This window comes from Curtobacterium sp. Leaf183, assembly GCF_001424385.1.
Taxonomy (GTDB): Bacteria; Actinomycetota; Actinomycetes; order Actinomycetales; family Microbacteriaceae; genus Curtobacterium.
In genome coordinates this window covers 78,290-133,743 of the sequence record NZ_LMPO01000007.1, presented here as the reverse complement: position 1 = coordinate 133,743, position 55,454 = coordinate 78,290, and the positions used below count along the sequence as shown (strand labels likewise).

Here is a 55,454-nt window from a genome sequence, read left to right as displayed (position 1 = left end):
CCGATCAGGGTCATCGCGAGTGAGCCGGTACCCGCGGCGACGAGCAGGGTCGCGGGGCTCAGTCGACGGTCACGCACGGCGAAGCCCACGGCGGCCCCGATCGTCAGGACCGGCATCGCGACCGGGCCGAAGGCGTGCGCGATCCCGGCGGCGGCACCGTCGACGGCGGGGGACCGCAGGCGCTTCGCCCGCGCGAGTGCCGGTCCGTCCAGGCTCTCGATCCCGTCACGGCCGGTCACACCGTCGTAGATGTACGCCGCGGCGGCCGTCGCGGCGACCGCGATCCCGCCGCCGACCGCCAGGGTCGTGACGAGGGCCCGTCGGGCGCCGACGCGTTGCGCCAGGCTCCGGTGCCGCTCGGCCAGGCGCTTGCCGGCGCGGGAGCGCCACTCCGTGACGTCCCGCCGTCCGATCCGCCGGTCGTACCGCGTCGTGGCCGTCGGGGTCGAGTCCGAGGTCGGGGTCGAGGTGCCGGGGTCGGTCATGCGGCCAGTCTGACCCGCCCCGGTCGAGCACGGTCAGGAACGCGCTGCGGGTCCGTCCAGGTCGGCGAGCCGCCGGATACGGTCGACCCATGACCGACATCGACTGGACCACCGGCACCTGGACGAACGCGCCCGCCCGGACGGAGGTCACCGACGACGGGATGCACGTCACCGCGGTCGAGGAGAGCGATGCCTGGCGCATCACCTCCTACGGCTTCGTGCACGACACCGAGCACGCGCTGCTCACACCGTTCGAGCAGGACACGGCGATGGAGGTCGCGTTCCACCTGGACTTCTCCGCCCAGTTCGACCAGGCCGGCATCTTCGTCAAGGTCGACGAGACCACGTGGACCAAGGCCGGCGTCGAGCGCAGCGACGGGGCGGACAGCCTCGGTGCCGTGGTCACCCGTGATGTGTCGGACTGGTCCCTCGCGCCCGTTCCCGGGTGGCACGGGCGGCTCGTCACCGTCCGCGCCAGCCGCTCCGGCGACGCGTTGACCATCCGTGCCCGGGTCGACGACGAGCCCTGGCGTCTGGTGCGGGTCGCCCCGCTCGACCCCGATGCGACGGTGTCCGCGGGGCCGATGTGCTGCGCCCCGTCGCGGGCCGACCTCACCGTGCACTTCACGGCCTGGCGGACGGGCCCCGCAGACGCGAGCCTGCACCCGGACGACTGACGCGACCGCGCACCGGCGTGCAGGCAGTGCCGCTGGCATACTGACGACGTGACGATGGCGCAGCCCGTCATCGGGCGTGAGCGGGAGACGGCCGTCCTCCGGGATGCCGTCCGCGACGTCGCCGGCGGCGGATCCGCGTTCGTGGTGGACGGTGAAGCGGGCATCGGGAAGTCGTCGCTCGTCGCCGCGGTCGTCGCGGACGCGAGCAGCCACGGTCTCCGGGTCCTCACGACCACCGGCACCCTGGCCGAGTCCGCCGAGCCGTACGCCGCGCTCCACCTGCTCCTGTACCCGCTCCGGGACGGCATCGCGGACCTCCCGGCACCGCAGCGGCAGGCGTTGGAGGTGGTGTTCGGGCGCACGTCGGGCGACCAGCCCTCGCCGCTGCTCGCGGGACTCGCAGCCCTGACGTTGCTCTCCGACGCTGCCGCCGCTCATCCGCTCCTGGTCGTCGCCGAGGACCTGCACTGGGTCGACGCGCCCTCCGAGTGGGCACTCCGGATGCTGGCCCGTCGCGTCGGTGAGGACCCGGTCGTCATGGTCATGACCACGCGGGACACCGCAACTGCGCAGGACCCCGGTCTCCGACGTCTGCACCTCGCCCCGCTCGATGATTCGGCTGCCGACGAACTGCTCGACACCGTGCCGGGAGCGCCACGGGGGCCGGCGCGACGCGACCTCGTACTCCGAGCCGAGGGCAACCCGCTGGCGCTGCACGAACTCGGCCGGTCGGCATCCGGGGGACGGCCCCGAGAGCGCCCGGTCGTCGGTCGGGTCGAGCAGGAGTTCGCCGATCGGTACGCGGAGCTGGACCAGACCGTCCGGTTGGCGATCCTCGCCGTGGCACTGTCCGGCGGGACCAGCGCAGAGGAGGCGGCCCGGGTCGCCGCACGGGCCATCGGGCGGTTCCCGACGCCGACGTGGACCGAGCAGGCCTCGGCGTCGTCGCTGCTCGAGTGGGTCGCGCCACGTGGGATCCACTTCCGGCATCCGCTCGTGCAGTCGGCAGTCCTGTCGGCGTCGTCACCGACGGAGCGGACCGCGGTCCTGCGGTCCCTCGTGCTCGAGCACGAGGACGACCCGGCGCGCACGGTATGGTGGCGCGCCGAGCTCGCCACCGGTCACGACGATCCCCTGGCCGAGGAGATCACCGCGCTCGGCGTCGGACGGACGGCGATGTCCGACCCCCTCGTCGCGAGCCGGGCGTACGAACGAGCGGCCGAGCTCTCGTCGGACGTCGCCGCGCGGGTCGAGCGGCGCATCGTCGCGGCCGAGCTCGCGGGGCTGTCCGGCCGGGTGTCGGAAGCGGCGCTCCTCGTGCAGCGAGCGCGCGAGGAGGCCCCGGACCCGCTGCTCGCGGCGCGCGCGGCCTGGGTCGCCGAGACCCTGCCGACCGGCCGGACGGGGCTCGCCCTGGGCGACCTCGGCCCGGCGCTCCACGCCGTGTCCGCGATGCAGGCAGCTGGCGGGGTCGAACACGCCACCGCCGCGTTGCTGCACCTGGCCGCGATCGCCTGGGACCACACCACCGAGGCGGACCCCGGCGACCCCATGCTCGTCGTCGTCGAGGCCCTCGGGCTCCCGGACGACGACCCGCGGTCGATCCTGCTGGCGGCCCGGACCGAGCCGGTGGCCCGGGGCGACCAGGTCATGGAACGTGCACTCGCCGCGGCACCGCACGCCGACGACGAGGAGTCCGCCTGGCTGCTCGGCTACGCCCTCAACCTGGTCGGGGAGATCGAGACCGCCCGTGTCCTGCTCGACCGAGCCCTCGCGAGCATGCAGGCACGCGGGGAGCTGCGGACGTTCCCCCAGGCGCTCATGGGGACCTCCTTCACCACCTCGCTCGCCGGGGACGTCGCACGGGCGCGCGCCCTCGCGGGACAGGCCGTGGCGCTCGGCGGTGACCTGGGCGACCCGGGCTTCTCCGCCGCGGCGCGGTGCGCGCTCGCCTGGTTCGACGCACTCGACGGTGAACTGCCGGACCTGGAGCGGATCACCGGTGGGACCGAGGCGGGCGCGCAGGTGCTCCGCTCCAGCGCCATGCGCGCGACGGTCCTCGGCGCCGAGGGGGCGGCGCACCTGGTCTCCGGTCGGGCGACGGAGGCCCTGGAGCGCCTCCGGTGCCTGCTCGACCCCGACCACGACGCCCACAACCCGTCGTTCGCCGTGCTGACCTCCCACGACTTCGTCGACGCCGCACTGGAGTCGGGCAACCGGGCGGACGCCGAGCAGCGGTTGGTGGACCTCGAGGGGCTCCACGCGCGCTGGCACACGCCCATGGTGCGGACGGCGGTCGACTACGCCCGGCTCGCACTCATCGCCGACGACGAACTCGAGTCGGCATGGGCGACCCTGCAGCACGAGCGCTGGCCGATGCCCTACCTGCAGGCCCGCGCGCTCCTCCGACTCGGGCGCCGCCTGCGTCGGGCCGGCCGGAACGACGTCGCCCGCGCCGCACTCCACGCCGCCCACGACCGGTTCCGGGCGATGCCCGCGCCGGCATGGGAGGAGCACACGCGCGACGCCCTCCGGGCCACCGGGGAGCGCCTGCCGACGGCCGGGCGCCGCAGCGTCGAGCTGCTGACCCCGCAGGAGTTCCGCGTCTGCACGCTCGCGGCGCGGGGCATGAGCAACCGGGCCATCGGCGAGCACCTCTTCGTCTCGCCCCGGACGGTGGGTGCGCACCTCTACGCCGCGTTCCAGAAGCTCGGGATCTCGACCCGGCAGCAGCTGCCGGCAGTCCTCGCGACCGACGGCGGGCAGGCGGCGGACGACTAGGTCATCCAGCGGCAGATCTCGGTCACCACGACCGATGTGCACCGGTGGTGCCGGTCCGTACCGTCACGAGCGGACCGACACCCACCCACCGACGCAGGTCCGGGCCACCGGCTCCGGACCAGGAAGGACCGCGCCATGCCCGGATCCCCCACCATCGTCCTCGTCCACGGGGCGTTCGCCGACGCCTCCAGCTGGGCTCCCGTCACGAGGCTCCTGCTCGACCAGGGCCACCAGGTCCTCGTCCCGCCGGTGTTCAACCGCAGCCTGTCCGGCGACGCGGCGTACATCCGGTCGTTCGTCGAGCAGATCGACGGACCGGTCCTGCTCGCCGGGCACTCCTACGGAGGTGCGATCCTCACGGTCGCCGGCGTCGCGGAGAACGTCGTCGGCCTGGTGTTCGTCGCCGCGTACGCACTCGAGGAGGGTGAGAGCCTCGGTGCGCTCCAGGGCGGCTTCCCCGACAGCGACCTCGCCGCGGCCCTCGTGTACTCGCCGTACCCGGTCGACGGCGCCGAACCCGGCACGGACGTCTCCGTTGCCGTCGACCGCTTCCCGGCGGTCTTCGCGGGCGGCCTCGACCCGGCGCGCGCGGAGGTCCTCGCGGTCTCGCAGCGTCCGCTGTCCGCGGTCGCGTTCGGCGAGCCGGCCTCCGCGGCAGCGTGGAAGACGAAGCCGTCCTGGGGCATCGTCTCGAGCGCCGACCACACCATCAACCCGGACGTCGAGCGCTTCGGCTACCAGCGGGCCGGGGTCCGCAGGGTCGTCGAGCTCGATGCGCCGCACCTGGTGATGCAGACCCACCCCGCCGAGGTCGCAGCGGTCATCACCGACGCGATCACCGAACTCGGCTGACCCCGCACCACACCGATCCAGACCCGACGACCATCCAGAGGAGAACGACATGGGATTCGTGACCACCGACGACGGTGCAGAGATCTACTTCAAGGACTGGGGCAGCCCCGACGGCCAGCCGATCGTGTTCCACCACGGGTGGCCGCTGTCGTCCGACGACTGGGACGCGCAGATGCTGTACTTCCTGGCCGAGGGGTTCCGCGTGGTCGCCTCGGACCGACGGGGCCACGGGCGCTCGTCGCAGATCGGCACCGGGCACGACATGGACCACTACGCCAGCGACGTCTCGGCCGTCGTCGAGCACCTCGACCTGCACGACGCCGTCCACGTCGGCCACTCGACCGGCGGTGGCCAGGTCGCCCGCTACGTCGCCCGGTACGGCCAGCCGCAGGGCCGGGTCGCCAAGGCCGTCCTCGTGTCCGCTGTCCCGCCGCTCATGGTCAAGACCGAGGCCAACCCCGAGGGCACCGACATCTCCGTGTTCGACGGGTTCCGGCAGGCGCTGGCCGCCAACCGCGCGGAGTTCTTCCAGGCGGTGGCGTCCGGCCCGTTCTACGGCTTCAACCGTCCGGGCGCGACGACGTCGCAGCCGGTGGTCGACAACTGGTGGCGACAGGGCATGACGGGCAGCGCGCTCGCGCACTACGAGGGCATCAAGGCGTTCTCGGAGACGGACCAGACCGAGGACCTGCAGGCCATCACCGTGCCCGTCCTGGTCCTGCAGGGCGACGATGACCAGGTGGTGCCGTACAAGGACGCCTCCCTGAAGCAGGCGGAACTCCTCAGCGACGCGACGCTCAAGGTCTACGAGGGCTACCCGCACGGCATGCTGACCACGCACGCCGACGTCATCAACCCCGACATCCTGGCGTTCATCCGCGGCTGACGTGGACGACGCTGCGTCCGCAGCGGACCGGACTGGAGGCCCGGTGCGGGTGAGCTGACCGGCTCACCCGCACCGGGCCTCCAGTCCGTCACTGCACCGCCCCCGCGACCGCTGGGTACAGTCGGGCCGTGTCCCCGACGGTGCCGTTCGCTCATCTCCCGATCGCGCAGCAGGACGTGTCGTACGCGTACGGGCCCGACTCCGAGGTCCGGGTCGACGTGCCGGCCGGCACGATCGAGGAACTCCGGTTCGACGCGAGCGACCGGTTCCCCGGCACCGTGCGGACGGTGTGGGTGCACCGGCCCGCCGGCCATTCCGCGGCGGTCGAGAGCGCCGTCATGGTGTTCAACGACGGCTGGTGGTACCTCGATCCCGACGGCGCCGTCCGGGGCGGGACGGTGCTGGACAACCTCGCCGCGGCCGGAGACGTCCAGCAGATGATCGGCGTGTTCGTCGACCCCGGTGTGATCGACGTCGACGGGGTCCAGACCAAGCACCGCAATGCCGAGTACGACGCCTTCGACGACCGCTACGCCGGGTTCCTGCTGGACGAGGTCCTGCCGGCCGTCGCGTCACGCTGGCGCATCGCGAGCGACCCGATGCTGCGCGGGATCTGCGGGGGGAGCAGCGGTGGCAACGCCGCGCTCACGGCGGCGTGGACCCGTCCCGACGGATTCGGACGGGTCATCGCGTTCAACCCGAGCTTCGCGCAGATGCCGGGCGGGAACCCCTACCCGACGCTGCTCGCCTCAGTGCCACATCGCCCCACACGCGTGTTCCTGCACGCGGCGAACCGGGACCTGCACTGGGACCAGCCGGAGGAGAACTGGTTCGCCGAGAGCCTTGACACCGCGTCCGCCCTCGCGCGGGCCGGCTGGGACTTCCGCCTGGTCGTCGGGGACGGCGGCCACTCACCGAACCACGGCGGCGTCCTGCTGCCCGACGCGCTGCGGTGGCTCTGGTCGAGCGGAGCGACCCGTGGTTGAGATCACGGACCAGGCCACAGGCGTCGGTACCGTCCCCTGGATCGTGACCGGGATGCCAGGGTCCGGCAAGTCGACGGTGACCCGCGCGCTGGCTGCGGCGCTCCCGCGTGCCGCGCGGATCGCGGCGGACGACCTCAACGCCATGATCGTGTCCGGCGCGGTGTGGCCGCTGGGGCACCCCGCTGAGGAAGCGGCACGCCAGGTCGAGCTCTGCCACCGGAACACCGGGTCGCTCGCCCACAACTTCGCGGCGAGCGGCTTCACGCCGATCATCGACGTCGTCCTGCCCGACGGGGACCACCTCGACCGACTGGTCCGGCAGCTCCCGCAGCAGCGCGCCCGGCTCGTCGTCCTCGCGCCCGGCGAAGCAGCCTGTCGTGCCCGCAACGACGGACGGAGCGTGGACGAGCGGTTCGCGTTCGACGGGTACGGCGAGCTGGACGCGACGATGCGCGCCGGCTTCGGCGATCGGGGACAGTGGATCGACAGCGTCGACCTCACCGTCGAGGCGACCGTGCGCGCGATCCTCCGGGCTCCCACCGTCGTCGCGTTCGACCGCGATCGCGGTGGGCGGGAGACCGGTCCTCGGGTGTCCTGGCAGAGCATCCCTCGTTCCCACCTCGACTCGTAGGGTCGGCTCATGAGCACGAACCGCGACGACGTCAAGGACTTCCTCGTCAGCCGCCGTGCCCGGGTGCGTCCGGAACACGTCGGCCTGCCGGCGGGACCGAACCGTCGGGTCGCCGGGCTGCGCCGCGGCGAGGTCGCGGTGCTCGCCGACGTCAGCGTGGAGTACTACTCCCGACTCGAGCGCGGCAACCTCTCCGGGGTCTCCGACAGCGTGCTGCATGCCATCGCGGACGCGCTGCTGCTCGACGACGCCGAACGCGACCACCTGTTCGACCTCGCCCGCGCCGCGAACGCCTCCCCGGTGCGCGGCCTCCGACGCTCCACCACGCCGAAGACGCTCCGCATCGGCCTGCAGTACGCCCTCGATGCCTTCACGGGCGGACCGGCATTCATCCGGAACGACCGGCTCGACATCCTGGGCGCGAACGCGCTGGGGCGGGCCCTGTACGCCGACCTCTTCCGCAGGGCAGCACGCCCCAACCTGGCCCGCGCCGCGTTCCTCGACCGCGAGTGGGCCGACGCGTTCTACCCGAACTGGGACCTCGCCGCCGACCAGAGCGTCGCGATCCTCCGCGCCGCCGCCGGCCACGACCCCCACGACCGGGACCTGCAGGACCTGATCGGCGAGCTCTCGACGCTGAGCCCGGAGTTCCGGGCGAAGTGGGGCGCGCACGACGTCCGCCGGCACGCCACCGGGGAGAAGCACTTCGTGCACCCGGTCGTCGGTGCGCTCGACCTGTTCTTCGAGGGCTCGCGGCTGATGAGCGACCCGAGCCTGAGCTTCCTCGTCTACACGGCGGAGCCCGGCTCACCGACCGCGGACGCGCTCCGGCTGCTCGGGTCCCTGGACGCCACCGACCGACAGGCGGCCGAGGCCGACGACAGCAGGGCGCACGCGGACACGTGATCCCGGGCCGCGGTCGCGACAACCTGTCGGACGGGAGGCCCGGTGCCAGCTGGAACCGGGCCTCCCGTTCGACACATGGTCCGGACCTGCGTCGCGGCTGGCGTCAGACCGCCGGCATCTCCCCGAGGAGTTGCGCGTTGCGCGCTGCGATCGCCTCGGCGGTGTCCGGGAAGATCATCGGCAGCCCGAACTGCTCGGTCTCCGTCTGGATCTTCTCGGCGGTCGGTCGGAACGCGCGCTCGTACTCCGCGAAGGCGCGCTCGATGTCACCGTCGGTGGCGAGGAACGCGTCGTACAGGGCCGTCGCGCCCAGGATCGCGACCGAGCCGCCCATCCCGGCCGCCGGGGACGGGCAGTACGCCGCGTCGCCGACGAGCGCGACCCGGCCGGAGGACCACCGCGGCAGCCGGTTCTGGCTGAGCTTGTCGAAGTAGAAGTTGTCGGCGGTGAGCGCCCGCTCGACCAGCCCGGTGAAGGGCTCGCCCGCGTCGGCGAACCGCTCGCGGATGATCTGCTTCTGCTGGTCGACGTCGTGGTGGTCGTACGGGATCTCGTGGTCGGCGTAGAACACGAAGACGACGTCGGTGGTGTCCTCGTAGGAGTTGAGCAGCAGCGTCCGTCCCGGGGTGTTCTGGATCCGTGAGGTCCACGGCGGGATCACCGTGCCGTCCACGATCGTGACGGACGTGTAGTGGTGCAGGAAGTGGCTGTGGTCCGCCTCGGGCCCGAACCGGAGTCGACGCACGCCGGAGTGGTTGCCGTCGCAGCCGAGCACCATCGTGAAGTCCCGGGTCGCTCCGGTGCGGAACGCCGCGCGGACGCCGCCGGGGACATCGGTGAGTTCGGTGATCGCGTCGTCGAAGACCACCTCGACGGTGCCCTCGGCCTCGGCCCACAGCACGGCCAGCAGGTCGTCGCGGTGGACCTCGACGTCGTCGTACCGGTGTACCTCGTAGTCGTCGATGACGAGCGTCCCGCTCGTGTCCTCCGGTTCCATCGCGGCGATCGGTGTGCCGTCGACGTCCGCGAACTCGGTCCGGCGCGGCGGGAGGGCCTTCGCGCGCACGGCGGGGAGCACCCCCATGCGGTCGAAGATCGTCATCGCGTCGTTCCGCAGGTCGACGGGTGTGCCGCCCTTGCGCAGTCCGGGGGCGTTCTCGACGACGGTGACCCGGTAGCCCAGGCGCTGCATCCAGATCGCCGTCGTGAGGCCGGCGAAGCTCGCTCCGGAGACGAGCACCGTCCCAGGCTGGTCGTTCGTGGTGGTGTCCATGCCGTGCTCGCTTCCCACCCGGTCATCGGGTGATTCTTGTAGTGACTCCAACTTGCTGGACGGTACCACGGAAAGTTGGAGTGACCACAAGTTCGTGCGAGGATCGTCCCATGACGACGGCGACCAGCCTGCGCGAGCGGAAGAAGCAGGAGACACGAGGACGTCTGGCGACGGTCGCAGCCCGGCTGTTCGCGGAGCACGGCTACGACGCCGTGTCGATGTCCGACGTCGCGCGGGCGGCGGGCGTCGCCGACCAGACGGTCTACAACTACTTCCCGACCAAGCCCGACCTGGTCCTCGACCGGGCCGACCAGATGCTCGAACGGTCGTGTCGCGCGGTTGCCGAGCGGGATCCGGCACTGACGCCGGCCGATGCACTCCGGGACCAGGTGCACGACGACATCGACCGGTTCCTCGCCCGGGACCCGTTCCTGGCACGCGGTGAGTACCCGACACAGTCCGTGGTGAGCGACGCGCTCCGCCGCTACGCGCTGCAGTTCCGGCACGCCCAAGCGGCGGCGATCGCGGCGACCATCCGCGAGACCGACCCGGAGATCAACGAGCTCGTCGCCCTGGCGCACGCGACCGTCCTGGTCACGGTGATCCAGACCGTCACCGACCGGATCGGCGCGGTCGAGCTGTCCGACGCCGACCTGCCGGCGCTCGCCCGCGAACTCCACGAGGACGCCGAGGCCACGCTCGCCGACGCGGCCGAGAACTTCCGGGCGACGAAGGCGCGTGCCGTCGCAGGGGCTCGACGGCCGCGGTAGCGTGCGCTCGTGACTGACAGCAACGGACCCGGACCGCACCCGAAGGTCGCCGTCGTGACGGGCGGTGGCAGCGGCATCGGCAGGTCCGCGGCGCTCGCCCTGGCGGAGGACGGATGGACGGTCGTCATCGCCGGCCGCCGCACCGCTCCGCTCGACGAGGTCGCCGCGGGCTCGACCCGGATCGTCCCGATCGTCGCGGACGTCTCCGTCGAGGCCGATGTCGACGCCTTGTTCGACCAGACCGTGGAGCGCTTCGACCGCGTCGACCTGCTCTTCAACAACGCCGGTGTCGGCGCACCCGCCACGCAGTTCGACGAGCTGACCCTGGAGACGTGGAACACCGTGATGGCGACGACGCTGACCGGCTCGTTCCTGTGCGCCCGTGCGGCGTTCCGGGTGATGCGGTCGCAGGACCCGCAGGGCGGCCGGATCATCAACAACGGTTCGATCTCCGCGCACGCACCGCGACCGCTCTCGGCGCCGTACACGGTGGCGAAACACGCCGTGGCCGGTCTCACGAAACAGCTCCAGCTCGACGGACGACCATTCGGCATCGCGTGCGGCCAGATCGACATCGGCAACGCGGTCACCCCGATGACCGCGGGCGGCGGGGGCGGGACGCTGCAGGCCGACGGCTCGGTTCGGCCCGAAGCGACGATCGACGTCGCCGAGACCGGCCGCGCTGTCCGCTACATGGCCGGCCTGCCGGACGGGGTGAACGTGCCGAACCTGACGATCATGCCGACCACGATGCCGTTCGTCGGACGCGGCTGACTGGTCCGGACCCGGGGCGGCCCGACGGGGCCTCGGGGTAGCGTGGCGCCATGGCGAACGACGACGGTCCGCATCGCGGGGGCTTCCCGTTCGTCCCGGTCGTCGCCTTCGCACTCGGCGGCCTCGTCGTCGTCGCAGCGGCACTCGGCGCACGGCCCGTCATGACCGGCGCCCGGTGGTCCCCGCCCATCGGCCAGGCCACGGCACCCCCGCCGCTCCGGGTCACCTCGGACCAGGCCACCGTCGCGCCGCAGCGGTCCGGTACGCAGGCGGCGCAGCACGTCGACACCTCGTGGCTCCTCGTCGTCGCCGCGGTCGTCGTCGCCGTGCTCGTGGTCCTGGCGGTGCTGTACGTCCTGCGCCACCGGCGCCGCCGTGCTCGCCCGGAGCGGATCGACGTCGCCGGACTCGCTGTCGACGTGACGGCCGATCCCACGGCCGAGGTCGGGCTGCAGCACATCCGCCGTGGCCTCGCCCGTGCGCTCGCGGTGCTGTCCCACCCGCGCGACCCGTCCGACGCCGTCACCGCGGCGTGGGTCGGGCTGCAGGAGTCCGCGGAGGACGCCGGGTTCCAGCGAGGCTCCGCCGAGACGCCGACCGAGTTCACCACGCGCATCCTCCGGCAGCTCGACGTCGACGAGACCGCCCTCGGCACCCTCCGTCGGTGCTACCTGGCGGTGCGGTTCGGCGGCGCACCGGCCAACGAGGCGGACGTCGACGCGGTCCGCGCCGCCCTGCGCACGCTGGAGCGGCAGTGGGCCGCGGCACCGACGGGCCGATCGTGAAGGCCCGCGTCACCGGCGTCGTGGTGGTCGCCGTGGTGGCGGCCGGCATCGTCTGGTTCTTCGGTGTCGGCGTCGCGCTGTCCCTCGCCGTCGGAGGCGTGTTCGCCGCGGTGGGGCTGACGTGGACCGCGGTCCGTGACGGTCCCTCGTTGGCCTGGCCCGTGCCTCCCGTCCGGTCCGCACCCGGCGCCCGACGCGACCTCTCCGAGATCGCCTGGACGCTCCGGTCCCACGGCGGCGTGCCGGAGCGGGCGCTCGGTCGCGTCCGCGCGGTCGCACGGCACCGCCTCCGCACGCTCCACCGACTCGACCTGGACGACCCGGACGACCGCACCGCGATCGAGACGCTCCTGCCGCCGGCCGTCGTCGCCGTGCTGCGGAGCGAACGGCGGCCCGAGCTCGACCTCGCCGCCTTCGGCTCCGTCCTGACCGCCGTCGAGGCACTCGCCCCCGACACCGACCGCACCGCGACCGAGAGGCAGCCGTGACCGTGACCCAGCCCGAGACCGGGCCCCCTATGCCCATCGCCGACGTCGCCGCACGAGCGCGTGACGTCCTCGACACCGTCGGCGCCGTCGTCGTCGGGATGCGCGAGCCGCTCGCCCTGGCGTTCGCGAGCATCCTGGCGGGTGGCCACGTGCTCTTCGAGGACGTCCCCGGTCTCGGCAAGACCCTCGCCGCGCGCAGCCTGGCCGCGGCGTGCGGACTCGACTTCCGCCGCCTCCAGTGCACCCCGGACCTGCTGCCCGCCGACATCACCGGGTCGTTCGTCTACGCCCCGGCCACGGCCGAGTTCGTCTTCCGGCCGGGACCCGTCTTCACCGGGATGTTCCTGGCCGACGAGATCAACCGGACGTCGCCGAAGACGCAGTCCGCGCTGCTCGAGGCGATGGCGGAGGGGCAGGTCACCGTCGAGGGCGAGGGCTTCCCGCTCCCGCGGCCGTTCCACGTCATCGCGACGTCGAACCCGATCGAGTACGAGGGCACGTACGCCCTGCCGGAAGCCCAGCTCGACCGCTTCATGGTGCGGCTCTCCGTCGGGTACCCGTCCCGCGACGGCGAACACCGCGTGCTGCTCAACCGGATCGCCCGACGGCACGAGGTCGCCGAGGTCCCGGCCGTCGTCAGCGCCCCCGAGATGCTGCGCATGCAGGCGAGCGTCGAGGGCGTGCACGTCGACGAGGACATCGCCCTGTACTGCGTCGACCTCGCGGGTGCGACGCGGACCCACCGTGACGTGCAGGTCGGGGCGTCGCCGCGCGGAGCGCAGGCGCTCATGCTCGTGGGTCGCGCACGCGCGGTCATGGACGGGCGGGACTTCGTCACCCCGGAGGACGTCAAGACCGCCGCGGTCGCGGTGCTCGCCCACCGGATCTCGCTGACGCCGCAGGCGTGGGCGAACGGGGTGGACCCGGCCGGGATCGTCCGGGGGATCGTCGCGCAGGTGGCCGGGCCTCCGGTGGTGGGCGCCGGCACGTCCGGTGCTCCCGGTGCTTCCGGCGCGTCCGGTGCTTCCGGTGCTTCCGGTGCTTCCGGCATGGAGGCTCGGTGAGCGTTCCCGACCCGGCTCCCGCCCGCCCCGCGGCCGGGCCCGACGTCACACCGTTCTGGGTGCGCAGTCCCGCGCTGGTGTTCGGGGTCGCCGGCGGCGTGTTCCTCGCCGGCCTCGCGCTGGTGCTGGGGCGCCCCGAGCTCGCCGTGGTGGCGCTCCCGGTGCTCGTGACCGCCGGGTTCGGTGCGGGTCGGCGTCTCGGCGGCGAGCAGGTCCGGGTGGTCACGACGCTCGCCCCGTCCGACTCGGGTCGCGGGGTCGGGTACCGGACGCAGGTGACCCTGCCGCCGTCCGCCGAGGCCCTCGCCCTCGAACTCCGCGTGGCGGGTGACCGACGGCACGTCGTCGTGGTCGATCGCCGGACCGCGGCGCAGCTCGCCGGCACCGTCCCGGTCTCGCACTCCGGACCACAGGAGATCCTGCGGACGCACCTCTCGCTCCTCGAACGCGGCGGCACCGCGGTCTCGGTGCCGGCGGAGGGCCCGATCCGGTCGGCGGTCGTCCCCCCGCCGCACCTGCGCATGCAGCACCTACCGATGCCGCGCCGTGTCACGGGCATCACCGGCGCGCACGACTCCGCGCGACCCGGCGACGGCGGCGAGTTCCGCGACGTCGCCCTGTTCGCGCCCGGGGACCGTCTGCGACGCATCGACTGGCGGCGCACCGCACGGCGTGCCGAGCGGCCCGGGGACCTGTACGTGCGGCGCACCTTCGCCACCGCTGACGCGCTCGTCGTCCTGGTCATCGACGGCCGCGACGACCTCGCCGCCGACGTCACGACGTGGGGCGGCTCCCGCCACGACACGTCCGAGGCGACGTCCCTCGACGTCGCCCGCGAGGCTGCCGTCTCCCTCGCGACCGCGTACATCGGCGCCGGTGACCGGGTCGGTCTGCGCTCCCTGGCCGGCACCGCGCGCTCCGTCGAACCCGGCGGCGGCACACGGCACCTGGAGCGGCTCCGCTCGACGATCGCCTCGGTCATCCCGACCGGCGACGCGACGACGGCAGCGCGGATGCCCCTCGTGCCGGCCGCGTCGCTCGTGGTCGTCCTGTCGACGTTCCTCGACGACCAGGCCGCGACGATGGCGATGACGTGGGCGGCCACCGGGCACCGGGTCGTCGCGGTGGACGTCCTCCCGACCCCGGACGTGACAAGGGTCAGCAAGCAGGAGCGCACCGCGTTCCGGCTCATCGCGCTCGAGCGCCAGGACCGGCTCGCCGAGATGGCGGCCACCGGTGTCGAGCAGATCCGTTGGCAGACCGGCGACGGCGACTCCCCGGCCGTGCAGCTGCGGCTGCTCAGTCGTCCTCGGCGGGCCGGATGAGCGTCGGCTCGCGCGCGGAACGGACCGGGTCGCCGGCGATCGGGCCGGCGGTCCCCGCATGGTCGATCGGGGCACTCGGCCTGGTCGCGGGGCTCGTCGGGTCGGTCGTCGTGATCGGGGCGAGCGGGTGGCTCGTCATCGCGGCCGTCCTCGCCGTGGCCGCCGCCGTCCTGCCCCGCGGTCCGTTCGCCGCCCTGCTCGTGGTGCAGCTCGCGATCGCCGGGATCGGCGGGTCGAACCTGGCCGTGCTCGTCCTCACGACGCACCTGGTCCTCGCCACGAGCTTGCTCTGGGCGTGGACGCCCCGGACCGCCCGGGTGCAGCTCCGGGCGCTCGTGCCGTCGGCGCTGCGGTTCGTCGTGGTGCAGGTCGGGGTGCAGGCGGTGGCGTTCGTGGTGGTCGGGTTGTTCGGCGACGCCGGGCCGGTCGGAGGCGTCTGGCTGGCGGTCGCAGGCGCGGTCGGGCTCCTCGCACTGGCGCTCGGGTTGTTCGTGCCGCGGTTGCTGCACGCCGGGGACGACACCGGGCGCTGAGCCGCGGTTGCTGCTTGATTGGAGGACATGCGGCCCACCCCGGATGACACGGACCAGCGGCGACCTCGCCCGGTGGTGATGCTGCTCGGGGTCGTTGCAGCGGCCCTGTGGGTCGTCGCGATCGCGCTTCCGATCATCGTGCTGGTGTTCATCGGGAACCTCCCCGGCCATGACTCGGCTCGCGCCTCACGGTCCCTCGCGATCGCCACCGGTGCCTTCGTGGCCTTCGCACTCCTCGCGATCCCGGCGACGGTCGGGTTCGTCAAGATGCAGCGTGCTCGTTCCCACCACCACGAGACGGGACGCCACGACGGCGAAGGTACTGTGTGAGCCGTGCCCGCTGAGGAATGGACCATCAACCACTTCTCGCAGAGCAATCCGACCGGCGAGGACCAGGGTGACGTTCCCGCTCTCCTTCGCCGCGTCGCCGACAGCATCGAAGCGCTGGGCGATGTCGACGTGCAGGACATCACCTTCTCCGCCGGGGTCACCGAAGCGGAGGACGACCTGACGATGACGGTGTACTTCCACCGGCAGCCGCGACGCCGCTAGGCCGCACCCGAGCTCCGCGGACCGACGGGGTCCGTCAGTGCCCGAGCTCGACCAGGAGCACCCCGGCGATGATCAGCGCGATCCCGCCGAGCATGAGCCCCGTCAGCGGTTCGCGGAAGAGCACCCGACCCAGGATCGCCGTCAGTGCGACCCCGGTCGCCGCCCAGATCCCGTACGCGACGCCGATCGGCAGGCCCAACGTCAGGGCCACCGCGAGCAGGCTGAACGCGATGAGGTACCCCGCGACCACGGGGACGAAGAACACCTTCTTGCCGTCGGTGGCGAGTTTGAGGCTGATCGTCGCACCGACCTCGGTGACGATCGCGACCGCGAGCAGGATCCAGGCCATCAGCGGACCTGCCGCTTCCGTGCGGCCAGAGCGCGTTGCGACCCGATCTCGACCAGCAGCACCCCGGCAGCGATCAACGCGATCCCGATGACCATCGTGACCGTCAGCGCCTGCCCGAACAACACGGCGGCGAGCACCGCGGTCAGTGCGACACCGGAAGCGCCCCAGATGCCGTAGGCGACCCCGACCGCCATGCCCGCACGGAGCACCAGGATCAGCATCGCGAACGCGGCGACGTACCCGACGGCGACGAGCACGTACCAGCCGGGCTGGTCGACGGCAGCCTGCATCGAGAGCGCTGCCGTGACCTCGGCGATGATCGCCATCCCGAGGAACACCCACTTCATGCGCCGCTCCCGTCGGCCAGGGACGCGATCGCCCGTGCTGCGGCCCGGACAGTGGCCTCCGCCGCAGCGTCGTCACGGTCAGCGAGCCACGCCGAGCCGATGCCGTCGGCCGTGGCGATGAGCAGTCGGACGAGCTGGTCGACGGGGATGGTCCACCGGATGTCGTCCTCGGTCGTCCACGCCTCGACCTGCGCACGGATGGCAGCGAGGTACGCGTCCTGCTCCCAGGCCGCGAGGTCCTGCAGGTCCGGGTCACGACGCGAGTACGTGACGAGCTCGACCAGGGCGAGTGCCGTCGCCGGGTCGTTGCGCGTCTGCGCGAGGTGGGCCGACAGGCCGGAGGCGATCCGGGCCTCCAGGCCGAGCGGGGTGACCGGCGGGGCGAACGCGACCGCCATCGCCGTGCGCAGCTGTCGTTCGAGCACGGCGCGGAAGAGCGGCGCCTTGCCGGCGAAGCAGTAGTGGAAGGCGCCGTGCGGCAGCCCGGCACGGGCGGTGACCGCGCGGGTGGTCACCGCGCCGATCCCGCCGTCGCGCAGGACGGCGATCGCGGCGTCGACGAGCTGGTCGCGCCGTTCCTCGACGCTGCGGTGCTCTTGCTGGAGGGTCATGGTGCGACCGTATCGCGCTACTTGGCCAGTTGGCCAAGTAGCGGCTGTGAACATGGTCTGGAGGCTCGGTGCCGGTCCGTCACCGCGCCTCCAGTCCGTCGGGCCACCCGCAGTCCTGCTGGCCGATCAGGAACCGCTCGGACCGCCAGCCACCACGAAGATGCAGAAGGGGTGACCGGCCGGATCGGCGAGGACGTAGAGCGCCTCCTCCGGATCGGCGCTCCGGTCCTCGAGGACCGTGGCGCCCAGAGCGACCGCACGTGCCCGCTGCTGCTCGAGCTCATCCACGTCCGTGACGCTGAAGTCGAGATGCAGCTGCTGGCGGACCGGCCCGTCCGGCCAGGTCACCCGAGGCAGTTCGTCCACCCGTTGCACCGTGACGTCCACCCCCTCGGAGGTGCTGATCGCGACCCAGTCCGCCCGGTCGTCCGAACCGTCGGCGGGCGGCTCGTCACCAGCCCGGTACTCGCCGCCCAGCAGGGCGAGCCAGAACGCGGCGAGCGCTCGCGCGTCCTCGGCATCGAGCACGATCTGTCGCAGATGCAGGGCCATCACCGGAGGCTAGGCCGGGAGTGCTCGGACCGTCGCAGGACAGGATCAGACTCCGGACGGCGACTCCACGGTCAGCCGACCGCGGTCGACGTCGAGGACCGCGCGTGTGCCGAGGGGCACGGTGACGAGGTCCTCGACGTGACCGAGAGGAAGCCCACCCAGTACCGGCACGCCGAGCGCGTCGAAGTGGTCGCGCAGGGTGTCGACGACGGTCCAGTCGCGGTCCTCGTACCCGGCGAACTGGTCGATGCTGCCGAGAGCGACCCCGACGACGCCGTCGAGCGCTCCGGAGTACCGGAGCTGCGTCAGAGCGCGGTCGACCATCCCCAGCCCAGCAGCGCGGTTGATCTCGAGCAGCAGGACCGCCCCGGCCAGGTCGAAGTCCACCACCCCGACCGACCGCGCGAGCATCTCGAGGTTGCCACCGGACAGCGGCCCCTCCACGCTCCCCGTCGTCGTGAGCTCGGCCGAGAGTGCGGCGGCATCCGCGTCGACGACCGTGTCCGCGTCCTCCATCAGAAGTCGCCGGACGTGGTCACCGTGGGTGCCGGCGATCGCACCGTGCAGCGACGGGACGCCGGCGGCGTTCCAGACCTGGTGCAGGGCGGTGACGTCGCTGTACCCGACGAGCATCTTCGGGTCGGCGCGGAGCGCCCGGACGTCGACGTCCGGGACGATGCGGAAGCTGCCGCACCCGCCGGTGGAGGCGATCACGGCACGGACCGTCGGGTCGCGGATCGCGTCGTTGAGGTCCGCCGCACGGTCGACGTCGCTGCCCGCGAGGTAGCCGCGATGGTCGAGCGCGTGCGGCGCGATGACCGCGCGCAGGCCCCACGCCTCGACCTGTCGAGCGATCCAGGTCGGCACCGATCCCTCTGGCCACGACGCCGGTGAGACGATCGCCACCGTGTCGCCGGCGGTCAAGGTTCGCGGTCGCAGCGTTGTCGCTTCCATGCTCCGGGACCCTAGCCACCACCCCCGTCACCGCGGAGACGGAGTCGCGTCAGCCGATCAGCGCAGGGACGGCGTGATCGTCAGCTGTGCCACCTCGACCACCGCGTCGGAGGGCATGTCGGGGTAGTAGTTCTCGCGGAGCTGCTGTGCGAAGCGCTGCATGTCGGTTCCTGGCGGCTGATGCGCCTGCTCGGCCGTGAGGGTGTCGAGTCGGTGCTGCCGCACGACGGTCACGACATCGGCGACGTCCTCCGCCGTCGGGTGCTCGTCGAAGACGAAGATCGCTGGCCCCACCGGTACGGACTCGTTCCACCGAACGGTGGTGACCTTCTCGCCCGTCATGATCGCCTCGTGGTGCTTGCGATGGAAGTGGATGGTGTTCGGCGCTGCGCCGGCCATGTGTCCACTCTGCATCACCCAACGGGTGTCCAGTCCCTGATCACGTCGGCGACCGCATCCAGGTGCGACTCGAGGAGGAAGTGCCCGCCGTCGATGAGTTCGACGCGAGCGTCGGGGCGGTCCCGCAGGAAAGCGGTCGCGCCAGCAGCGGCGAAGATCTCGTCGTTGCGTCCCCAGACGGCCAGGACGGGGACGCGCGAGGTGCGGAGCCAGTCGTGGACCGCCGGGTACAGGGTGCGGTTGGACGCGTAGTCGCGGAAGAGGGCCAGCTGGATCGCGTCCTGTCCGGGGCGGGCGAGGAGTGCGAGGTCGTGCTCCCAGGCGTCGGGGTCGACGGTCGTCGGGTCGGAGACCCCGTGGGTGTACTGCCACTCGACTGCGTCTCGTCCCAGGGCCGGGCGGAGCGCGTCGCGGGTCGCATCGGTCTGCTCTGTGGCGTCGGCCCAGATGCCGTCCCAGAAGCTCGGCACGAAGCCCTCCTCGTAGACGTTGCCGTTCTGGGAGATGACGCCGGTGACGGCATCCGGGTCAGCCAGCGCGAGCCTCCAGCCGATGGGGGCGCCGTAGTCCTGCACGTAGATCGTGTACTGCTCGATCGCGAGGGCGGACAAGAACCCTGCGGTCGTGGCTGCCAGGGTCGCGAAGGTGTAGTCGAACTCGTCGGTCGACGGCGCGGACGAGCGGCCGAAGCCGATGTGGTCGGGTGCGACGACGTGGTACCGGTCGGCCAGTGCCGGGATCAGGTGCCGGAACATGTGGGAGCTCGACGGGTACCCGTGCAGCAGCAGGAGCACAGGTGCATCGACCGGTCCAGCCTCTCGATAGAACACATCGAGCCCGTCAACTGCGACGGTGCGGTGGTGGACAGTGACCATGGCTAACCCCTTTGAATTGTTTTGCTGGTTAGGTGACGGTAGCATGGGTCGTGTCACACCGGTCGGGTGTGGGGAGGCGGAGTTCGATGCTGCAGGACGAAGAGCTGCTGCTGGCGGTGCTGAACAGCGCGCCGGTGGTCAACGGCCGCGCGACGGACAGCCTCGACGGCACCCACGGTCGAGCGCTGACGCAGACCTGGGGAGGCTCCGGAACGGTCGACGAGATCGCGCAGCTCCGTCGGGCTCGCGCTGCACTGCACGCCGTGATCCGTGGGGACCGCCCCGAAGCGGTCGGCGAGTTGGCGAGCATCATCAGTGGTGCGGTACGCACTCCCCGAGTGACGCCTGACGGCGTGGTCTGGGAACTCGTCGTGGCAGATGACGACCGCCTCGCCACGGCGGCGGTCCTGGCGTGGTCCAGCGTGGGTGAACGGTTCCCGGGTCGACTCCGCGCGTGCGCGAACGACGAGTGCAACCTGTTCCTCGTCGACCACAGCCGTCCCGGGACCGCGAAGTGGTGCTCCATGGCCACCTGCGGCAACCGGATGAAAGCACGCGCGCACGCTGGCCGCGCCAAGGCGTGATCGCGGGCGCGTGCTGGGGTTCCGCTACCGAGACGGGTTCCCTCGGGTGGCGCTTGGTCGAAGTGGTGTGAGCTCGGGTGGCTCGTGGTCGCCGAGGAGGTCGTCGGCGACCAGGCGTCCGACGGTCGCTGCGAGCGTGACCCCGGAGTGCATCACGGCGACGTAGGCACCGCGATGACCGGGGAGCGCGCCGATGATCGGGTCGTCGTCCGTCGGCATGGGCCGGATCCCGACCTGCACCTGCGTGAGCTCGACGTCGTCCATCCCCGACAGGGCGGCCCGCACCTGACCGAGGACCTCGCGACCGACCTCGGTCAGCTCCTGGTCAGTGGTCTCTCCGGAGTGGCTCCGCGCTGCTCTGAAGGTGCCCTCCCCGGTCTGGCGGACCTCGATCGTGTCGCTGCTGAGGAGCGTGCGGATGACCTCGGGCGCAGCACTGAAGCTGGCCAGGATCGACGGCGACGGCGCGACTGGGAGTCGCACCCCGAGCTCGTCGCAGAGCGCCACGGAGTCCGCTCCGGCGGCGATGACCACGACGTCAGCCGGGACGACTCCCTTCTCGGTCCGGACACCGACGATCTCGGTGTCGTCCGTCGCCCAACCGAGGACCGGCTCGTGGAGACGGACACGAGCCCCGGCGTTCTCGGCTCCGGCCAGGAGGGTCCGGACGACGGCTGTGGGGTCGAGCGCCCCGTCTGACCGGTTGAACACGGCGTGTGCCGGTGTGGGGACGAGGTGGGGTTCCAGCTGTGCCAGTTCGTCGCGACCGAGCGCAACGCCGTCCCCGGTGCCGTCAGGGTCGCGGCCGCTGTCTTCCCACTGGACTGAGCCGGTCCATCGCACGTGGAGGTCCGGGAGCTCCTCCTCGAGCCTCCGGTAGTCCTCGTTGACCGATTCACGGAGGAGCGCCTGCGCTGGCCTCGGCGGCGTCGGCCCCTTGCCGATCCAGGCGAAGGAGGCTCCGCTCGCGCCCGACGCGGGCATGCCCCGTTCGATCACGGAGACCTGGGCGCCCGCCTTCGCCAGGTGGTACGCGATCGATGCCCCGACGATGCCCGCCCCGACGACGACGACGTTCTTCATGGGGACATCCTCGTCCGGTTCCTCCATCGGGCGCGCCTCACCTCCGGCGATGCAGCAGGTTCTGCACGACGCCAGCCCAGAGGACAAGGCCCGAGAAAGCCAGGGGTGATCTCGTCACAGAGCCTGCGCAGGGCGGTGCGTGCGAATGCCCTGTCGGGCCGACCACGACGCGCTCATCGTCCCGACAATCCCCCACGGTCATCGACGCCTCGGAACGCTCTCGCTCGCCAAGCGGGGGAAGAGCTGTTCGGCGGCTGTCCGGTGCACGTCACCCAGTCGTTCTGCGCCAGGGCCGTCGTAGGCGTCGAGGTCATGGTCGAAGCGAGCGGTCCAGTCGGGGTGTGCGTAGGGGAAGTCGCTGCCGTAGAGGACGTGGCCGGGCTCCGCGAACGCCAGCAGTGACGGCAGCGACGTGGGAGATGCGGACAGGGCGGTGTCGAAGTAGAACTTGCGCAGGCCCGCTTGGATGCGCTCCGGCGTGGTGCCCGGGTTGAACATCGCGGCAGCGCTGAACCGGCTAGCGGCGTAGGGCACGAACCCGCCGGCGTGGGACAGGATCACGCGCAGTTCCGGGTAGCGGTCGAACACGCCGTGCGCGACGAGGTCCACGGCGGTGCGGGTGGTGTCGAACGGGAAGTCCAGCAGTGCGGTGGGCATCCCCGGCAACTGCGTGATCGGTGGTGCGGTGGGGTGCACGAAGACCACGGCTGAGCGGGCGGCGAGTTCTGCCCACAGCGGCTCGTACGCGGGGTCGCCCAGGTACCGTTCGTGCGCGTTCGACAGCAGGAGCACACCGTCGGCGTGGAGCTCGTCGAGTGCTCGCACGGCTTCGGCGACCGCGCCGTCGAAGTCCGGCAGCGGCAGCACCGCGAAGTGCCCGAACCGGTCGGGCCGCTCCCGGACCAGCTCGGCCTGGTAGTCGTTCAGTTCGCGGGCGAGTTGGCGCGCCGCGGCGTCGTCACCGAAGTGCACGCCCGGTGCGCTGATCGAGAGCATCCCGGTCTCGATCCCCACTTCGTCCATCATCGCGATCGCCGCTTCGGGGCTCCACTCCGGCATCAACCAGCCGCCGATGGCCCGGGGCCCTCGTCGCGGTGCTGTCCCGCCGTTCCCACCCCACGGGTCCCACTGCGCGGACCCTCCGGTCGCAGCCGCCGCATCCCCCGGGGCGCCGGCCCCCATCGCTTTCGATCCTGCCGCTGCCAGTGCGTCGAAGTAGCGGGGCGGGAGCAGGTGCTGGTGGACATCGATCTTGCCTTGCATGGTGCGGTCCTCCGATCGTCCTCAGCAATGAGGGCTGGTTGTGTGCAGAAGTGGTTGTCGTGATGGTTCCCGCCGGTCGAACCGGGAGTGGTTCGACCGTTTGCGGGCGTCGAGCAGGCCTGTGGTGTTCAGGGCGTCGGGGTCAACGGCAGCAGGGCCGCGTTCGGCGTGCCTGCGGCGGACTCGAGGTGGGAGCCCGATGGGCCGGCTGCCGAGCGGGGACCTTGCTCGTGACGGAGTCCGCCCTTCGGTCGAGCAGCGGCTTCGCGTCGGTTCCGGATGAGCATCGCCGTCAGGGTGAGCAGGATCCCTGCCACTGCCCAGATGCTCAGCCGGATGATCGGGGCGGCGACCGCAGCGCCGTCGAAGTACTGGACGGACCGCAGCAGGTCGAGCGCGTCGCCCTGCGGGAAGACGTAGTAGAGCGTCTGGAAGAAGTCGTCGAGGACGTGGATCCCGAGCGGGCCACCAGATGACGTGTTCCCGAGGATCACCAGGGCGAGCGTCATCACCAGAGCCGCGATGGTTCCGCCCAGTGCGGCGACGCCCGTGACCGCTCCCCCGATGGCGACTCCGGTCAGCCAGAGGATCCCGAACACGGCCCAGGGACCGACGGTCACCGCCCCGAGTGCGGAGTCGATCCACAGGGTGATCAGTCCGGCGAGGAGACCGGCGTAGAGCACGAGGACGATGCTGCGCTCGACGAACTTCGCGGCCGTGTCGACCGTGCCGAGGATGCGTCCGAACACCGTTCCACCGAGGGCAGCCCCCAGGCCCGCGAAGAGGATCGCGTAGAACTCGATCGACCCGACCGGGTCCTGCTTCGGCAGGGGTGCGAGGTCGGTGGCCGTGTTGGTGGTCTGCAGCTTCGCCGCGATCGAGTCGCCGATGCCGGAGACCGCCTGGCCCAGGCCGCGGCCACCGCCGCTGGCGATGTAGGTGGTGACGCCGGCGCCCTTGCCCGGCGCCGGCAGGATGACGGCGCCGTCGACGTCGCGGTCGAGCACGGCGGATCGTGCCTGCTGCTCAGAGGCCACGACGGTGAGATCCAGCGACCCCTGCTGCTCGAGCGCGACGATCGCGCCAGCGTCGCCGGTGACCGCGAGATGGACGTTGTTCGGCGTCGGGTTGCCGAACGCGCTCGAGTAGCTCGTCAACATCGCCATCGCCAGGAGCAGGATCGCGATCGCACCGAGGACCAGGTTCCGGTAGCGATGTGCTGATCCCGGCCCTTCGGAGTCCAGCGCACCGCCCGCGACCGCCGCTTCGAACTCGGGGTGCTGCGGGCCGTCTCCGCGGCCAGTGGCAGGCTCGGTTACGTGCGTCATGATATCCTTTACAGTTGTCCAGTAGATGACGAACGTACATCAGTGTCCCCGCTCTGGCAAGATGGACTCATGACGGACGGAACAGGCACGGTGCCGCTCGCGAGCCAACGGGTGGACCCGCGCGTCACCCGCACCCGCGCTGCCCTGATCCGGGCGTTGGCCGCCCTGGTGTCCGAGACACCGAAGGGCGAGACGATCTCGATGAGCGCCGTGGCACAGCGTGCCGGGTTGAGCAGGCAGGCCCTCCACAACCACTACAGCAATGTCGGCGACCTCGCGACGGACCTCTGGATCAGCCGCCTCCTCGAGGACTGGCTCCCCCTCGACGAGGCCGCTGCGAACCTCCCACAGGCCCTCACCGACGCCGTTCGGGAGCGCGGGATCGAACCGCTGCTCGCCGCGGGACGTGCGGATCGCGGCTTCTTCGACAAGCTCCGCGCCGTTCCACGTGGTGAGCGCGTCGCCGAGGTGCTCGCTGCCGCGATGACGACCTGGCTGTCGGAGTCGGACCACGATCACCGCGGATCGGAGATCGCTCTGACCGGGGACGCCCGGACCTTCACGATCGGCGGCATGATCGCGCTCGTGTCGACGTGGCAGATGGCCGACGCGCCCCCGAGCACGGCCGAGCAGGTGGCGACACTCCGGATCTTCGCCGCGGCGGCTGCAGCGGCTGGCGCCGGCTGAACCGCGCGGACCCGGGTCCCGGCAGCCCGGCGGATCCCGCCCAGGCCAGCAGCCCGGGCGGGAGGCGCGTCAGCCGTCGTACGCGACGTAGTGCAGCTCGGCATCCCGCCGCTCGTCGTGGAGCTTCACGTAGGACTGCGCGATGACCGCCGGTTCAGCGTCCGGTCGCCCACCGCCGATCAGCGCGGTGATGGCGACGAACCCGACGTAGACACCCTTGTCCGCGAGGGCGGCGTTGAGGTTGAGCGTCCAGTTCCGGAGCCCCGCCGCGGCGATGTTGACGTTCCCGCGGACGGGTGTCTGGGCGAGCGCACCGCCACCGGTGGTCACGAGGACCGTGCCGGCGCCCGCCGCGATCATGCCCGGCAGGACCTCTCCGACGGCCGCGATGGCGCCGCCGAGGTAGAAGTCGAGCTGTGGCTGCAGGTTCTCCATCGTCACGTCCACCGCGTCGACCGACTCCAGGGTCCGGTCAGCCGGGGAGAACTCGAGGACGTCGATCGGCCCGAGCGCTTCCCGGATCGATCGGAGGGCACTCCGGATCGTGTCGGGCTCGCTGACGTCGGCGGTGAAACCACGAGCCTGGATGCCCTCCGCGACGAGCTCACCCGCCAGGGAGTCCACGTTCGCCTGGCTGCGGGCCACGAGCGCGACGTCGAAGCCCTTCTGTCCGAAGGCTCGCGCGATCTCGAGACCCAGACCGGGTCCTGCGCCGATGATGGTGATGAGGGGCATGATGCGTCCTTCCGGGGCCCACCGCCAGGCCGTGCGAGCTGGTGCGGTATGTTGAGACGGTCCTCAATTCTCTGCAGCTTATGTTGAGACCTCCCTCAAGATCCTTCGGAGTCGCTGTGAGCACCGCACCCCGCCTGCGTCGAGACGCGCAGGCGAACGTCGAGAAGCTCCGCGCTGCCGCGATCGCGGTGTTCTCACGTCGAGGGCTCTCCGCGCCACTGGAGGACATCGCGCGCGAGGCCGGGGTGAGCATCGGGACGCTCTACAACCGCATCGGATCGCGCGAGGACCTCATCGACGCCGTCGTGCCCGACATCGCGGGCGCGAAGCTCCGCACCCTGCGGGAACGGACACTGTCCCAGGACACTCCGCGCGCGCAGTTGGAGACCTTCATCGCTGAGATGATCGACCTGCAGCGAAGCGACCCGGCGATGAACGACGCGATGCTCCGGCGCTACCCCGACGCCGTCCTCCTCATCAACGCATGCGAACGATCCATGGCGCTCGGAGCGGAACTCGTCGCCAACGCACACACCGCCGGCGTTCTCGCCGAGGACTTCACGCCCGATGACCTGATGACCGTCCTGTGGATGGCCGGGATGGCCAGCCACGACCCTGCCGCTCCGGACGGGTGGCGCCGTGTCGTCGACCGGAGCATCTCCGCTGCCTGGACCGTCCAGGGCTGACGCCGCGACGCGCCTCTGCACCACCGGCAAGCCGCTCCCCTATCACTAGCTCGCAAGGCACCGATACGACCCGTCTCAGTAAGCGATCGTCTGCCGGACGTCGTCGGGTTGGAGTCTGTTGCGTCGATCGAAGCCGCTTGCCGTGCGGGCACGAGGTCTCGCGCGTACGCGCAATCCTCGGCAGGACCAGGAACGTCAAGATCTCAACTACCGACGTTGATGGCCAGCGATGAATGCACGCGTTCGCCGCCACCGACGCCGTTCGATCCAGCTAGCGACCACGATGAAGACGCTGACCGCCAGGAAGGCGAGCAGAAACCTCCCCGAGTTGAGGTTCACGCCGACGAGGGCGACTCCGAACCCGATGAGCGTCGGCCAGATGTGCCTCGCCGATGCTTGCTGCCGACGTGTGAGGAGGTCGACGAGTTCCTTCGAGTAGGGAGTGGGCGGCATCTTCCCGCGCATCTGCGAACGGAGGGCCCGCCGTTGATCGCGATCGAGGAGTGAGACGGGGGTTTGCTCGCCGCTAGCGAGGAAGGGCTCCAAGCCGTCGTGCCGACGTGCCCACAGCCACCCGAGCAGAGCGACGGTGAATCCAGCACCGCTGACGATTGCCTTCCACGGCGACGGCTCGAGCGCCGCCAGGGTCGTGCCGAGTGCGAAGAAGACGAGGGTCAGTCCGGTCAAGGCGGCCTGCGCTGACGCACCGACGATGATCGGTCCTCGTTCTACAAGCACCCTGGCTTGCTGCGTGGCCGCGACCCATTGCACATTGGCTTGTCCCTCGCGGAGGAGGTGTTCTCTCGGGTCGCTCACGCGTCGAGCGTAGGACCCAGTGGGCTCATCAAATCGGTTTGATCAAAGCAGAGGCGGTACCGCGCAACCCCGCACTGGCGGCGCTCGTCTGCATCCGGAGTGTCCGGAAGACGGTCGGTCAGCGGACCTCCGGTAGCCGATGGTCGACGAGGCTGTCGCAGCGGTGACCGCCTGACATCACCCGGCGAGGACGCCGACTCCCACCAGGGCGGCCAGGACGCCGAACACCACGAGGACCCCAGCGACGACGATCGTCACAAGCGCACTGGCGCTGCCCGGCTGGCTCCTGAGCGTCACGACCGCGAGCGCGACCGGGCCGGCGGCGCCGACCAGGCCGGCTGCGAGCGCCGTCCACGCCCAACCGTCGTAGGCATCCGGATCTCCGACGCCGGCTCCTGGCCCGGCGAAGGCGACGAGCGCGCAGAAGCCGGCGCCGAGCACGCAGCACGCCGCCAGGACGGCCGAGACGGCGATCCCCGCGAGGGACGGGTCAGTCGATGCGGTCCATGCCCGTATCGCTGCATCGAGCTCGTCCTGGGCGTGCTGCTCCTCGTGTCGTCGCTCGGCCACCGCCGCATCATCCTGGCCCGAGTGCAGGCGGCACGACGCCCGGAGAGAGCATGATCCACCTCCAGGCGTGGAGCAATCACGTCCGATAGGCGATCGATCAACGGACAGGAGCGACGCTCGGTGCGGGCGAGCATCCCGATGATCTCGGGCGCTAGCTTCGAGTGGTGGACGAGATCTTGGAAGTGTCAGAAGTCATCGCCCTGCTGCGGCCGATGTTCCACGTCATGCTCACGACACCCGAACTCGCAACGCTCACGGTGGAGATCGTGTCGATCGACGATGTCACCGGCCCAGCGCTGGACGGGGACGATCTCGTCGAGCAGAACAGTGCCGTGGTCCGCTGGCGCATCCTGCACGAACGCGGTTGGTCCGGCGGCTTATGGGTCGAGGACGGCCCTGACGCCCTCGTTCGCAATGTGCAGAGCGATCTCCAAGACTTCATTGCGGAGAGCGAATTCGGGTGGGGTCAGCTCAGGGGGCCTCGCGACCTACCGTGATCTCGACCAGATCGTCACGGTGGAGCCGACAGCCCGTCCGGTAGACAATCGGCTGTTAAGACGGAACTCAGCTAGCGCCGAACTGTGGGCAGCTTCGTTCGGTGTCGTCGTTATTGGTGCGTTGGATGTCGGGTTGCGCCCCGCGGATCTCGGTGGGTGGTTGTCCCGAGGAGCAGCGCACTGCCGCCGATCGCCGCCACCGCTGCGCAGAGCAGCGCGGTGGTCGCGCCGCCCGTTGCGTGGAGGAGGGCGGCGCCGACCGCTGGTGCGATCGCGGTCGCGATGGTCACCGGGGCGGCGAAGACCCCGGTGAGGTGTCCTGTGTTCGCTGTGCCCCACCGGTCGACCACGACTGGGGCCTGGATCAACGTGAATCTCAATCTGTTTGTCAAGACTGGTCAGGCGGTTCATGGGACGCCTCACCTAGTCTCTCTGGACGCATCTCTGCCAAGGCCTTGGCTGTCAGCTGGGCATACATGAACATGTCGCGGGGCTTGCCATCGATGCGCTCCCAAGCTCGTAGAAGTCCTTCTCGCGCGTAGCCGGCTTGCTCAGCCGCGCGCCACGATCCTTCGTTCCAGGGCTCGACGTATAACTCCAAGCGATCAAGGTCGTCGTGGTGACGGGCCCACGACGTCAAAGTGCTCAGTGCGTCCGCGGCGTAGCCGTTCCGCCTCTGGGATGGCGCAATCCAGTAGCCAAGGCTGGCTCGCGCACCTGAGCCCGTCGAGAAGAACATATTGATGTGGCCGATCGCCCGATCTTCACCGTCCGCTATGGCGAACGCGTAGCCGAGGCGGGTCTTCATCCGACCGTGTTGGCGTTCGATGAAAGCGCGGGCCTCAGCCTCGCCAGCAGTTGCCGGGACCGTCGTGATGAGGGGAATGAGGGAATCTTGGGAGGCTTCTTGGACCGTCGCTATGTCCGCGGGCCGCCATCCACGCAAGTGAACACGGTTGCCAATCAGCTCCGGCAGATTCAGAGGTTCAAGATCCATGCATCGATGGTGTCACGGAGGCAATCAAAATCTCCTCGACGAATCGAGTGTCTGCCGTTTGGCTCACACCGCCGCCGTTCTGACGTGGGTGCCGCCAGCCACTTGTCGAGGTCGGTACTCAGTCTCGTCACGTAAGAGCGCCCAGATGACGTTGATCCGGCGTCGAGCGAGGCAGAGCACGGCTTGCTTGTGGTTCTTGCCCTCAGCTCGTTTCCGCTGGTAGTAGGCGCGCGATTCTGGGTTCCAACGGGCGGCCACCTGGGCTGAGATGAAGCACGCGCGGAGTAGTCGTCGGTCGTATCGTTTCGGGCGGTGAAGGTTGCCGCTGATCTTCCCTGAGTCGCGGGGGAAAGGGGGACGCCCGCGACTCCGGCCAATCTGTCGGCGGTCTCGAATCGGCTCATGTCGCCAGTTGCGCCGATGAACTCGGCGGCTGAGCTCCTCGTTCATGTACGACTTCTGCTTCGCGACAGAGGTTGTCGAGAAGCAGGCAAGGAACACCAACGACTCGGAACGGATCGCATCCCGGATCTTCACCTTCCACGCATCCCCCGGAGCCAGTGCCCGGCGGTCCCGCCAGTAGGGCACTCCCGCTCGATCAAGCACACGACACAACGCTTCCACTGCAGGAGTGTCCTCATTGACATAGGAGATGAAGACGTGCTTCGGATCAGCCCCAGGGAGTCCAGAGCGGGTGGCAGAGCCGTTTCTAGCGTCGTACGGGCTACTACGGCAAGGCTGGTCGTTGTTCGATCGTCGCTGCGAAGAGCCTTCAATCACTTCGCATTGACGTCCGTTAGCGGTCCTCCAGTCGGCTGACGAGTGCCCGCAGACGACGCCGACTCCTACCGCCCTGCGTCGAGACCAACTCTGTCTCACATGGGGGGTCCGCGAACTTTCGCAAATCACCCGCGCCTTACGGACGCCTCGGAACCCACGAAGACTCAGTCGCGCTGCGGTCGGCTCAACCCGTTCGCGCTGCCAGACAACGTTTCCGTCTCTGTATTTCAGACACGTTGAGTGGCAGTCGGACAAGTCAGCTGGCGGATGACAGACAGAACTGTGGACGACCGACATCACGGCTCACGAGAACATCCCACGGAATGCGACAGTGATCGTTTCTATCCGACGAAGGTGGACTGGCGTGACGCAATGGACAGGCAATCTGTCGCTCCGAGCTGCCGGCGACACGTTTCGTGAGCCGGCGACACTTTGCATGTCCGTTCACAACTTGTCGTTCTACTGCGGCATGTCCACGAACCGCGAGAACATCCCGTGGAACGCCACCGTGATCGTGTCCGTCGGCCCGTTGCGGTGCTTCGCGACGATCAGGTCCGCCTCACCCTGGCGCGGATTGTCCTTCTCGTACGCCGACTCACGGTGCAGCAGGATCACCATGTCGGCGTCCTGCTCGATGGACCCCGACTCTCGCAGGTCGGAGATCATCGGCTTCTTGTCGGCACGCTGCTCGGGCCCACGGTTCAGCTGCGACAGCGCGATGACGGGGACCTGCAGCTCCTTCGCCATGAGCTTCAGCGCACGCGAGAACTCTGAGACCTCTTGCTGGCGACTCTCGACCTTCTTGCCCGAGGTCATCAGCTGCAGGTAGTCGATGACCACGAGCTTGAGGTTGTGCTGCTGCTTGAGTCGACGGCACTTGGCGCGGATCTCGACCAGCGTCATGTTGGGGGAGTCGTCGATGAAGAACGGGGCGTCGTTGATGCGCCCACGGGTCTGCGCGATTGTGGTCCAGTCGCGGGAGTCGACGGTGCCCTTGCGCATGTTCTGCAGGGGCACGCTGGTCTCGGCGGACAGCAGACGCATCGCGATCTCGGCACGGCCCATCTCGAGCGAGAAGAACGCGGCGGTCTGGTCGTGCTTGACGGCGGCGGCGCGGCACAGGTCGAGCGCGAGCGTTGACTTGCCGAGTGCGGGTCGCGCGGCGATGATGATGAGCTGCCCGGGGTGGAAGCCGTTGGTCAGGCCGTCGAGCTGCGCGAACCCGGTCGGCACGCCGGTCATCTGCCCGTCGCGGCCCTTGGCGGCTTCGATCTCGTCGATGGCCGCCGAGATCGCCTCGGTCAGCGGGACGTAGTCCTCGGTCTGCACCCCGCCGGCGACGTTGTAGACCTCGGCCTGGGCGCTGTTGACCAGGTCGGTGACTTCACCCTCGGACGCGTAGCCCATCTGCACGATGCGGGTGCCGGCGTCGACGAGACGCCGCAGCACCGCCTTCTCGGCGACGATCGCGGCGTAGTACCCGGCGTTCGCCGCGGTCGGCACCATGCTCGTGACGCTGTGCAGGTACTCGGCGCCGCCGGCTCGGGACAGCAGACCGGTCTTCGTCAGCTCGTCCGTGACGGCGATGACGTCCGTGGGCTCACCGTGGGAGTACAGCGACAGGATGGCGTCGAAGATCACCTCGTGCTTGGGGATGTAGAAGTCCACCCCGCGAGCGGTCTCGATCACGTCGGCGACGGCGTCCTTCGACAGCAGCATGCCGCCGATGGTCGACTGCTCGGCCAGCAGGTCGTGCGGGGGAGTGCGCTCCATCCCACCGCGATCGCCGTAGCTCCCGCCACGCTCCGCGTAGTCCTGCGGCGCCGTGTCCAGGTGTGCGATCGACACGCGAGCTCCTTCAGTTCAGCGACCCGTCCGGACGACACCGGACCAGGCAGTTCTACCCCGTGCGACCGACATCCCCGAGTCGCTGGGCCAAGCTACGGGTACGAAGTTATCCCCAGCAAACGGCCCTGTGGACAACTCTGTGGAGAGACTGCGGAACACGCCGGGAACGTGTGTGGACAGCTGTGGACAGGCCTGTGGAAACAGGGGCCTGAGAACATACTTTCGACCGGCTGACCTGGGCTTTTCATTTCCACACTGTGTGTGGACAACCGGGCTTCAATGTGCGCTTGAAGGTTCCCGATTTGACGTTGCCACTGTGTGAAACGACTTGACAAACGACCTCGGGGTTCGAAGTCTCCCGGCTGGTTCACAGCCAACCGCGGAGCGGTCCGGACGGTAACCAGCGAGGCCGGCCGCGCGGCTCGAAACGGGCCGAGACGGATCCGCGACCAGCGGGAACGACGGAAGGCGGGCCTCCCGAATCGGGCACAGCACCCGCACCCCGGCGGGAACGACGGAAGGTGGGCCTCCTGTGTGGAGACCCGCCTTCCGACGGAACCGACGCTGTCGGACCGAAGCAGCCTTACTTGGCGGCGACGACCTTGAGCGAGATCACGGCAGTGATGTCCTCGCGCAGACGGACGGTGGCCTCGTGGTCACCGACGGTCTTGATGGTCGCGGGGACCTCGACCTTGCGCTTGTCGAGCGAGCCGACACCCTGAGCCTGCACGGCGTCTGCGACGTCGGCGGGACGGACGGAGCCGAACAGGCGACCGTCCTTGCCGGCCTTGACGGTCAGCTGGATGGTGGCGTTCTCGAGCTTCATCTTGAGGTCCTGTGCCTCTTCGATGGTGGCGAGCTCGCGCGCGGCACGGCCGGCGCGGATCGACTCGACCTGCTTCTCGCCGCCCTTGGACCACGCGACAGCGAAGCCCTGGGGGACGAGGTAGTTGCGGGCGTAGCCGTTCTTGACGTCGACGACGTCACCGGCGGAGCCGAGGCCGGAGACCTCGTGGGTGAGGATGAGCTTGGACATGGTGATCCTCCTGATCAGCGGCCGGAGCCGGCGTAGGGGAGGAGCGCCATCTCACGGGCGTTCTTCACGGCACGGGCGATGAGGCGCTGCTCCTGGACGGAGACGCCGGTGATGCGACGGGCGCGGATCTTTCCACGCTCCGAGATGAACTTGCGAAGGGTCGCGACGTCCTTGTAGTCGATGACGCCGACCTTGATCGCCTTCGCGGGAGCGGCGTTCTTGCCGCCCTTGCCGCGAGGCTTCCGGCGGTCGCCGGTGCTCTTTCCAGCCATGATTTTTCCTTAGGAGAAGAAGAAGTGTTGTGTCCGCGGACGGATCAGAACGGGGTCTCGTCGTCGTAGGTGCCACCGGGGGTCGACCACACGTCGTTCGACTGTGCTCCACCACCCTGCTGCTGGCCACCCTGCGGGGACCACGGCTCGTCCGAGCGGCCGCCGCCGGAAGCGTTGCCGCCACCGCCGTTGCCACCGAAGTTGCCGCCGCCCGAACCGCCGCCGACCTGGCCACGACCGCCGCCACTGCCACCCGCTGCACGGGTGATCTGGGCGGTCGCGTACCGGAGCGACGGGCCGATCTCGTCGACCTCGAGTTCGATGCTCGTACGCTGCTGGCCCTCACGGTCCTGGTACGAGCGCTGACGCAGACGGCCCTGCGCGATGACGCGCGAGCCCTTCGTCAGCGACCCCGCGACGTGCTCGGCGAACTCGCGCCACACGCTCGCACGGAGGAACAGCGCGTCGCCGTCCTTCCACTCGTTCGCCTGACGGTCGAACGTGCGAGGGGTGGACGCGATGGTGAAGTTCGCCACAGCGAGCCCGTTCTGCGTGTAGCGCAGCTCGGGGTCAGCAGTGAGGTTGCCCACCACCGTGATGACGGTTTCGCCGGCCATCGGTTACTCGGCGCTCGCGGTCGCGGCGGCCGGGGCAGCGGCAGCGTTGGCTGCCTTGCGAGCGGCACGGGCCTCGTCGCGCTGCTTCTGGGCGGCGACCTGCGCCATGCCCTCTTCAGCGCGCAGGACCTTCGTGCGGAGCACGGCCTCGGAGAGACCGAGCTGACGGTCGAGCTCCTTGGCGGCGTCGGCGGAGGACGTGAAGTTCACGACGGCGTAGAGGCCTTCGTTCTTCTTGGCGATCTCGTAAGCGAGACGACGACGGCCCCAGACGTCCACGTTGTCGACGGTGCCACCGTCGTTGCGGATCACGGCGAGGAACTTGTCCAGGCTGGGAGCGACGGTGCGCTCGTCGAGCTCGGGGTCGAGGATCGCCATCAGTTCGTACTTGTGCATGCGGAACCCACCTCCTTTGGTCTTGGCGGCTCCGGGCGGTTCCCGGAACAGGAGGGTTGATGCATGTGCGCCGACACGCAGGTGCGGTCGGCACAACCCCGCAAGCCTAGCGGACAGCCTGGAGGGCCGCTACCGGTCCGGCAGATCGGTGTGCGGCGGTCAGGCGGTCGGCCCTGCGGTCAGGCGCTCTCGTCGCGCGCGGCCCACCACTCGCGCAGGCGCTGCTCTGCCCGGTCGGGCCCGAGGGGGCCCTCGTCCATCCGCGCCTCGAGCAGGAACCGGTAGGCCTCGCCCACGGCACGCCCCGGCGGGATGTCGAGGACCCGCATGATGTCGTCGCCGGTCAGGTCGGGGCGCAGGGAGTCGAGTTCCTCCTGGTCCGCCAGCACGCGGATGCGTTCCTCGAGGTCGTCGTAGGCGAACGCCAGCCGGTCGGCCTTGCGCCGGTTGCGCGTCGTCACGTCCGACCGGGTCAGTTCGTGCAGCCGCTCGAGTTGGGGTCCGGCGTCGCGGACGTACCGGCGCACGGCGGAGTCGGTCCAGGCGCCGTCGGTGTACCCGAAGAAGCGCAGGTGCAGCTCGATCAGCCGGGCGACGGCCGCGATCGTGTCGTTGTCGAAGCGCAGGGCCCGCAGCCGCTTCTTCGCGAGCTTCGACCCGACCAGGTCGTGGTGGTGGAAGCTCACGGCGCCACCGGGCTCGAGCTTGCGGGTCGCCGGCTTGCCGATGTCGTGCAGGAGCGCAGCGAGCCGCAGCACGGTGTCGGGGGCGTCGCCGGCGTGCCGTTCGTGCTCGTACCCGATCGCCTGGGTCAGGACGGTGAGCGAGTGCTCGTACACGTCCTTGTGGTGGTGGTGCTCGTCGATCTCCAGGCACATCGCGGGAAGCTCCGGCAGGAACCGCTCGGCCAGGCCGGTGTCGACGAGCAGCCGGAGTCCGGGGACGGGATCGTCCGTGTTGAGCAGCTTGACGAGCTCGTCGCGCACGCGTTCGGCGGAGACGATGTCGATCGAGTCGACGAGCTCCTGCATCGCGAGGCGCACCTCGTCGGACACGGTGAACCCGAGCTGGGCTGTGAAGCGCGCCGCACGCATCATCCGCAGCGGGTCGTCGCGGAAGGACACGGTCGCGGTCTGCGGCGTGCGGAGTCGACCCGCGAGCAGGTCCTCGACGCCACCGTGCACGTCCACGAGCTCGCGGTCGGGCAGCCGGAGGGCCATCGCGTTGACGGTGAAGTCGCGACGCAGCAGGTCGTCCTCGATGGTGTCGCCGAACGCCACCTCGGGCTTGCGGGTCGCACCGTCGTAGACGTCGCTGCGGTACGTCGTGATCTCCACCTGTTCGCCCTGCACCCGGGCGGCGATGGTGCCGAACTGCCGACCGACGTCCCAGGTGGCGCTCGCGATCGGCTCGACGATCGCCAGGACGGCGTCGGGACGGGCGTCCGTCGTGAAGTCGAGGTCGGTCACCGGGCGTCCGAGGAACGCGTCGCGCACGGGACCCCCGACGAGCGCGAGCTCGTGCCCGGCCTCGGCGAACGCGCGGGCGAGCGCCGCGACGGGCGCGGTGGCGGCGAGTGCGTCGAGTCGTTCGACGGCCTGGGCAACGGACTGCATGACGTCGTCGATCATCCCAGATCGACGCCGCCGGTTGTCCACCACCTCCGCGTGCACGCCGGGCTCTCATGGTCCGGCCTCATACACTCGTCCGAGGTCCGAACCGATCCCGGGCCGCCCTCGTATGCGCATCCTCCGATCCACGCTCGCCGCCGCCGCGTCCGCCCTGGTCGCCCTCGGCCTCGTCGTCACGCCCGCGTCGGTCACGGCAGCGCAGGCGACGACCGCCCCGACGACGTCCACGCACGTCGCACGACCGGTCGCGGCGCAGGCGGGCAAGGCCTCCATCGAGATCGTGCCGGCAGACCGAGGTGTGCTGCAGCCGGACCAGGACCTCACGCTCTCGGTGACGGTCACGAACGACACCGACACCGAGCTGCCGGCGGGCACCGCCGAGCTCGACATCTTCCGGCAGTACGCGGGGACGCGGGACGTCATCAGCGACTGGCTCGCCGACACCAGCACAACGGGTTACTTCGGCGCGCCGATGGGCTCGGTGGACGTCCCGGCCGTGCCGGCGCATCGATCGGTCACCCTCGACGACGTCCGGGTCGTCCCCGGCAACCTCGGGCTGTCCGGGTACTCCTCGTTCGGTGCGCGGCGCATCGCGGCCGACTACCGCGCCGGGTCGACGACGGCCGTGGCACGCTCGGCGGTCACCTGGTACCCGAACTACGAGCAGACGCCAGTCGGGGTCTCGGTGGCGATGCCGATCACGATGCCGGCCGGTTCCGGCGGGCTCGTCAGCGCGAAGGACCTGGCCGCGGCGACGGCGCTCGACGGCACCCTGACGGCGCAGCTCGACGCCGCCCAGGACCACAACGTCGCGCTCGGCATCGACCCCCGGATCATCGCGTCGATCCGCATCCTCGGCGAGAACGCCCCCTCGTCCGCGACGGCCTGGCTGCAGCGGCTCGAGGGCATGCGTAACGAGACCTTCGCGCTGCCGTACGCCGACGCCGACGTCACGGGGCTGCGCCAGGCGGGGGCGTCGGGCATCCTCGGTCCGATCTCCCTCGACCAGCTCGTGAAGCCCGACGACTTCCCCGGTGCGTCCACCCCGGCCCCCACCCCGACCGGCAGTGCGACCGCGACCGCGGACCCGTCCGCGAGTGCCAGCGCCACCGCGACCGCCGACCCGAACGGCACGACCGGCACCGCGCCGGACGACCAGCCGACCACCATCCCCACGACGGCACAGCTCCTCGACTTCCCGTACACGATGTCGTCGATCGCGTGGCCCGCCGAGGGCACCGTGGCGACGGACGACCTCAGTGCGCTGACCGATACCGGCACCACGGCGACGATCGTCGCCAGCGGGAACACCTCCGCCGGTGCGGACACGACGATCACCGCCTCGGAGAAGATCGACGACCACCGGGTGCTCGTGTCGGACCAGGGCATGTCCGACCTGCTCCACGACGCCGCGACCGCGACGACCCAGCGTGCCTGGTCGAGCGCGATGAGCGAACTGACCGCGACGCTCGCCACCGCGTCACGCCAGGGCGGCACCACCGGTCCGGTGCTGCTCACTCTCGGCCGCGCCTGGCCGACCGACTCGACCCGCCTGCAGCAAGCCCTCGACGCACTCGAGAACACCCCGTGGGTGTCCCCGGCCGACCTCTCCACGACGGCCGCCGTGACGCCAGGGTCCGTCTCGCTCAGCAGCTCGTCGGACAGCGACAGCCGGCTCGACCAGCTGCGTCGTCTGGTCGAGGCCTCGAAGGACCTCACCGACTTCGCCTCGGCCATCACGACCCCGACCGACCTCACCGCCCCGGCACGTGTCGCCGACCTGGCCGCGGCCTCGAACTCCTGGCGCAGCGACGACGACGGGTTCGTGCAGGCCGTCGACACCCGGGTGACGAGGGTCGCGAAGGACGTCTCGAGCGTGGGGATCCTCGACGGCAGCAGCATCACCCTGCTCGGTGACCGGTCCTCGCTGCCGATCTCGGTGCGCAACCGCTCGGCGTACCCGGTCACGGTCTTCCTGACGGTCCAGCCGTCGAACTCGTTCCTGCGCATCGAGAAGAACGCGGTCGAGGTGACGGTCCAGCCCGACTCGTCCAGCCGGGTCACCTTCCCGGTGCAGTCCGTCGCGAACGGCAAGGTCGAGCTCACGATGTCGCTCACCAGCGCGACGGGCGTCCGCATCGCCGACCCGGCCACGGTCGAGATCAACGTGCAGGCGCAGTGGGAGACGTTCATCACGGCGGCGGCGGCGATCGCCGTGGTGTTGATCTTCGGGCTCGGGATCTACCGCAACGTCCGTCGGCGCCTGCGTCGTCGCCGGAACGGCGAGCCGGCCGAGGTCGACGAGGACCCCAACCGCCTGTACCAGGAGCCGTCGGACGACGACCGCGCCGAGGGAGAGGACCACCCTGCCGGGTCGGCCACCGCGATGGCGACCGCCGGTTCCAGCACCCCGCTCGCCGCCGCCGAGGGGGCCGACCGTCTCGACGACGCGATCGCCCGTGCCGAAGCCGGGCCGGTCCTCCCGTCCGACCGCGCGCACGACGTGAGCGCCCCCCAGGAGCCCACCATCAGCACCACCCAGCCCGACCCGACCGTCCCCGCGGAGCCCGCGCAGCGCAGCCTCGGGCGGGCCAGTGCCATGCTCGCCGCGGGCACGATGATCTCCCGCGTGCTCGGGTTCGCCAAGACCTTCGTGCTGGCCTACGCGATCGGCAACTCGGGGTCCCGGGCCGCCGACGCGTTCGCGATCTCGAACCAGCTGCCGAACAACATCTACGCGCTCATCGCGGGCGGCCTGCTGTCCGCGGTGCTCATCCCGCAGATCGTCCGCTCCATGAAGCAGAACAGCGACGGCGGGACCGCTTACGTCAACAAGATCGTGACGCTGGCCGGATCGGTCTTCGTGCTCATCGCCATCGTCGCGACGGTGCTCGCGCCGGTCCTCGTGCGCATCTACAGCCAGAGCGCCGGCGACGGCGGCAAGGGCTTCACGCCCGCGCAGACCGACCTGGCGATCGCGTTCGCCTTCTGGTGCCTGCCCCAGATCCTGTTCTACGCGATGTACTCGCTGCTGGGAGAGGTGCTCAACGCCAAGCAGGTGTTCGGGCCGTTCACCTGGGCGCCCCTGATCAACAACGTGATCGCGATCGCCGGGCTCATCGTCTTCATCGCCATGTTCGGCGGTCGCGACGTCAACTCCGCAGCCGCAGCGTGGACGCCGCTGAAGATCGCCGTGCTCGCCGGCAGTGCGTCGTTCGGCGTCCTGGCACAGGCGGCGTTCCTGCCGCTGTTCTGGCGTCGAGCGGGTCTGTCGTTCACGCCGGACTTCCGCTGGCGGGGTGTCGGCCTCAAGGCGACCGGCACCGCAGCCGGGTGGCTGTTCGGCATGATCCTCGTGACGCAGCTCGCCGGGGTGGTGCAGGCCCGCGTCGCGTCCCTCGCCCAGGGCGCCGGCAACGCGACCCTCGCGACCAGCTGGCTGCTCTTCATGCTCCCGCACTCGATCATCACCGTGTCGATCGCCACCGCGTACTTCACGCGGATGAGCCACGACGCCGAGCGGGGCGACCTGGCGGCGGTCCGGCGCAACCTGTCGCTGTCGTTGCGGATCGTCGGGCTGTTCACGGTCTTCGCGTCCGTGGCCCTGGTCGTGATGTCGACGTCGTTCGCCCGCGTCTGGGAGAACACGTTCTGGCTGACCCAGTCGATGGCCTGGGTGCTCGTCGCCTACATGCCCGGTCTGGTGCTGTTCAGCATGCTCTTCATCATCCAGCGCGTGTTCTGGGCGCTGCACGACCACCGCACGCCGTTCCTCATGCAGATCGTGCAGTCCGGGCTGTTCGTCATCGGTGCCCTCGCGGTCGCGGCGTTCCCGGCACAGCACATCGGTGTCGGCATCGCGGTGTGCACCACCCTGGCGGGCACGGCCCAGACCATCGTCGCGCTCGTCGTCGTGCGGAAGCGCCTGGCGGGCATCGACGGCCCGAACGTCACCCGATCGCACGTGCAGTTCGTCATCGCCGCGCTCATCGCCGGCGTGGTCGGGGTCCTCGTCGCCAACTTCTTCGGTGCCTTCTCGGCTGACGGCTTCGCGATGTCCGACGTGACCAGTGCACTCATCACGCTCGTCCTGACCGGCGCCGTCATGGTCGTCGTGTACTTCGGGGCGTTGGTCGTCGCCAAGAACGGCGAGATCGCGAACGCCGTGACGCTGGTGCGGTCCCGACTCGGGCGCTGACCCCGGCGCCAGACACCCGGGGTGCGCGCTCCCGGGTGCGTCGGAATGCGTCGCCGGTAGGATGCGTTGACCCGGTCAGAAGCAACGGAAGGGCACTGAAGGCATGCGCCAGCTCATCATCATCGGTTCCGGCCCGGCCGGGTTCACCGCCGGCATCTACGCCGCGCGGGCCCAGCTCAAGCCACTCATCGTCGCGTCGAGCGTCGAGACGGGCGGCGAGCTCACCAAGACCACCGAGGTCGAGAACTTCCCGGGTTTCCCCGAGGGGATCCAGGGCCCGGACCTCATGATCAAGATGCAGGAACAGGCCGAGCGCTTCGGCGCCGAGGTCCTGTACGACGACGCCGTGTCGGTCGAGCTCACCGGCGACGTCAAGAAGGTCACGGTCGGCTCCGGCGAGACGTACGAGGCCCTCGCGGTCATCTACGCCACCGGCTCGGCCTACCGCCAGCTCGGCCTCCCCGACGAGGAACGCCTGTCCGGCCACGGCGTCTCGTGGTGCGCGACCTGCGACGGCTTCTTCTTCCGCCAGAAGAACATCGCGGTCGTCGGCGGTGGCGACTCCGCGATGGAAGAAGCCACGTTCCTCACGCGGTTCGCCGACAAGGTCACGGTCATCCACCGCAAGGACACGCTGCGCGCGTCGAAGATCATGCAGGACCGCGCGGCGAACGACCCGAAGATCGAGTTCGCCTGGAACAAGGAAGTCGTCGGCATCTCCGGCGAGTCCTCGGTCGAGGGCGTCACGCTCAAGGACACCGTCACCGGTGAGACCTCGGAGCTCGCACTCGACGGCCTGTTCATCGCGATCGGCAACGACCCGCGTGTGCACCTCGTTCACCAGCAGCTGCAGCTCGCGCCCGAGGGCACCATTGCCGTCGAGGGCCGCACCTCCCGCGCCGTCGGCGTCGCCGGGGTCTTCGTGGCGGGCGACGTACTCGACCACACCTACCGTCAGGCCATCACGGCCGCGGGTTCCGGTGCCGTCGCGGCGCTCGACGCCGAGAAGTACCTCGCGGACCTCGACGACCACCTGACCAGCAAGGCCGAGGGCGACGCCCCGGTCGAGCCCGTCACCATCTCGGCCTAGGGAATGGTCCGGCGCCCAGCGCCGTTCCACCCATCGCACGACTTCTCGAAGGAGCACACATGTCCAACGCCAAGGCAGTCACCGACGCCACCTTCTCGGACGAGGTCCTGAAGTCCGACAAGACGATCCTCGTCGACTTCTGGGCAGAGTGGTGTGGCCCGTGCCGCGCCGTCTCGCCGATCCTCGACCAGATCGCCGAAGAGCACGCCGGCAAGATCGAGATCGTCAAGCTCAACGTCGACGACAACCCGCAGTCGGCGATGAACTACCAGATCACGTCGATCCCGGCGATGAAGGTCTTCAAGGGCGGCGAGGTCGTCAAGACCGTCATCGGCGCCAAGCCGAAGCCCGCGCTCGAAGCAGACCTCGCCGAGTTCCTGGCGTAGGAACCCCCAGCACGTCCCGGACGCCCTGTCCTCCACGCACCGGAGGGCGGGGCGTTCGCCTGTGTCCGACAGGTCCACTCGTTCAGGATCGGCCCGCGACACACACCCCGGGTTCGCGGACTCCATGTCGTACTGTGGCGGGACGCCTCTGAACGGAGAACTCGATGACGAACGGCAACAGCCTCGACCCCTGGTACGACTCCTACGCCCAGCGCACCGCCGGGTTGAGCGCCTCCGAGGTCCGAGCCCTGTTCGCCGTCGCTTCCCGCCCCGAGGTCGTCTCACTCGCCGGCGGCATGCCGTTCGTCTCCGCGCTGCCCCGTGAACTCGTGACGGGGTCGATCGACCGCGTGATGACCGAAGACGCGGCGATGGCGCTGCAGTACGGCGGAGGCCAGGGCCTCCGGCAGCTCCGTGAGCACATCGTCGACGTGATGTCGCTCGAGGGCATCCGTGCCAGCGCCGAGGATGTCGTCGTCACCACGGGGTCGCAGCACGCGCTCGATCTCGTGACGCGGCTGTTCATCGACCCGGGTGACGTCGTGCTGGCCGAGTCGCCGTCGTACGTCGGTGCCATCGGCGTGTTCCGGTCCTACCAGGCCGAGACCGTCCACGTGGCGACCGATGAGCACGGTCTGGTCCCCGAGGCCCTACGCGAGACGATCGGCCGTCTGCGGGCCGCTGGCAAGCGCATGAAGTTCCTGTACACGATCCCGAACTTCCACAACCCGGCCGGCGTCACGATGAGCCGCGAGCGCCGCATCGAGGTCCTCGACATCTGCCGGTCGAACAACATCCTGGTGCTCGAGGACAACCCGTACGGTCTCCTGTGGTTCGACGAGCCCGCACCGCAGGCGATCCGCTCGATCGACGACGAGGGCGTGGTCTACCTCGGCTCCTTCTCGAAGACCCTCGCGCCGGGGTTCCGCGTCGGCTGGGCCCTCGCTCCGCATGCCATCCGCGAGAAACTCGTCCTGGCGAACGAGTCCGCCGTCCTCGCCCCCAACTCCTTCGGGCAGTACGTCGTCAACGCCTACCTCGACGCCGCCGACTGGAAGGGCCAGATCGACACCTTCCGCGGCATCTACGCCGAGCGCCGCGACGCCATGTTCCAGGCACTGGGGGAGTTCCTGCCGGACCTGACCTGGACCCGACCGAACGGTGGGTTCTTCGTCTGGCTGACCCTGCCGGAGTCGCTCGACTCGAAGGGCATGCTCCCCCGCGCGGTCAAGGAACTCGTGGCGTACACACCGGGTACCGCGTTCTACGCCGACGGCCGAGGCGCGCAGCACATCCGTCTGTCGTTCTGCTACCCGACCGCCGAGCAGATCCGCGTCGGGGTCAAGCGGCTCGCGAACGTCGTCAACGACGAACTCGAGCTGATCGAGACGTTCGGCTCGGCAACCCGGCCGAACGCCGTGGTCCAGCAGACCTCATCGGTCAGCGCGCCGCCGCCGAACATCTCCTGACCAGCACTTTCCGCCGTTCCGCGCAGTACCGGAGGTCTCTCGCATGGCCGAGCTCACCCGTCGTCATGTCGTCGTCGTCGCGGGAGGTATCTCCCACGAGCGCGACGTCTCACTCCGGTCCGGACGACGAGTCGCCGACTCCCTGACCGGCTACGGCTGGCAGGTCGACCTCCGTGACGCGGACGCGTCGCTCCTGCCCGCGCTGCGCGAGTCCCGTCCCGACGTGGTCTGGCCCGCCCTGCACGGCGCTTCCGGAGAGGACGGCGCGCTGCGCGGCATCCTGGAGGCCGTGGACATCCCGTTCGTCGGCTCACGGTCCACCTCGGCCCGGCTGGCATGGGACAAGCCCACGGCGTCCGCACTGGTCGCCAGGGCCGGCGTGCGGACACCGCGCTCCGTGACGCTCTCGCACGACGTGTTCCGAGAACTCGGGGCCGTCGGTGTCCTCGAGGCGATCGCCGCTGACCACCCCGTCCCGCTCGCGGTGAAGCCCGCGCGCGGCGGCAGCGCACAGGGCGTGACCCTGGTCGAGGACACGAACGATCTCCCACGAGCCATGGTGACCGCGTACACGTACTGCGATGACGTCGTCGTCGAGCAGCTCATCCGTGGAACCGAGGTCGCCGTCGGGATCATCGACACGGGGGACGGGCCGGTTGCGCTCGCCCCGGTCGAGATCGTCCCGCGGAACGGCTTCTACGGGTTCGAGGCCCGCTACAACGCGGGGGAGACCACGTTCTACACGCCGGCGCGTCTCCCCGAAGAGCACACGGCCGCCACAGCTGCCGCTGCCATCGATGCGCACAGGGCACTCGGACTGCGCCACATCTCGCGCGTCGACCTCATCATCGACGGAGCCGGTACACCGTGGTTCCTCGAGGCCAACGTCCTGCCGGGTCTGACCGAGACCTCCCTGGTGCCGCAGGCGCTCTCAGCATCCGGGTTCGACCTCGGGTGGACGTACGCCGAGCTCGCGGAACAGGCCATTCGGGACCACAACGCGTAGGTTCCACGTGGAACATCCCCCGCGGTGCTTCCGTGCGGTCTCCAAGGATGAAGCGCGCCGTCCTTCTGGTTCCACGTGGAACATGCCAAGCGTTGCCGAACGCCATAGGTGCTGACACGACCATGCCCACCGCATCTTCTCAGCGACCCTGGCGGCACGATGCCTGCAGTGCGAAAACGCCGAGCGGGAGCAACACAGCGATGGCTATGACGAAGTAGAGCAACCTGAAGTCGACGCCGCCGCCTTCGGGTGCTGTGATGACCACCACGAAGCACACCACCAGCGCCACGACAGACCCGAGCATCGCCAAGGCAGCAATCACCCGGGCGGCGAGGACGATCAGACCCCTGCGAACTGGCTCTCCCTGATGTTCCACGTGGAACAACGCTCCTCGTCGCTCAGCCCGCGAAGTCCTCGGCGCCGAGCTCGGTGAGGATCCGGTTGAGATCAGCAGCGTTCGCGAAGTCGATCGTCACGCGGCCCTTGCGCGCGCCCATCGCGATCTGCACGCGGGTGTTCAGTCGGTCACCGAGCCGTTCAGCGACGTCGACGAAATGTGCGTCCCGCTTCGTCGGCTGCTGGGCGGCCTTCTTCGGCGAGCCCTGCGTCATCTGCTGCGCAGCAGCCTCGGCTTGGCGCACGGACAGGTCCTCGTTCACGATCTTCTCGGCGAGGTACTCCATCGCCTGTGCGTCCGGTGCCGCGAGGATCGCACGTGCATGGCCAGCCGACAGCACGCCAGCTGCAACGCGACGCTGCACGGGGGAGGGCAACCGCAGCAGGCGGATCGTATTTGTGATTTGCGGGCGGGAACGGCCCAGCCGCTGCCCGAGCTGCTCCTGCGTGATCCCGAAGTCCGCGAGCAGCTGCTGGTAGGCAGACGCTTCTTCCAACGGGTTGAGCTGAGCGCGATGCAGGTTCTCGAGCAGCGCATCCCGGAGCATGGCATCATCAGGGGTTTCCTTGACGATGGCGGGGATCGTCGCGAGTCCGAGCTCCTTCGTCGCACGCAAGCGACGTTCTCCCATGATGAGCTCGTACTGCGGCTGCGTCCCTGTGGCGCCCTCGATCGGCCGGACCACGATCGGCTGCAGCAGACCGATCTCACGGATCGAGTGCACGAGTTCCTGCAGTTCCTCTTCGCGGAACTCCTTGCGCGGCTGCTGTGCGTTCGGAACGATGTCGAGCGGGTTGAGGTTCGCCAGGCGCGCACCGGGGACGGCCAACAGGTCCTCGGCGGTGTTCCGCTCGGTCGCCGGCGCCGACGCGGGCGATCCACCGGTGGGGAAGAACACGTCGACGGGACGATCCTGCTGTGCCGGCGTCGTCGGGATCAGGGCACCGATCCCTCGGCCGAGTCCAGTCCGCTTGGGTGCCATCAGTGCTTCGCTCCTCGTGCTGCGATCTCGGCGGCCGCCTCCAGGTAGGAGAGCGAACCACTGGAATTGACGTCGTACGCCACGACACTCTGGCCGTAGCTCGGTGCTTCGCTGACACGCACTGATCGCGGGATCATGGCCTTGAGGACCTGGTCACCGAAGTGTTCGCGGACGTCGTTCGCCACCTGGTTGGCCAGGTTGGTCCGACCGTCGTACATCGTCAGCAGGATCGTCGACACCCGCAAGTGCGGGTTCAGGTGGCGCTCGATGAGTTCGATGTTGCGCAGCAGTTGGCTGAGCCCCTCAAGCGCGTAGTACTCGCACTGGATCGGGATCAGGACTTCCTGTGCCGCGACGAAGGCGTTGATCGTCAGCAGGCCGAGCGACGGCGGGCAGTCGATGAACACGTAGTGGTACGGCTCGTCCAACGACGACAGGTACTGGTCCAGCGCTGTACGGAGCCGCTGTTCGCGGGCAACGAGCGAGACGAGCTCGATCTCAGCACCGGCGAGGTGGATCGTCGCCGGTACGCACCAGAGCGTGTCCGACTCGGGGGAGCGCTGCACCGTGTCCGCGATCGGCGCCTCGTCGACGATCACGTCGTAGATGCTCGCGACGTCCGCCTGGTGATTGACCCCGAGCGCGGTCGAGGCGTTGCCCTGGGGATCGAGGTCGATCACCAGCACTCGAGCGCCACCGTGGGCGAGAGCCGCGGCGAGGTTGACCGTCGTGGTGGTCTTGCCCACGCCGCCCTTCTGGTTCGACACCGTGATGACACGGGTCGCATCCGGCAACGGGAACTGCTGCGTGGCGATCGCCCGCCGTCGCCGAGTGAGGTCAGCGATCTCGCGAGCGAGCGGTGTCGACGCGTCGTAGTCGGTCGATGAACTCAACGAGTGCCTCTTCCCCGGTTCGATGTTTCACGTGGAACGCGGGGCGCTCCGCCCGATCGAACGACCGATCTCAGCGCCGCGCGGCGTCAGTCAACTGTAGCCCGGAACACCCGGGTGGTCTCCTCGACCACACCGGCTCCGAGCTCGAGCACCTCGACGTCGGACAGGCGCTTGCGCAGGATCACCTTGCGGGCCGCTGCGACCTCCGCATCGACCCGGGCACCCTTCATCAGGATGAGTTGCCCACCGGACCGCACGAGCGGCACCGTGATCGGGATCAGCTTCGAGAGTGCGCTCACGGCGCGAGCCGTCACCTGGTCGAGGACGAGGTCATCGGACACGTCTTCAGCACGCGCGCGGAGGACCAACACGTTGTCGAGACCCAGCCGAGTCGCCTCGGCGGTGAGCCATTCCACGCGACGCTCCATCGGTTCGATGAGCGTGAACGTGACGTCCGGACGGGCGATCGCCAGCACCAGGCCAGGCAACCCGGCACCGGACCCGACGTCGCCGACGTGCCCGTCAGCCTCCAGGAGGGGTGCCAACAGCGCGGAGTTGAGGATGTGTCGTGTCCAGAGGCGCGGCAACTCGAGGGGTCCGATCAGCCCGAGTTCCTCGCCCCGTCGTGCGAGCTCGTTCGTGAACGACCGTGCCACCTCGAGACGATCCCCGAACAGCGTCGCCGCAGCGCTCGGCTCGTCTTCGAGCACGGGCTGTGGGGCAGTGCCGTCAGACGACCGCGCAGCATCCTCGGACAGTGGGGTGACCCCGTCGGTCATCGGGTGATGACCGTGTGACGGTCGCGACCCTCGCCCTCGGACTCCGATCGGAAGCCCTTCTCGGCGACCAGGTCGTGCACCAGCTTGCGCTCGTACGACGACATCGGCGGCAGCGCCGCCGTGGGGGAACCAGCCTCGATGCGCTCGACGGCGGTGTCCACCAGCCGCTGCAGCTCCGACGCACGAGCGTCACGTGAGCCACCCACGTCCAGGATGAGCCGGCTGAACTCGCCGGTCTCGGCCTGGACGGCGATGCGGGTGAGTTCCTGCAGCGCGGAGACGGTGTCGGGCTTCGCCAGGACGCGCAGGCTGTTGCCCTCGTCCGTCACGGACAGGTACACACGACCCGCGCGCTCCTCGATCTCGATGTCGCCGTCGAGGTCGCAGATGTCGAGCAGTTCTTCGATGTAGTCCGCCGCGATGTCCGCTTCGTCGCGAGCGTCCTCGGTCGGTTCCTGCTCGGTGTCGACCGTCGCCGCGGTGTCCTGCTCGGTCACTTGCTCTTCCCGTTCTTCTTCGAGCGCTGCTTGCCGACGGGCTGCTGACGCTGTGTCGTGATGCGCACGGCTTCCATCTCGGCCGCTCCGGCACCGGCGCCGGCCTCGGCGAGGACACCGGCCGGGACGCCGCGACGCTGTGCCTTCTTCGCGAGACGGGCTTCACGGGCAAGGGCTGCCTCGGAGCCGGGCGTGGGCATGCTGCGGATGACGAAGTACTGCTGCGCCATCGTCCAGAGGTTCGAGGCGAGCCAGTAGAACATGACGCCGAGGGGGAACGACAGACCCGAGATCACGAAGATCAGGGGGAGCACGTACAGCATCATTTTCTGCTGGCGGTACATCGGAGACTCCTTGGTCTCCGGCGACATGTTCTTGGCGACGAGCTGCAGCTGCGTGACGAACTGCGACGCCGTCATCACGACGATCATGAAGCCAGCGATGACCCGGACTTCCCACCCGGAGGCGTTCGTGAACGTCTCGTGCAGGGGCGCACCGAAGAGCGAGGCGTTGCCGAACGACGCGGCGAGGTCGTTCGTGAGCAGGCCGATGCCGGTCTTGTTGATCTGCGCCTCGTGCAGCACCGAGTACAGCGAGAAGAAGATCGGCATCTGCAGCAGCAGCGGCAGGCAGGAGCTGAGCGGGTTGGTCCCGGTCTCCTTGTACAGCGCCATGGTCTCGCGGCTCATGGCCTCACGCGAGAACTGGTCCTTCTTGCCCTTGTACTTGTCCTGGATCTTCTTCAGCTGCGGCGCCACCTCGAGCATGCGGCGCTGCGACTTGATCTGGCGAACGAAGATCGGGATCAGCGCGGCGCGGACCACGAAGGTCAGGAAGATGATGGACAGCACCCAGGTGATGCCGGCGCTCGGGTCCATGCCGAGGTTCTCGAAGACCCAGTGGAAGCCGACGAGGATGGCCGAGACCACCCACTTGAGGGGCCAGAGGATCGTTCCGATGAGGTCCATGAGGACGGTCACGCCTTTCGAGTGCGCTGGGGGAGCAGCATCGGTCGGACCGAGCTGACCGGGGACTGCGATTGCTGCGGCACCGGAGCCAGGACGAACCCGAACCGGTTGACGAGGTAGGGCCGACGACGATCAGGGACGTCGTCGATGCCGCCGGCAGCCCAGGGGTTGCAGCGGCCGATGCGCCATGCGCCCATGGCGGTCCCGCGTACGACGCCGTACTGCTGGATCGCTTCGAGCGCGTAGCGCGAGCACGAGGGATGGTACCGACAGACGTTGCCGTACAGGGGTGAGATGACGGCACGGTAGGCCCGGAGCACGACGACGCAGGCGTTGCGCGGGAGCAACGCCACGGTCCACAGGACACGCTTCAGGAGCGTCCGGTTCATGCTGCCTTCTCCACACCGCGCGCGAACGATCGCGAGACGTCTTCGAGCAGGGTAGGCCATGTGGCCTGCGGAGCGGCTGGCAGTGCGCGGACCACCACGTCGAAGCCCGTGGGGTGCGTCTGCAGGAGCTCGTGCGCGATGGCCTTGAGACGCCGCCGGACCAGGTTGCGGGTGACGGCGTTGCCGACCGTCTTCGCCACGATGAACCCGAACCGCGTCGGACCCGACGCATCCGTGGACCGTCGGACCACGGACACCACGACGTTGCCGGTCGCGCTGCGACGCCCACGCCGGACCGTCATCCGGTAGTCGTCGCCGCGGACGATGCGGTTCGCACGCGCGATCACGCGGTCACCACGATCGGTTCCTGCGCACGGCACACCGAAGCGCCGCGCGGCAGGACAGTGGTCCAGCCGACGCGGCGCCGGGAACAGCGGTGAGCGGATCCAGCAGGATCAGATCACGCAGAGAGCTCGGTACGGCCCTTGGCGCGACGTGCGGCCAGGATGCTGCGGCCGGCGCGGGTGCGCATGCGGAGACGGAAGCCGTGCTTCTTGGCGCGACGACGGTTGTTCGGCTGGAAGGTGCGCTTGCTCATGATCTTCTCCATACGGCTGCTCGAGGCGGGCCGTCACGAATGGGGTGGGTTGACGCAGGTGGGCGCGACCAAGGGGCCGCAGTCAACTGGACAACGGTACGTGACCGAGTGCGCCGAGGTCAAACCCCGGAGCACGTCCGAGGCCGTGCATCCGCCGGGAACAGCGGGGAGCGAGCGTTCTCCACACTGGGGACAACTTCCGTTCGGTGGGACCCGCTCCGGTCCTTTACAGTGGTGTGATCGAACCGCCTTGCGGCCCGGTACGACGCGGAAGCACCACTCCCGGATCGACCCGGGCAGCCGTGGCCGCGACTGTGGACAACCCTGTGGGCAAGTCACGCCCGTGATCCCGCCCGACGGAACGACGGCGTCGACGAAGTCGCCTCGGTCCGCACACGGATCCGCGCGCTCGATGCAGCACGACGAGTACCCGACGACACGACACCTGGAGACGAGCGCGACATGACGATGCCGGCCGACCCTGTCGAGGACCTCTGGTCGTCGGTCCTCGGACTCCTCGCCCAGGACGACCGGATCACGCCGCAGCTGCACGGCTTCCTCAACCTCGTCGAACCGAAGGGCGTCCTCGCCGGCACGCTCTACCTCGAGGTGCCGAACGACCTGACCCGCGGCATGCTCGAGCAGCGCATCCGCGTCCCCATCACCGAGGCCGTCTCCCGCATCGGCGACGACTCCGTGGCGAACTTCGCGATCACCGTCAACCCGGACATGGCCTCCGAGCCCCGGGTCGACCCCTCGGTGCCGGCCTACGCCGAGCCGACGCAGATGCCGGTCGAGCAGAGCGTGGCCCCCCGCCAGTACATCGAGGCCCCGTTCGTCCCGAGCCAGATCGACGCACCGGGGACCAGCGGCCGACCCGAGTCCCGGCTCAACCCGAAGTACAACTTCGACAACTTCGTCATCGGCGCCTCGAACCGCTTCGCCCACGCCGCAGCGGTCGCCGTCGCGGAAGCCCCGGCCAAGGCCTACAACCCGCTGTTCATCTACGGCGACTCGGGACTCGGCAAGACCCACCTGCTCCACGCGATCGGCCACTACGCCGAGAGCCTGTACCCGGGCATCCGCGTGCGCTACGTGTCGAGTGAGGAGTTCACGAACGACTTCATCAACTCGATCGCGAACAACCGGGCGAACCAGTTCCAGCAGCGGTACCGCGACATCGACATCCTGCTCATCGACGACATCCAGTTCCTGCAGGGCAAGGACTCCACGCAGGAAGCCTTCTTCCACACGTTCAACACGCTGCACGACCACAACAAGCAGGTCGTCATCACGTCCGACGTGGCGCCGAAGCACCTGACGGGCTTCGAGGACCGCATGCGCAGTCGGTTCGAGTGGGGTCTGATCACGGACGTCCAGGCTCCCGACCTCGAGACCCGCATCGCGATCCTCCGCAAGAAGGCGCAGTCGGACCACCTACAGGTCCCCGACGACATCCTCGAGTTCATGGCGTCGAAGGTCTCGAGCAACATCCGCGAACTCGAGGGCACGCTCATCCGGGTCACCGCGTTCGCGAGCCTGAACCGGACCGCGGTCGACATGGCGCTCGTGCAGACGGTCCTCAAGGACCTGATCACGCTCGACGAGGACAACGTCATCGCGCCGACCGACATCATCAACCACACCGCGGAGTACTTCAAGCTCTCCGTCGACGACCTCTACGGGTCCTCCCGGTCGCAGGCGATCGCGACCGCACGCCAGATCGCGATGTACCTGTGCCGCGAGCTCACGAGTCTCTCCCTGCCCAAGATCGGGCAGCTGTTCGGCAACCGCGACCACACCACGGTGATGTACGCGAACAAGAAGATCGCGGAGCTCATGAAGGAGCGCCGCTCGATCTACAACCAGGTGACGGAACTCACCAGCCGCATCAAGCAGGACCGCCGCTACCGCTGAGCGCGCCGCTCGGGGACCGCCTGAACATCGGTTCTCAGGGCCTGGAGGCTCGGACCACGCCGACGAGATCGGCTCGTCCTGGCGCGCGTCCACCATCTGAGACGGTTCCATCAGCCGGACTTCTCACAGTGTGGAAAGCCTGTGGATAACTGTGGAGGACACGCCGCCGGGTTGTTCACAGCGCAGGGGTCACCTGTGGAATCTGGGGATGGAAGTGGATAGATGAGATTGATTCATCCCGATGGGTCCCACAGGCCGCCCACAAGTCACACGCTTGTAGTTCCCTGTCGGTGACCGGCATCCCCAGAGTTGTCCACAGTGTGCACAGGCGTTAATGGTCTTGTCTCTCTTCATCTCTCTGGATCACTGGGCCAACCTTGTGGACGGCGGGATGACAAGAAATCCGGGCTCCGCTCCGCTGTGCCACAATGGGGCGGCCGGACAGTCCGACGACACGACAGGGGTCCCAGCTGTGAAGTTCGAGGTCAACCGGGACGTCTTCTCCGAAGCCGTCTCATTCGCGGTGAAGCTCCTCCCACAGCGCACGACCCTCCCGATCCTGTCGGGTGTGCTCATCCACGCCGAGGGTGATCGTCTGACGCTCTCGTCGTTCGACTACGAGGTCTCGGCACAGACCTCGATCGCGGCGCAGATCGACGAGTCCGGCACGGTCCTGGTCTCCGGCCGCCTGTTGAACGACATCGCGAGCCGCCTGCCGAACGCCCCCGTGTCGTTCTCCACGGAAGAGTCACGCATCACCGTGACCTGCGGCTCGGCGCACTTCACGCTGCTGAGCATGCCGGTCGAGGAGTACCCGACCCTGCCGGAGATCGGCGAGCAGACCGGTGTGATCCCCGGTGACGCGTTCTCCGAAGCCGTGTCCCAGGTCGCCGTCGCCGCCAGCCGCGACGACGTCACCCCGGTCATCACCGGCGTTCAGCTCGAGGTCAGCGACCACGACCTCTCGCTCATCGCGACCGACCGCTACCGCGTCGCAGTCCGGACGATCCAGTGGGACTCCGGCCGCGCCGCCGGCGACACCGGGTCCACGACGCTGCACGCGCTCGTCCCCGCCCGCACCCTGCAGGAAGTCGGCCGCACATTCGGGTCGGCCAGCACGGTGTCGGTGTCGATCAGCGGCTCGTCCGAGCGCGAACTCATCGCCTTCCAGGCCGCCGACAAGACGGTCACGTCCCTGCTCATCAAGGGCAACTACCCGCCGGTCCGCCGGCTCTTCCCCGAGACCGTGCAGGACCACGCCGTGATCAACACGGCCGAGCTGGTCGAAGCGGTCCGCCGGGTCTCCCTCGTCCTGGAGCGCGAAGCGGCGCTCCGGTTCTCCTTCTCGGTCGACGGGCTCACACTCGAGGCGATCGGATCCGAACAAGCGCAGGCATCAGAGTCGATCGATGCGTTGCTGACCGGTGAGGAAACGGTGGTCTCGCTGAAGCCCGCCTTCCTCCTGGACGGGTTGAACGCGGTGCACTCCGAGTTCGTCCGCATCTCCTTCACCAAGACGGAGAACCCCAACAAGCCGGGCCCGGTGCTCATCACCGGCCAGTCCTCGCGCGAGGAACCGGCCACGGACGGATACCGGTACCTGCTGCAGCCCAATCTCCTGCTGCGATAGCGCAACAGACGGACACTGCGCTGACGCGCCACGGGCAGCGACAGCGCGACGACGAACAGAAGAGGAAATCATGCAGATCGGTCTTGTCGGCCTCGGGAAGATGGGCAACAACATGCGTGCGCGTCTGCGCAACGCAGGGATCGACGTCGTCGGCTACGACGCGAACCCCGCCGTCTCGGACGTCGCCGACCTCGGGGCACTGGCGAAGGCCCTCACCGGCCCGCGCCTGGTCTGGGTCATGGTCCCCCACGGGAAGATCACCGACGACGTCATCAACGACCTGGCCGAGGTGCTCGAGCCGGGTGACCTGGTGATCGACGGCGGCAACTCGAAGTGGCTCGACGACGAGAAGCACGCCAAGCAGCTCGACGCCAAGGGCATCCGCTACATGGACGTCGGCGTCTCCGGCGGCGTGTGGGGCAAGGACAACGGCTACGGCATGATGGCGGGCGGCGACGTCAAGGACCTCGAGTTCGCGATGCCCGTGTTCGACGCGCTCCGTCCCGAGGGTCCTCGCAGCGAGGGCTTCTCGCACGCCGGCGGCGTCGGTGCCGGGCACTACGCCAAGATGGTGCACAACGGCATCGAGTACGCGATCATGCAGGCCTACGGCGAGGGCTACGAGCTCCTCGAGGCCAAGGACATCGTCCACGACGTCCCCGCGGTCTTCGCCGGGTGGCAGCGCGGCACGGTCGTGCGCTCGTGGCTGCTGGACCTGCTCGTCCTGGCGATCAACGAGGACCCGAAGCTCGACGAGCTCGAGGGCTACGTGGACGACTCCGGCGAAGGTCGTTGGACCCTCGAAGAGGCGATCGAGCTCGCGGTCCCGATGCCCGCGCTCTCCGCGGCCATGTTCGCGCGCTTCGTCTCGCGTCAGGGAAGCCAGTCCCCGACGATGAAGGCCGTCGCGGCGCTGCGCAACCAGTTCGGCGGCCACGCCGTCAAGAAGGCCTAGTCCCTCCGGGACTCCGCTCCGGCCCGCGTGCACGTCGACCACCTCCAGCTCACCGACTTCCGGAACTACCGGCAGGCGGAGGTCGACCTCGCACGCGGGCCGAACCTGTTCGTCGGGCGGAACGGCCAGGGCAAGACCAACCTGGTCGAGTCCATCGCCTACCTCTCCACCCTCGGGTCCCACCGTGTCCCGACCGACGCCGCACTGGTCCGCCAGGGCTGCGACGCCGCGATCGTCCGCGCACGACTCGCACACGAGGACCGCAGCATCCTGGCCGAGGTGCAGATCAACCGCACGGGGTCGAACCGCGCACAGATCAACCGGGCGCCGATCAAGGCGCGCGAACTGCCGCGGTACTGCACGAGCGTGCTGTTCGCACCGGAGGACCTCGCGCTGGTCCGGGGTGAACCGTCGGGCCGGCGCCGGATGCTCGACGAACTCCTCGTGCAGATCGCCCCGCGCATGCAGGGCGTCATCGCCGACTACGACCGGACGCTGCGGCAGCGCAACACGCTGCTCAAGTCGGCTCGGGCGACCGGAGCCAAGTCGGGATCGCTCGCCACGCTCGACGTCTGGGACGAGCGGCTCGTCGCGTTCGGCTCCGAGATCATCGCCGCGCGCGACCACCTGACCCGACGGCTCGCGCCGTTCGTCGCCGAGGCCTACGCGACCGTCGCGGGCGAGCGGCACGAGGCCTCGATCACCGGGGTGCTGAGCGTCCGTGGCGGCGATCCCGAGGACGCTTCGGCGACGGACCCCGTGTTGGGGACACCGGATGAACCGGTCACCGTGCCGGCGGCGGCCGAGGCCTTCCGCGCGGCGCTCGAGCGTCGTCGTCGTGACGAACTCGACCGCGGACTGACCCTCGCTGGACCCCACCGTGACGACGTCCTCTTCACCCTGAACGGGTTACCTGCCCGTGGGTACGCCAGCCACGGGGAATCCTGGTCCTTCGCACTCGCGATCCAGCTCGCCAGCGCCTCGATCCTCCGCGCCGAGTCGACGCTCGGCGACCCGATCATCATCCTCGACGACGTCTTCGCGGAACTCGACGAGTCGCGCCGTGAACGCCTCGGCAACGCGGTGGCGGACTACGAGCAGGTGCTCATCACGGCCGCGGTGTTCGGCGACGTGCCCGTCCAGCTGGCGGCGCACACCGTGCGGATCGAGGCCGGCGCGATCGTGACCGACGAGACGGACGCGGCCACGGCCTCCAGTCCGGCGACGTCGGGAGCCGCGGCCCCGGCGACCACGGAAGCCGACGCCTGATGCCCCGCCCCTGGCGCCCCACCGAACCGGCCCGCGTCTACGGCCACCTCAAGGCCGTGTTCGGCGACCCCTCCAAGCGCGGGGTCGACGCACGGCGGCGTCGTGCCAAGGAGTTCGACGCCGACACCGTGCCCTACGGCCGCGGCCGCGAGCCGAAGGGGCTGGGCGACATCGTCGGGTCGCTCGCCGCCGAGCTCGGCTGGACCGAGCCGCTGGCACGCTCCGAGCTCTTCACCGACTGGCCGAGCGTCGTCGGCGACGAGCTCGCGAGGCACTCCACCCCGGTGACCATCGAAGACGGCGCGTTGGTCATCCGGTGCGACTCGACGGCGTGGGCGACGCAGCTCCGA

61 protein-coding genes and 2 pseudogenes (2 of these 63 running past the window's edge) are annotated in these 55,454 nt (G+C 69.7%); 30 read left to right on the top strand and 33 right to left on the bottom strand.

The window, feature by feature from the left end:
* Positions 1-485: the 5' portion of a phosphatase PAP2 family protein gene (locus tag ASG04_RS05010; RefSeq protein ID WP_056121097.1), read on the bottom strand. Its footprint begins 373 nt before the window's first position; only the first 485 of its 858 coding nucleotides appear in the window; its start codon is at positions 483-485; its stop codon lies beyond the left edge, outside the window.
* A gap of 89 nt (positions 486-574) precedes the next feature.
* On the opposite strand from ASG04_RS05010, the gene ASG04_RS05005 reads away from it, so the two are divergent.
* The 7 genes from ASG04_RS05005 (at position 575) to ASG04_RS04975 (ending at position 8,204) form a co-directional block, all read left to right on the top strand.
* Positions 575-1,162, top strand: a complete 588-nt coding sequence (locus ASG04_RS05005) for a DUF1349 domain-containing protein (RefSeq protein ID WP_056121095.1) — start codon at positions 575-577, stop codon at positions 1,160-1,162.
* 54 nt (positions 1,163-1,216) lie between these two features.
* Complete coding sequence (locus tag ASG04_RS05000; protein WP_056121093.1) at positions 1,217-3,943, top strand: helix-turn-helix transcriptional regulator; 2,727 nt, start codon at positions 1,217-1,219, stop codon at positions 3,941-3,943.
* 135 nt (positions 3,944-4,078) lie between these two features.
* Positions 4,079-4,795: an alpha/beta fold hydrolase gene (locus ASG04_RS04995; protein ID WP_056121091.1), complete on the top strand. Its 717-nt coding sequence runs from the start codon at positions 4,079-4,081 to the stop codon at positions 4,793-4,795.
* A gap of 49 nt (positions 4,796-4,844) precedes the next feature.
* Positions 4,845-5,681, top strand: coding sequence for an alpha/beta fold hydrolase (locus tag ASG04_RS04990; RefSeq protein ID WP_056121089.1), 837 nt, complete (start codon positions 4,845-4,847; stop codon positions 5,679-5,681).
* A 128-nt stretch (positions 5,682-5,809) separates the two neighbouring features.
* A complete protein-coding gene (locus tag ASG04_RS04985) occupies positions 5,810-6,667 on the top strand; it encodes an alpha/beta hydrolase (RefSeq protein WP_056121087.1) in 858 nt (285 codons plus the stop codon).
* A 43-nt stretch (positions 6,668-6,710) separates the two neighbouring features.
* The gene (locus ASG04_RS04980) at positions 6,711-7,298 is read left to right on the top strand and encodes an AAA family ATPase (protein WP_414835819.1); all 588 of its coding nucleotides are present in this window, start codon (positions 6,711-6,713) and stop codon (positions 7,296-7,298) included.
* 9 nt (positions 7,299-7,307) lie between these two features.
* The gene (locus tag ASG04_RS04975; protein ID WP_056121085.1) at positions 7,308-8,204 is read left to right on the top strand and encodes a helix-turn-helix transcriptional regulator; all 897 of its coding nucleotides are present in this window, start codon (positions 7,308-7,310) and stop codon (positions 8,202-8,204) included.
* A 103-nt stretch (positions 8,205-8,307) separates the two neighbouring features.
* Here ASG04_RS04975 and ASG04_RS04970 read toward each other — a convergent pair whose 3' ends face one another.
* The gene (locus ASG04_RS04970) at positions 8,308-9,477 is read right to left on the bottom strand and encodes an FAD-dependent monooxygenase (RefSeq protein ID WP_056121083.1); all 1,170 of its coding nucleotides are present in this window, start codon (positions 9,475-9,477) and stop codon (positions 8,308-8,310) included.
* A gap of 110 nt (positions 9,478-9,587) precedes the next feature.
* Between ASG04_RS04970 and ASG04_RS04965 the strand changes: the two genes are divergently transcribed.
* The 9 genes from ASG04_RS04965 to ASG04_RS04925 are packed head-to-tail and all read left to right on the top strand — an operon-like array spanning position 9,588 to position 15,768.
* Positions 9,588-10,247, top strand: coding sequence for a TetR/AcrR family transcriptional regulator (locus ASG04_RS04965; protein ID WP_056121081.1), 660 nt, complete (start codon positions 9,588-9,590; stop codon positions 10,245-10,247).
* A 9-nt stretch (positions 10,248-10,256) separates the two neighbouring features.
* Positions 10,257-11,021: an SDR family oxidoreductase gene (locus ASG04_RS04960; protein ID WP_056121078.1), complete on the top strand. Its 765-nt coding sequence runs from the start codon at positions 10,257-10,259 to the stop codon at positions 11,019-11,021.
* A 50-nt stretch (positions 11,022-11,071) separates the two neighbouring features.
* Positions 11,072-11,806 (top strand): DUF4129 domain-containing protein, encoded by a 735-nt coding sequence (locus ASG04_RS04955; RefSeq protein ID WP_056121076.1) that lies wholly within the window; start codon positions 11,072-11,074, stop codon positions 11,804-11,806.
* Positions 11,803-12,294, top strand: a complete 492-nt coding sequence (locus ASG04_RS04950) for a hypothetical protein (RefSeq protein ID WP_162241691.1) — start codon at positions 11,803-11,805, stop codon at positions 12,292-12,294. The genes ASG04_RS04955 and ASG04_RS04950 overlap by 4 nt, the downstream gene beginning before the upstream one ends.
* A gap of 29 nt (positions 12,295-12,323) precedes the next feature.
* Positions 12,324-13,358, top strand: coding sequence for an AAA family ATPase (locus ASG04_RS04945; RefSeq protein ID WP_082517825.1), 1,035 nt, complete (start codon positions 12,324-12,326; stop codon positions 13,356-13,358).
* Positions 13,355-14,683, top strand: coding sequence for a DUF58 domain-containing protein (locus ASG04_RS04940; RefSeq protein WP_056121072.1), 1,329 nt, complete (start codon positions 13,355-13,357; stop codon positions 14,681-14,683). Before ASG04_RS04945 ends, ASG04_RS04940 begins: the two co-directional genes overlap by 4 nt.
* Positions 14,680-15,216 carry a hypothetical protein gene (locus ASG04_RS04935; protein WP_056121070.1) on the top strand — a complete coding sequence of 179 codons (537 nt, stop codon included), beginning with the start codon at positions 14,680-14,682 and terminating at the stop codon, positions 15,214-15,216. Before ASG04_RS04940 ends, ASG04_RS04935 begins: the two co-directional genes overlap by 4 nt.
* 27 nt (positions 15,217-15,243) lie before the next feature.
* Complete coding sequence (locus ASG04_RS04930) at positions 15,244-15,546, top strand: hypothetical protein (protein ID WP_156463534.1); 303 nt, start codon at positions 15,244-15,246, stop codon at positions 15,544-15,546.
* Between the two features lie 3 nt (positions 15,547-15,549).
* Positions 15,550-15,768, top strand: coding sequence for a hypothetical protein (locus tag ASG04_RS04925; protein WP_056121066.1), 219 nt, complete (start codon positions 15,550-15,552; stop codon positions 15,766-15,768).
* 34 nt (positions 15,769-15,802) lie between these two features.
* Here the strand turns inward: ASG04_RS04925 and ASG04_RS04920 are convergent, their stop codons facing one another.
* The 7 genes from ASG04_RS04920 to ASG04_RS04890 form a co-directional block, all read right to left on the bottom strand.
* The gene (locus ASG04_RS04920) at positions 15,803-16,117 is read right to left on the bottom strand and encodes a DMT family transporter (protein ID WP_056121064.1); all 315 of its coding nucleotides are present in this window, start codon (positions 16,115-16,117) and stop codon (positions 15,803-15,805) included.
* Positions 16,117-16,464, bottom strand: coding sequence for a DMT family transporter (locus ASG04_RS04915; protein WP_056121062.1), 348 nt, complete (start codon positions 16,462-16,464; stop codon positions 16,117-16,119). The genes ASG04_RS04920 and ASG04_RS04915 overlap by 1 nt, the downstream gene beginning before the upstream one ends.
* Complete coding sequence (locus ASG04_RS04910) at positions 16,461-17,075, bottom strand: TetR/AcrR family transcriptional regulator (protein ID WP_056121058.1); 615 nt, start codon at positions 17,073-17,075, stop codon at positions 16,461-16,463. The genes ASG04_RS04915 and ASG04_RS04910 overlap by 4 nt, the downstream gene beginning before the upstream one ends.
* 126 nt (positions 17,076-17,201) lie before the next feature.
* Positions 17,202-17,627, bottom strand: coding sequence for a VOC family protein (locus tag ASG04_RS04905; protein WP_056121057.1), 426 nt, complete (start codon positions 17,625-17,627; stop codon positions 17,202-17,204).
* Positions 17,628-17,672: 45 nt separating this feature from the next.
* Positions 17,673-18,551 carry a S66 peptidase family protein gene (locus ASG04_RS04900; protein ID WP_235515439.1) on the bottom strand — a complete coding sequence of 293 codons (879 nt, stop codon included), beginning with the start codon at positions 18,549-18,551 and terminating at the stop codon, positions 17,673-17,675.
* An 87-nt stretch (positions 18,552-18,638) separates the two neighbouring features.
* Positions 18,639-18,980, bottom strand: coding sequence for an ASCH domain-containing protein (locus ASG04_RS04895; protein ID WP_056121053.1), 342 nt, complete (start codon positions 18,978-18,980; stop codon positions 18,639-18,641).
* Between the two features lie 14 nt (positions 18,981-18,994).
* Positions 18,995-19,774 carry an alpha/beta hydrolase gene (locus ASG04_RS04890; protein WP_321164477.1) on the bottom strand — a complete coding sequence of 260 codons (780 nt, stop codon included), beginning with the start codon at positions 19,772-19,774 and terminating at the stop codon, positions 18,995-18,997.
* A 167-nt stretch (positions 19,775-19,941) separates the two neighbouring features.
* On the opposite strand from ASG04_RS04890, the gene ASG04_RS04885 reads away from it, so the two are divergent.
* Positions 19,942-20,439 (top strand): CGNR zinc finger domain-containing protein, encoded by a 498-nt coding sequence (locus ASG04_RS04885; protein WP_056121049.1) that lies wholly within the window; start codon positions 19,942-19,944, stop codon positions 20,437-20,439.
* 24 nt (positions 20,440-20,463) lie between these two features.
* On the opposite strand, the gene ASG04_RS04880 is transcribed toward ASG04_RS04885, so the two are convergent.
* From ASG04_RS04880 to ASG04_RS04870, 3 genes are all read right to left on the bottom strand, one after another.
* The gene (locus ASG04_RS04880) at positions 20,464-21,522 is read right to left on the bottom strand and encodes an NAD(P)/FAD-dependent oxidoreductase (RefSeq protein WP_056121047.1); all 1,059 of its coding nucleotides are present in this window, start codon (positions 21,520-21,522) and stop codon (positions 20,464-20,466) included.
* Positions 21,523-21,720: 198 nt separating this feature from the next.
* Positions 21,721-22,785 (bottom strand): amidohydrolase family protein, encoded by a 1,065-nt coding sequence (locus ASG04_RS04875; RefSeq protein ID WP_082517822.1) that lies wholly within the window; start codon positions 22,783-22,785, stop codon positions 21,721-21,723.
* 128 nt (positions 22,786-22,913) lie between these two features.
* Positions 22,914-24,113, bottom strand: coding sequence for an ABC transporter permease (locus tag ASG04_RS04870; RefSeq protein WP_056121042.1), 1,200 nt, complete (start codon positions 24,111-24,113; stop codon positions 22,914-22,916).
* A 69-nt stretch (positions 24,114-24,182) separates the two neighbouring features.
* Here ASG04_RS04870 and ASG04_RS04865 point away from each other — a divergent pair, with 69 nt between their 5' ends.
* Positions 24,183-24,800, top strand: coding sequence for a hypothetical protein (locus ASG04_RS04865; RefSeq protein ID WP_156463533.1), 618 nt, complete (start codon positions 24,183-24,185; stop codon positions 24,798-24,800).
* A gap of 69 nt (positions 24,801-24,869) precedes the next feature.
* Here ASG04_RS04865 and ASG04_RS04860 read toward each other — a convergent pair whose 3' ends face one another.
* A complete protein-coding gene (locus tag ASG04_RS04860; RefSeq protein ID WP_056121039.1) occupies positions 24,870-25,535 on the bottom strand; it encodes an SDR family NAD(P)-dependent oxidoreductase in 666 nt (221 codons plus the stop codon).
* A 116-nt stretch (positions 25,536-25,651) separates the two neighbouring features.
* On the opposite strand from ASG04_RS04860, the gene ASG04_RS04855 reads away from it, so the two are divergent.
* Complete coding sequence (locus ASG04_RS04855) at positions 25,652-26,221, top strand: TetR/AcrR family transcriptional regulator (protein WP_056121037.1); 570 nt, start codon at positions 25,652-25,654, stop codon at positions 26,219-26,221.
* A 207-nt stretch (positions 26,222-26,428) separates the two neighbouring features.
* Here ASG04_RS04855 and ASG04_RS04850 read toward each other — a convergent pair whose 3' ends face one another.
* Together ASG04_RS04850 and ASG04_RS04845 are read right to left on the bottom strand one after the other, a co-directional pair.
* A complete protein-coding gene (locus ASG04_RS04850; RefSeq protein ID WP_056121034.1) occupies positions 26,429-27,037 on the bottom strand; it encodes a hypothetical protein in 609 nt (202 codons plus the stop codon).
* A gap of 177 nt (positions 27,038-27,214) precedes the next feature.
* Complete coding sequence (locus ASG04_RS04845; protein ID WP_056121032.1) at positions 27,215-27,607, bottom strand: hypothetical protein; 393 nt, start codon at positions 27,605-27,607, stop codon at positions 27,215-27,217.
* Between the two features lie 164 nt (positions 27,608-27,771).
* Between ASG04_RS04845 and ASG04_RS04840 the strand changes: the two genes are divergently transcribed.
* Positions 27,772-28,104, top strand: coding sequence for a hypothetical protein (locus tag ASG04_RS04840; protein ID WP_156463532.1), 333 nt, complete (start codon positions 27,772-27,774; stop codon positions 28,102-28,104).
* A 388-nt stretch (positions 28,105-28,492) separates the two neighbouring features.
* On the opposite strand, the gene ASG04_RS04830 is transcribed toward ASG04_RS04840, so the two are convergent.
* The 9 genes and pseudogenes from ASG04_RS04830 to ASG04_RS04800 form a co-directional block, all read right to left on the bottom strand.
* Positions 28,493-29,101 carry a GNAT family N-acetyltransferase gene (locus ASG04_RS04830; RefSeq protein ID WP_082517821.1) on the bottom strand — a complete coding sequence of 203 codons (609 nt, stop codon included), beginning with the start codon at positions 29,099-29,101 and terminating at the stop codon, positions 28,493-28,495.
* 63 nt (positions 29,102-29,164) lie between these two features.
* Positions 29,165-29,532, bottom strand: a pseudogene (locus ASG04_RS17030) (transposase); the annotation flags it as partial.
* Between the two features lie 49 nt (positions 29,533-29,581).
* Positions 29,582-30,178 (bottom strand): annotated as a pseudogene (locus tag ASG04_RS18065) (toll/interleukin-1 receptor domain-containing protein); the annotation flags it as partial.
* 162 nt (positions 30,179-30,340) lie between these two features.
* Positions 30,341-31,729 (bottom strand): replicative DNA helicase, encoded by a 1,389-nt coding sequence (gene dnaB / locus ASG04_RS04825; RefSeq protein WP_056121026.1) that lies wholly within the window; start codon positions 31,727-31,729, stop codon positions 30,341-30,343.
* 583 nt (positions 31,730-32,312) lie between these two features.
* The gene (rplI, locus tag ASG04_RS04820) at positions 32,313-32,765 is read right to left on the bottom strand and encodes a 50S ribosomal protein L9 (protein ID WP_056121023.1); all 453 of its coding nucleotides are present in this window, start codon (positions 32,763-32,765) and stop codon (positions 32,313-32,315) included.
* Positions 32,766-32,779: 14 nt separating this feature from the next.
* A complete protein-coding gene (gene rpsR / locus ASG04_RS04815) occupies positions 32,780-33,037 on the bottom strand; it encodes a 30S ribosomal protein S18 (protein WP_056121021.1) in 258 nt (85 codons plus the stop codon).
* Between the two features lie 44 nt (positions 33,038-33,081).
* Positions 33,082-33,654 carry a single-stranded DNA-binding protein gene (locus ASG04_RS04810; protein ID WP_056121019.1) on the bottom strand — a complete coding sequence of 191 codons (573 nt, stop codon included), beginning with the start codon at positions 33,652-33,654 and terminating at the stop codon, positions 33,082-33,084.
* A 3-nt stretch (positions 33,655-33,657) separates the two neighbouring features.
* Positions 33,658-34,050, bottom strand: coding sequence for a 30S ribosomal protein S6 (rpsF, locus tag ASG04_RS04805; protein ID WP_056121018.1), 393 nt, complete (start codon positions 34,048-34,050; stop codon positions 33,658-33,660).
* Between the two features lie 179 nt (positions 34,051-34,229).
* The gene (locus ASG04_RS04800) at positions 34,230-35,666 is read right to left on the bottom strand and encodes a CCA tRNA nucleotidyltransferase (protein WP_056121596.1); all 1,437 of its coding nucleotides are present in this window, start codon (positions 35,664-35,666) and stop codon (positions 34,230-34,232) included.
* A 124-nt stretch (positions 35,667-35,790) separates the two neighbouring features.
* Between ASG04_RS04800 and ASG04_RS17795 the strand changes: the two genes are divergently transcribed.
* The 5 genes from ASG04_RS17795 to ASG04_RS04775 all read left to right on the top strand — a co-directional run bounded on the left by ASG04_RS17795 (position 35,791) and on the right by ASG04_RS04775 (position 43,830).
* On the top strand, positions 35,791-39,879 hold the full coding sequence (locus ASG04_RS17795; RefSeq protein WP_235515438.1) for a DUF6049 family protein: 4,089 nt from the start codon (positions 35,791-35,793) through the stop codon (positions 39,877-39,879).
* A 103-nt stretch (positions 39,880-39,982) separates the two neighbouring features.
* Complete coding sequence (trxB, locus tag ASG04_RS04790) at positions 39,983-40,969, top strand: thioredoxin-disulfide reductase (RefSeq protein WP_056121016.1); 987 nt, start codon at positions 39,983-39,985, stop codon at positions 40,967-40,969.
* 59 nt (positions 40,970-41,028) lie between these two features.
* Positions 41,029-41,355, top strand: a complete 327-nt coding sequence (gene trxA, locus ASG04_RS04785; protein ID WP_017887828.1) for a thioredoxin — start codon at positions 41,029-41,031, stop codon at positions 41,353-41,355.
* Between the two features lie 164 nt (positions 41,356-41,519).
* Positions 41,520-42,824, top strand: coding sequence for a PLP-dependent aminotransferase family protein (locus tag ASG04_RS04780; RefSeq protein WP_056121014.1), 1,305 nt, complete (start codon positions 41,520-41,522; stop codon positions 42,822-42,824).
* Between the two features lie 43 nt (positions 42,825-42,867).
* Positions 42,868-43,830, top strand: a complete 963-nt coding sequence (locus tag ASG04_RS04775; RefSeq protein WP_056121012.1) for a D-alanine--D-alanine ligase — start codon at positions 42,868-42,870, stop codon at positions 43,828-43,830.
* A 139-nt stretch (positions 43,831-43,969) separates the two neighbouring features.
* Here the strand turns inward: ASG04_RS04775 and ASG04_RS04770 are convergent, their stop codons facing one another.
* The 9 genes from ASG04_RS04770 to rpmH all read right to left on the bottom strand — a co-directional run bounded on the left by ASG04_RS04770 (position 43,970) and on the right by rpmH (position 49,333).
* A complete protein-coding gene (locus ASG04_RS04770; RefSeq protein WP_156463531.1) occupies positions 43,970-44,206 on the bottom strand; it encodes a hypothetical protein in 237 nt (78 codons plus the stop codon).
* 22 nt (positions 44,207-44,228) lie between these two features.
* Positions 44,229-45,209, bottom strand: a complete 981-nt coding sequence (locus ASG04_RS04765) for a ParB/RepB/Spo0J family partition protein (RefSeq protein WP_056121007.1) — start codon at positions 45,207-45,209, stop codon at positions 44,229-44,231.
* A complete protein-coding gene (locus ASG04_RS04760) occupies positions 45,209-46,102 on the bottom strand; it encodes a ParA family protein (RefSeq protein WP_284158119.1) in 894 nt (297 codons plus the stop codon). Before ASG04_RS04760 ends, ASG04_RS04765 begins: the two co-directional genes overlap by 1 nt.
* Before the next feature lie 86 nt (positions 46,103-46,188).
* Positions 46,189-46,881, bottom strand: coding sequence for a 16S rRNA (guanine(527)-N(7))-methyltransferase RsmG (gene rsmG, locus ASG04_RS04755; protein WP_082517820.1), 693 nt, complete (start codon positions 46,879-46,881; stop codon positions 46,189-46,191).
* Positions 46,878-47,378: a protein jag gene (locus tag ASG04_RS04750; RefSeq protein WP_056121003.1), complete on the bottom strand. Its 501-nt coding sequence runs from the start codon at positions 47,376-47,378 to the stop codon at positions 46,878-46,880. Before ASG04_RS04750 ends, rsmG begins: the two co-directional genes overlap by 4 nt.
* Entirely contained in the window at positions 47,375-48,346 is a 972-nt protein-coding gene (gene yidC / locus ASG04_RS04745) for a membrane protein insertase YidC (RefSeq protein ID WP_056121591.1), read from the bottom strand. The genes ASG04_RS04750 and yidC overlap by 4 nt, the downstream gene beginning before the upstream one ends.
* A gap of 8 nt (positions 48,347-48,354) precedes the next feature.
* Positions 48,355-48,735, bottom strand: a complete 381-nt coding sequence (gene yidD, locus ASG04_RS04740; protein ID WP_056121002.1) for a membrane protein insertion efficiency factor YidD — start codon at positions 48,733-48,735, stop codon at positions 48,355-48,357.
* Positions 48,732-49,082, bottom strand: coding sequence for a ribonuclease P protein component (gene rnpA / locus ASG04_RS04735; RefSeq protein ID WP_056121000.1), 351 nt, complete (start codon positions 49,080-49,082; stop codon positions 48,732-48,734). The genes yidD and rnpA overlap by 4 nt, the downstream gene beginning before the upstream one ends.
* Before the next feature lie 113 nt (positions 49,083-49,195).
* On the bottom strand, positions 49,196-49,333 hold the full coding sequence (gene rpmH / locus ASG04_RS04730) for a 50S ribosomal protein L34 (RefSeq protein ID WP_055951440.1): 138 nt from the start codon (positions 49,331-49,333) through the stop codon (positions 49,196-49,198).
* A gap of 462 nt (positions 49,334-49,795) precedes the next feature.
* On the opposite strand from rpmH, the gene dnaA reads away from it, so the two are divergent.
* The 5 genes from dnaA to ASG04_RS04705 form a co-directional block, all read left to right on the top strand.
* Positions 49,796-51,250, top strand: coding sequence for a chromosomal replication initiator protein DnaA (gene dnaA / locus ASG04_RS04725; protein ID WP_056120998.1), 1,455 nt, complete (start codon positions 49,796-49,798; stop codon positions 51,248-51,250).
* A gap of 472 nt (positions 51,251-51,722) precedes the next feature.
* Positions 51,723-52,880 (top strand): DNA polymerase III subunit beta, encoded by a 1,158-nt coding sequence (gene dnaN, locus ASG04_RS04720; protein WP_056120996.1) that lies wholly within the window; start codon positions 51,723-51,725, stop codon positions 52,878-52,880.
* A 70-nt stretch (positions 52,881-52,950) separates the two neighbouring features.
* Positions 52,951-53,835 (top strand): phosphogluconate dehydrogenase (NAD(+)-dependent, decarboxylating), encoded by an 885-nt coding sequence (gene gnd, locus ASG04_RS04715; protein WP_056120994.1) that lies wholly within the window; start codon positions 52,951-52,953, stop codon positions 53,833-53,835.
* Positions 53,836-53,862: 27 nt separating this feature from the next.
* Positions 53,863-55,104, top strand: coding sequence for a DNA replication/repair protein RecF (gene recF / locus ASG04_RS04710; RefSeq protein ID WP_056120992.1), 1,242 nt, complete (start codon positions 53,863-53,865; stop codon positions 55,102-55,104).
* Positions 55,104-55,454: the 5' portion of a DUF721 domain-containing protein gene (locus ASG04_RS04705; RefSeq protein ID WP_056120990.1), read on the top strand. Its footprint extends 150 nt past the window's final position; only the first 351 of its 501 coding nucleotides appear in the window; it begins with the start codon at positions 55,104-55,106; its stop codon lies off the right edge, out of view. Before recF ends, ASG04_RS04705 begins: the two co-directional genes overlap by 1 nt.

Coding starts and splice junctions, on each gene's coding strand:
- ASG04_RS04935 (WP_056121070.1), top strand. CDS start 14,680: ATGAGCGTCGGCTCGCGCGCGGAACGGACCGGGTCGCCGGCGATCGGG.
- ASG04_RS04780 (WP_056121014.1), top strand. CDS start 41,520: ATGACGAACGGCAACAGCCTCGACCCCTGGTACGACTCCTACGCCCAG.
- ASG04_RS04990 (WP_056121089.1), top strand. CDS start 4,845: ATGGGATTCGTGACCACCGACGACGGTGCAGAGATCTACTTCAAGGAC.
- ASG04_RS04965 (WP_056121081.1), top strand. CDS start 9,588: ATGACGACGGCGACCAGCCTGCGCGAGCGGAAGAAGCAGGAGACACGA.
- ASG04_RS04930 (WP_156463534.1), top strand. CDS start 15,244: ATGCGGCCCACCCCGGATGACACGGACCAGCGGCGACCTCGCCCGGTG.
- ASG04_RS04920 (WP_056121064.1), bottom strand. CDS start 16,117: ATGGCCTGGATCCTGCTCGCGGTCGCGATCGTCACCGAGGTCGGTGCG.
- ASG04_RS17795 (WP_235515438.1), top strand. CDS start 35,791: ATGCGCATCCTCCGATCCACGCTCGCCGCCGCCGCGTCCGCCCTGGTC.
- rsmG (WP_082517820.1), bottom strand. CDS start 46,881: ATGACCGACGGGGTCACCCCACTGTCCGAGGATGCTGCGCGGTCGTCT.
- ASG04_RS04970 (WP_056121083.1), bottom strand. CDS start 9,477: ATGGACACCACCACGAACGACCAGCCTGGGACGGTGCTCGTCTCCGGA.
- ASG04_RS04880 (WP_056121047.1), bottom strand. CDS start 21,522: ATGAAGAACGTCGTCGTCGTCGGGGCGGGCATCGTCGGGGCATCGATC.
- ASG04_RS04765 (WP_056121007.1), bottom strand. CDS start 45,209: ATGGCACCCAAGCGGACTGGACTCGGCCGAGGGATCGGTGCCCTGATC.
- ASG04_RS04975 (WP_056121085.1), top strand. CDS start 7,308: ATGAGCACGAACCGCGACGACGTCAAGGACTTCCTCGTCAGCCGCCGT.
- rpmH (WP_055951440.1), bottom strand. CDS start 49,333: ATGAGCAAGCGCACCTTCCAGCCGAACAACCGTCGTCGCGCCAAGAAG.
- rpsF (WP_056121018.1), bottom strand. CDS start 34,050: ATGCACAAGTACGAACTGATGGCGATCCTCGACCCCGAGCTCGACGAG.
- gnd (WP_056120994.1), top strand. CDS start 52,951: ATGCAGATCGGTCTTGTCGGCCTCGGGAAGATGGGCAACAACATGCGT.
- ASG04_RS04860 (WP_056121039.1), bottom strand. CDS start 25,535: ATGCCCCTCATCACCATCATCGGCGCAGGACCCGGTCTGGGTCTCGAG.
- ASG04_RS05005 (WP_056121095.1), top strand. CDS start 575: ATGACCGACATCGACTGGACCACCGGCACCTGGACGAACGCGCCCGCC.
- dnaA (WP_056120998.1), top strand. CDS start 49,796: ATGACGATGCCGGCCGACCCTGTCGAGGACCTCTGGTCGTCGGTCCTC.
- ASG04_RS04910 (WP_056121058.1), bottom strand. CDS start 17,075: ATGACCCTCCAGCAAGAGCACCGCAGCGTCGAGGAACGGCGCGACCAG.
- ASG04_RS04895 (WP_056121053.1), bottom strand. CDS start 18,980: ATGGCCGGCGCAGCGCCGAACACCATCCACTTCCATCGCAAGCACCAC.
- ASG04_RS04875 (WP_082517822.1), bottom strand. CDS start 22,785: ATGCAAGGCAAGATCGATGTCCACCAGCACCTGCTCCCGCCCCGCTAC.
- ASG04_RS04800 (WP_056121596.1), bottom strand. CDS start 35,666: ATGCAGTCCGTTGCCCAGGCCGTCGAACGACTCGACGCACTCGCCGCC.
- ASG04_RS04915 (WP_056121062.1), bottom strand. CDS start 16,464: ATGAAGTGGGTGTTCCTCGGGATGGCGATCATCGCCGAGGTCACGGCA.
- ASG04_RS04955 (WP_056121076.1), top strand. CDS start 11,072: ATGGCGAACGACGACGGTCCGCATCGCGGGGGCTTCCCGTTCGTCCCG.
- ASG04_RS04810 (WP_056121019.1), bottom strand. CDS start 33,654: ATGGCCGGCGAAACCGTCATCACGGTGGTGGGCAACCTCACTGCTGAC.
- rplI (WP_056121023.1), bottom strand. CDS start 32,765: ATGTCCAAGCTCATCCTCACCCACGAGGTCTCCGGCCTCGGCTCCGCC.
- yidC (WP_056121591.1), bottom strand. CDS start 48,346: ATGGACCTCATCGGAACGATCCTCTGGCCCCTCAAGTGGGTGGTCTCG.
- ASG04_RS04905 (WP_056121057.1), bottom strand. CDS start 17,627: ATGGCCCTGCATCTGCGACAGATCGTGCTCGATGCCGAGGACGCGCGA.
- ASG04_RS04870 (WP_056121042.1), bottom strand. CDS start 24,113: ATGACGCACGTAACCGAGCCTGCCACTGGCCGCGGAGACGGCCCGCAG.
- trxA (WP_017887828.1), top strand. CDS start 41,029: ATGTCCAACGCCAAGGCAGTCACCGACGCCACCTTCTCGGACGAGGTC.
- ASG04_RS04885 (WP_056121049.1), top strand. CDS start 19,942: ATGCTGCAGGACGAAGAGCTGCTGCTGGCGGTGCTGAACAGCGCGCCG.
- trxB (WP_056121016.1), top strand. CDS start 39,983: ATGCGCCAGCTCATCATCATCGGTTCCGGCCCGGCCGGGTTCACCGCC.
- rpsR (WP_056121021.1), bottom strand. CDS start 33,037: ATGGCTGGAAAGAGCACCGGCGACCGCCGGAAGCCTCGCGGCAAGGGC.
- ASG04_RS04945 (WP_082517825.1), top strand. CDS start 12,324: ATGCCCATCGCCGACGTCGCCGCACGAGCGCGTGACGTCCTCGACACC.
- ASG04_RS04995 (WP_056121091.1), top strand. CDS start 4,079: ATGCCCGGATCCCCCACCATCGTCCTCGTCCACGGGGCGTTCGCCGAC.
- ASG04_RS04830 (WP_082517821.1), bottom strand. CDS start 29,101: ATGGATCTTGAACCTCTGAATCTGCCGGAGCTGATTGGCAACCGTGTT.
- ASG04_RS05000 (WP_056121093.1), top strand. CDS start 1,217: ATGGCGCAGCCCGTCATCGGGCGTGAGCGGGAGACGGCCGTCCTCCGG.
- ASG04_RS04865 (WP_156463533.1), top strand. CDS start 24,183: ATGACGGACGGAACAGGCACGGTGCCGCTCGCGAGCCAACGGGTGGAC.
- yidD (WP_056121002.1), bottom strand. CDS start 48,735: ATGAACCGGACGCTCCTGAAGCGTGTCCTGTGGACCGTGGCGTTGCTC.
- ASG04_RS04775 (WP_056121012.1), top strand. CDS start 42,868: ATGGCCGAGCTCACCCGTCGTCATGTCGTCGTCGTCGCGGGAGGTATC.